Source organism: Pseudomonas sp. BN505, from assembly GCF_029873175.1.
GTDB classification, from domain to species: Bacteria; Pseudomonadota; Gammaproteobacteria; order Pseudomonadales; family Pseudomonadaceae; genus Aquipseudomonas; species Aquipseudomonas putida.
Genome location: NZ_SSOI01000067.1, coordinates 1 through 56,107, shown reverse-complemented (window position 1 = coordinate 56,107; position 56,107 = coordinate 1). Strand labels below are relative to the sequence as shown.

Below are 56,107 nucleotides of genomic sequence, written 5' to 3'. Positions count from 1 at the left end.
TTCGGCAACCTGGGCATCGGCCTGTGCGCTGGCGCTGCGGCGGTGGTGAACCATGTGGTAGACCGGCGCATCGATGCGCTGATGGCCCGCACACACAAGCGGCCGCTGGCCCAAGGCCGGGTCGAGCCGCTACCGGCCTTGCTGTTTGCACTGGCGTTGGCGCTGCTGGGCATGGCCCTGCTGCTGGCGTTCACCAACGCGCTCACCGCCTGGCTGACCCTGGCTTCGCTGCTGGGTTATGCGGTGCTCTACACCGGCTTTCTCAAGCGTGCCACGCCACAGAACATCGTCATCGGCGGCCTGGCCGGCGCCGCCCCGCCGTTGCTCGGCTGGGTGGCGGTAAGCGGCCATGTCAGCGCCGAACCCTTGCTGCTGGTGCTGATCATTTTCGCCTGGACCCCGCCGCACTTCTGGGCGCTGGCCATCCACCGCAAGGAAGAGTACGCCAAGGCCGATATCCCGATGCTGCCGGTGACCCATGGCGAGCGCTACACCAAGCTGCATATTTTGCTGTACACCCTGATTCTGCTGGCGGTGAGCCTGCTGCCCTATGCCATCCACATGAGCGGCCCACTGTACCTGGCTTGTGCCCTGGCCTTGGGGCTGCGCTTCCTGCAATGGGCCTGGGTGTTGTACCGTGGCAGCCGGCCGCACGCGGCGATCGGCACCTTCAAGTACTCTATCGGCTACCTGTTCGCGCTGTTCATCGCGTTGCTCCTCGACCACTACCTATTGCTGAACCTATGACCCGAACCCAGAAAACCGTCTTCATCCTCGTCGCCCTGGTCGCGTTGATCCTGGGCCTTACCGTCAACAAGGTGCTCAATGGCCGCGACCAGCCCAACCCCGCCGAGCTGATCGACGCCGGCATTATCCTGCTGCCACAGAGCCGCACCGTGGCTGACGTGACCATGACCAACCAGGACGGGCAGCCGGTACAGCTGGATGACCTGAAAGGCAAATGGTCGCTGTTGTTCTTCGGCTACACCTACTGCCCGGACATCTGCCCGACCACCCTGGCCCAGTTGCGCCAGGTGAAGAGCGAGCTGCCCAAGGAAGCCGTCGACCGGCTGCAGGTGGTGTTGGTGAGTGTGGACCCGAACCGCGATACGCCGAACCAGCTGAAGCAGTACCTGGGCTATTTCGACAAGGACTTTGTCGGGGTGGCGGGATCGATCGAAGATACCCAGAAGCTGGCCAATGCCTTGAGCATTCCGTTCATTCCGGCGGATACCAGCAAACCGGGGTATACCGTGGATCACAGCGGCAACCTGGCGGTAGTCGGGCCAGATGGGCGTCAGCGCGGGTTCATTCGTGCGCCGTTCAACAACCAGAAGCTGGTGGCGCAGTTGCCCGGGCTTGTGAAGCGGGATTGAGATTTCGGGCCTGCTTTGCAGGCCTTTCGCGGCACAAGGCCGCTCCTACAGGGGTACGCGATCCCCTGTAGGAGCGGCCTTGTGCCGCGAAAGGGCCGCAAAGCGGCCCCAGGGGTTTCAGCTTAAAATGCCGGAACCACAGCGCCCTTGTACTTCTCGATGATGAACTGCTTCACCTCTGGCGAGTGCAGTGCAGCCGCCAGTTTCTTCATGTCTTCCGAATCCTTGTTGTCCGGGCGGGCAACCAGGATGTTCACGTAAGGCGAGTCGCTGCCTTCGATGGCCAGCGCGTCTTTTTCCGGGTTCAGCTTGGCTTCCAGCGCGTAGTTGGTGTTGATCAGGGCAGCATCGACCTGGGTCAGCACGCGCGGGATGGTGGCGGCTTCCAGCTCACGGAACTTCACGTTTTTCGGGTTCTCGGCAACATCCTTCACGGTGGACAGGATGTTCTTGTTGTCCTTGAGCTTGATCACGCCTGCCTTGTCCAGCAGCAGCAGGGCGCGGCCGCCGTTGGTGGCGTCGTTGGGGATGACCACGGTGGCGCCGGAGGACAGCTCGTCCAGCTTCTTGATCTTGGTGGAATACACGCCCAGCGGCTCGATGTGCACGCCGGCCACGCTGACCAGGTTGGTGCCCTTGGCCTTGTTGAACTCATCCAGGTACGGCTGGTGCTGGAAGAAGTTGGCGTCCAGGCGCTTTTCGGCAACCTGTACGTTCGGCTGGATATAGTCGGTGAATTCCTTGACCTTCAGCTCCACGCCTTCTTTGGCCAACTGCGGTTTGACGAAGTTGAGGATTTCGGCGTGCGGCACCGGGGTGGCGGCAACGGTCAGGGTATCGGCGTGGGCCGAGAAGGCCGCAACAGCGGCAGCGACAGCAAGCAGCTTCTTCATTGATCACTCCTTGTGAGGGCCGCGACGGCCCCCGAACGGGTCGGCCAGGCCGACCCCATTGGGGTTACTTACGGGAAAAATGCACGACCAGTTTGTCGCCCACGCTCTGCAGTACTTGAACCAGTACCAGCAGCAGTACCACGGTCACTACCATCACATCGGTCTGGAAACGTTGGTAACCGAAGCGGATAGCCAAGTCGCCCAGACCACCGGCGCCCACCACACCGGCCATGGCGGTGTACGAAACCAGGGTGATGGCGGTGACGGTAATGGCCGCGAAGATACCCGGACGGGCCTCTGGCAGCAGCGCACTGGTGATGATCTGGCGGGTGGTGGCACCCATCGACTGGGTAGCCTCGATGATTCCGCGGTCCACTTCACGCAGGGCGGTTTCCACCAGGCGGGCGAAGAACGGCGTGGCACCCACCACCAGCGGCGGGATGGCGCCGGCAACGCCCAGCGAGGTGCCGGTGATCAGTACGGTGAACGGGATCATCACGATCAGCAGGATGATGAACGGCAGCGAACGCAGGATGTTGACCACCAGCGACAGCAACGCGTACACGCCCTTCTGCTCGAACATCTGCTTTGGCCCGCAGAGGAACAGCAGCACACCCAGTGGCAGGCCCAGCAGCACGGTGAAGAACAGCGAGCCGAACAGCATGATCATGGTGTCGATGGTGGCCAGCCAGATTTCGGCCCAGTCGACGTTGGCAAAGAAATTCAGGGCGTCCATCAACGCAGTACCTCCATATGTACGTCAGCTGCCTTGAAGCGGGCGAAGGCCGCTTCCATGTCACCGCCGATCAGGGCGAGGGTGAGCTGGCCATAGGGGACATCCTTGATGCGGTCGATACGCCCGGCGAGGATGCTGTAGTCCACACCGGTTTCGCGGGCCACGGTGCCCAGCAGCGGCGCGTACGTGGCGTCGCCCTGGAAGGTCAGGCGCACGATGCGGCCAGGTACGTGGGCAAAGTCGTCGCGCTGCTCGCCTTCGTCGACCTGCTCGTCTTCCTGGACAAAGCGCTTGGTGGTGGGGTGCTGCGGGTGCAGGAACACATCGGCCACCGAGCCTTGCTCGACGATCTGGCCGGCGTCCATCACCGCCACACAGTCGCAGACACGGCGGATCACGTCCATTTCATGGGTGATCAGCACGATGGTCAGCTTCAGCTCACGGTTGATTTCGGCCAGCAGTTGCAGGACCGAGGCCGTGGTTTGCGGGTCGAGGGCACTGGTGGCCTCGTCGCACAGCAGGATCTTCGGGTTGGTGGACAGGGCGCGGGCGATGCCGACGCGCTGCTTTTGGCCGCCGGACAACTGCGCCGGGTACTTTTTGGCGTGGTCTTGCAGGCCGACACGGGCCAGTAGCTCGGTGACGCGCTTGTCGATTTCGCTGCGCGACAGCTCGCCGGCCAGGGTCAGTGGCAGGGCGACGTTGTCGGCGACGGTCTTGGAGGCCAGCAGGTTGAAGTGCTGGAAAATCATCCCGACCTGCTGACGGAAGCCGCGCAGCTGGCTGGCGTTGAACGCGGTGACGTCTTCGCCGTCGACGATGATCTTGCCGCCGGAGGGTTCTTCCAGGCGGTTGATCAGGCGCAGCATGGTGCTTTTGCCGGCGCCGGAATGGCCGATCAGGCCGAACACCTGGCCATCTTCGATGGTCAGGCTGGTCGGATTCAGTGCGGGGATTTCCCTACCGGCAACGCGGTAGGTCTTATGTACCTGTTGGAACTCGATCACGTAGCGAACCTTGTGGGGCGCATTGAAATTTGGGTCAGCGGTTAGCTGGGGTCGCGCATTTTAGCCTTTTCCCATAGCTGTTCTTAGCATTTATTTCGTAATGCACCAATCCTTCGGGCATATCGCGACAACCGGTAATCCTGATTGAACGCTCGGCAACGCCCTCCAGTCACTACTTGGACAAGCCCTGAACGGGCAAGCCTTAAGACTGATGAGGAGAGCCGATCATGCCCAGCAAGAAAACGGACGCGCCCAAGCAGAGTGAAGCCGCCGGCACCCAGACCCCTGACCGGGCCAATACCAATGCCAAGCTGCAAAGCCTGGAGGCCGACCGCAGCGATGCGACCGGGCATGCGCTGCGCACCAATCAAGGCGTACGCATCGCTGACAACCAGAACACCTTGAAGGCAGGTGATCGCGGGCCTTCGCTGCTTGAAGACTTCATCATGCGCGAGAAGATCACCCACTTTGACCATGAGCGGATCCCCGAGCGCATCGTGCACGCCCGCGGTACCGGGGCCCACGGGTTCTTCCAGAGCTATGGCAACCACGCGGAGCTGACCAAGGCCGGCTTCCTGCAGGACCCGGAAAAGATCACCCCGGTTTTCGTGCGCTTTTCCACGGTGCAGGGCCCACGCGGTTCTGGCGACACGGTGCGTGATGTGCGGGGCTTTGCCGTCAAGTTTTACACCGACGAAGGCAATTTCGACCTGGTCGGCAACAACATGCCAGTGTTTTTCATCCAGGATGCCATCAAGTTTCCCGATTTTGTCCACGCGGTAAAGCCAGAGCCACACAACGAGATACCTACCGGCGGCTCGGCGCATGACACCTTCTGGGATTTTGTCTCGCTGGTGCCGGAGTCGGCCCACATGGTCATGTGGGCCATGTCTGATCGCGCCATCCCGCGCAGCCTGCGAATGATGGAAGGCTTTGGCGTGCACACCTTCCGCCTGATCAATGCCGAAGGTGTGGCCAGCTTCGTCAAGTTTCACTGGAAGCCGAGCCAGGGCGTGCATTCGCTGCTGTGGGACGAAGCCCAGAAACTGGCGGGCAAGGACACCGACTTCCAGCGCCGTGACCTGTGGGAAGCCATTGAAACCGGCGACTACCCGGAATGGGAACTGGGCGTGCAGATTGTGCCGGAGGCTGACGAACACAAATTCGACTTCGACCTGCTGGACCCGACCAAGATCATTCCCGAAGAACTGGTACCCGTCACCCCGCTGGGCAAGATGGTGCTGAACCGCAACCCGGACAACTTCTTCGCCGAGGTCGAGCAGGTTGCCTTCTGCCCTGGCCATATCGTGCCGGGTATCGACTTCACCAATGACCCCCTCCTGCAGGGCCGGCTGTTCTCCTATACCGACACGCAACTGAGCCGGCTGGGCGGGCCGAACTTCCACCAGATCCCGATCAACCGCCCTGTGGCGCCCAACCACAACAACCAGCGCGACGCTTTGCACCAGCACACCGTGCACAGGGGCCGTGCCTCGTATGAGCCGAACTCCATCGACGGCGGCTGGCCGAAGGAAACGCCACCCGCAGCACAGGATGGCGGCTTCGAGAGCTTCCAGGAACGCATCGATGCGCACAAGATTCGCCAGCGCAGCGATTCGTTCGGCGACCATTTCTCGCAAGCGCGGTTGTTCTTCCAGAGCATGAGCCCGACAGAGCAACAGCACATCATCAAGGCCTACAGCTTCGAGCTGGGCAAGGTCGAGCGCGAGGCCATTCGTGCCCGTGAGGTGAACGAAATCCTGGCCAACATCGATCTCAAGCTGGCGGCTGCGGTAGCCGCCAACCTGGGGTTGCCCGCACCCAAGGCGGGCACCGTTCAGGTGAAAGGCAGCAAGCTTGCCGAGTCCCCGGCATTGAGCCAGATGAACCACCCAGGGGTTGTGGGCATCAAGGGGCGCAAGATAGCTGTGCTGCTGGCCGATGGCGTGGATGCCGGCAGTGTCGACCGGTTGGTCAAGGCGCTTGAGGCGCACAGCGCGCGCATCATGCTGCTTGGGCCCACCTCGGCACCTGTCAAGGCTGCCGGCGGCAAGGCACTGCCCGTGGATGCCTCGATGGAGGGCATGCCTTCGATCATGTTCGACGGGGTGCTGGTACCGGCCGGGAAGGCCGCGCTGGATGCGCTGGGGGCGAGTGGCCTGGCCAAGCACTTCCTGCTCGAAGCCTACAAGCACCTGAAGGCGATCGGCTTTGCCAAGGAGGGCAAGGTGCTGGTGGACGCGCTGGGCCTGAAGGAGGACAAGGGGCTGTTGCTGGGCGATGCCCAGAAGACACTGGACGCTTTCGTCAAAGCGGTCGAGGGGCACCGGGTGTGGGAGCGTGAAGCTGCTGCGGAGGCTGTACCAGCCTAAGGAGCCGCTTCGCACCCCATCGCGTCACAAGGCCGCTCCTACCGGAGATTGCATGCCCTGGTAGGAGCGGCCTTGTGTCGCGAAAGGGGCGCGCAGCGCCGCCAGTGTTTTCAGCGCTGATGCGGTACCAGAACCACCTGCGCCGGCAGTGAGCGTTGAATTTCATGCTTCTGCTTCAGCTGGAACCCACTGTCGATCTTGCGCACGCGCTTCTCCAGCAAGGTCTTCAGCCACGGCGCATCGTCGGTACGCGGCACCTGGAACACCACTTCGCAGTCATAGCTCACCACATCGGCGGCAATGTCATCGAGCTGGCGGCGCATGGCGCGGCTGTCAGTGGTCTTCAAGGCAACCACCGTGCTTGGCGCAGTCGGGTCGATGATGCGTGCCGTGGGCTTGGCTTCGGCGGCTTTCAACGCAGCCTCGGCCTTCTCCAGCTCGGCCTTGCGTGCCTGGGACAGGGGATCGCCACCGGTCACTGCCGGGGCTTGCGGCATCAGTGCCCGGGCACGGGCCAGGGCGGTAGCGGCCGCATTCACATCACCCTTTTGCAGGACGATCTGGCTGCGTTGCAGGTAGGCTTCGGCCAACTGACGCTGGTATTGCTCCAGGCGCGCGTCGTCAGGCGACTGCGCTTGCAGGGCTGCCAGCTGGTCTTCGGCGGTGGCCAGCTCGTTGCTGGCGATGTTTTGTTGCAACTGCTGCCAGGCATCGGCTTGGGCAGGTGCGGGGGCCTGTTCGACCGGCGCGCTGGAACAGGCAGCCAGGAGCAGGGAAAACGCGGCAACAAGCAGATAACGGGAGGCGAACGGCTTCATTCCTGCGACTCTCTATTTGCGCAAAAAGCGAGCAAGTCTACACCCAGGTGCGCACGCTCGAAAACAGGTCTTACAGACCCTTTACCCGGCAAAAGGTTGCAAGGCGTGCCTTCACACGCCCTGCTGTTCAGCGTTTTGGCAGGGCCAGGCTCAGCAAGAATAGCACCGCCGCGCAGACCACGATCGACGGGCCGGCGGGGGTATCCTTGAACCACGACATGGCCAGGCCACTGCAGACCGCGGTGACGCCCAGCAGGCTGGCGCCCACGGCCATCTGCTCGGGGGAGCGGGCGTGACGCTGCGCCGCAGCCGCGGGGATGATCAGCAGCGAGGTGATCAGCAGCACACCGACGATCTTCATGGCCACCGCAATCACCACCGCAATCAGCAGCATCAGTGCCAGGCGCAGGCCGGCAACGGGCAGGCCTTCGACCGTGGCCAGTTCTTCGTGCACGGTGACTGCCAGCAGCGGCCGCCACAGCGCGGCAAGCAGCACCAGCACCAGCGCACTGCCGCCGAGGATCCAGGCCAGGTCGGTGGTGCTGATGGCCAGCAGGTCACCGAACAGGTAGGCCATCAGGTCGATGCGCACATCGTGCATGAAGCTCAGTACCACCAGGCCCAGCGACAGCGTGCTGGGGGCGAGAATGCCGAGCAGGGTATCGGAGGCCAGCGGTTGGCGTTGCTGCAAGGTCACCAGCAAAATCGCCAGTAGCAGGCAGCCGATGGTCACTGCCAGTGCCGGGCTGACGTCCAGGGCAAAGCCCATGGCCACACCGAGCAAAGCGGCATGGGACAGGGTGTCGCCAAAATAGGCCATGCGCCGCCATACCACGAAGGAACCCAGCGGGCCGGCAACCAGCGCCAGGGACAAGCCGGCAAGCAAGGCGTAGAGAAGAAAATCAGCCATGCTTGCAGTGCTCTCCGTGAACATGGGTGCCAGGGGCGACCACCGAGCCGTGCAGGTCGTGGCTGTGGTCGTGGTGGTGGTGGTAAATGGCCAGGCTAGGTGCGGTCTGGCCGAACAGTTCGACGAACGCCGGGTCGCCGCTGACTTGCTCGGGGTGGCCCGAGCAGCACACGTGACGGTTCAGGCACACCACCTGGTCGGTGGCGCTCATCACCAGGTGCAGGTCATGGGACACCATCAGCACGCCGCAGCCATGGCGGTCGCGCAGGCGGGTGATGAGGTTGTACAGCTCGGTCTGGCCAACCACGTCCACACCCTGCACCGGCTCGTCGAGCACCAGCAACTGGGGTTCGCGCAGCAGGGCGCGGGCCAGCAGCACGCGTTGCATCTCGCCGCCGGAAATGGTCTGGATCGGGCTGTCGATGACCTGTTCGGCGCCAACTTCCTGCAGCGCCGCCAAGGCTGCGGTGCGGTCTACGCCGGGCACCAGGCGCAGGAAGCGCAGCACCGACAGCGGCAGCGTGGCATCGACCTGAATCTTTTGCGGCATGTAGCCAATGCGCAGCTTCGGCTTGCGCCATACCTTGCCACGGTGCGGCTTGAGCAACCCGAGTACGGCGCGCACCAGGGTGGTCTTGCCCGCCCCGTTGGGGCCGATCAGGGTGACGATCTGGCCGGGTGCGACCGACAGGTCGATGCTGTCGAGCACCGCCTCGCCGCCAAAGGTGACGCCGACCTGCTCCAGGCGGATCAGGGCATCGCTCATGCCGCGCTCCGGCAGCTGCCGCACAGGCCGACCACTTCCACGGTCTGGGTCTCGACAGTGAAGCCCACGTCTTTGGCGCTGTTGATGATGGCGTCGCTGATGCTGCTCTGCTCCAGCTCGATGGCCACATGGCAGGCCCGGCAAATCAGGAACTGGCCTTGGTGCACGTGTTCGGGGTGGCTGCAGCCGATGAAGGCGTTGAGCGAGGCGATGCGGTGCACCAGGCCGTTTTCCAGCAGGAAGTCCAGCGCACGGTACACCGTGGGCGGCGCGGCGCGGCGGCCGTCCTGCTCGCTGAGCACGGCGAGGATGTCGTAGGCGCCCAGCGGCTTGTGGCTTTGCCACACCAGCTCCAGCACACGGCGGCGCAGCGCGGTCAGGCGCAGGCCCTGGCGGGTGCACAAGGCGTCGGCTTCAGCCAGTGCGCTGTGTACGCAATGGGAATGATCGTGAGGACGGTTGGCCAGCGGCGTGATGGACATGGGCAGCGACGGTTCTGGATGGAGACGTTATTATGTTACCTGTTTCTGACGACTCGAGTATCCACCGTGTCCCGATTCCTAGCTCTGTTTGTCGCTTTCATCGCATTTTCTGCCCAGGCCGATGTGCGTGTGCTCACCAGTATCAAGCCCCTGCAGCAGATTGCCGCTGCCGTGCAGGATGGCGTTGGCAGCCCTGACGTGTTGCTGCCGCCAGGCGCTTCGCCGCACCACTATGCCTTGCGCCCGTCCGATGTGCGCCGGGTAGGTGATGCCGACCTGCTGTACTGGATCGGCCCGGACATGGAGAGCTTCCTGCTGCGGGTGCTGGGCAGCCGTAGCAAGCCTACGGTGGCCGTGCAGTCGCTGACGGGCATGAAGCTGCGCCATTTTGGCGAGGACAGCCATTCCCATGAGGAAGAAGACCACGACGACCATGACCACGATCACCGTCCAGGCAGCCTGGATGCACATTTGTGGTTATCGTCGGTCAACGCGCGAGTAATCGCGGCCAAAATGGCGGCTGACCTGGCACAGGTCGACCCCGCCAACGCAGCTCGCTACCAGAGCAACCTGAAGGCCTTCGATGAGCGGCTGCATGCACTGGATGGGCGTATAAAGGCGCGGGTGGAGGGTATTGCCGACAGGCCGTACTTCGTGTTTCACGAAGCGTTCGATTACTTCGAGGCTGAATATGGCTTGAAGCACACCGGCGTGTTCAGCGTGGCGTCCGAGGTGCAGCCTGGGGCGCAACATGTGGCAGCCATGCGCAAGCGCCTGCAGGAAGTGGGCAAGACGTGCGTGTTCAGCGAACCGCCACTGCGACCGCGCCTGGCCGAGACCCTGACTGCCGGGCTGCCGGTGCGCCTGGCCGAGCTGGATGCACTGGGTGGCACCGACCCGGTGGATGGCAAAGGGTATGAGCGCTTGCTTGAGAAGCTGGGTGGTGATCTGGCTGGTTGCCTGGAACAGCTGTAAGCCTGTACCGGCCTTTTCGCGGGCATGCCCGCTCCCACAGGAACAACGATAACTTTCAGGGTTGTGTTATCCCTGTGGGAGCGGGCGTGCCCGCGAAGAAGCAGACGGGGTCTAGAGGGCGAACGGCAGGTGCAAGGCCACTTGCTGGCGCTGGGCCAGGCGCACTTCGAACTCGCTCGGGTCGTGGATCATCACATCCATCCCGGCAAACGATTCGGCTGCGATCAGGCGCGACAGCCAGAAGCGCACGCAACCTACCCGCAACATTTCCGGCCACAGCTCGGCTTCGGCCGCCGTGAACGGCCGCAGCGCCGCATAGGCCGCCAGCAATGCCTGGGCACGCGGTACATCCACCGCGCCCTTCTCATCCAGGCACCAGTCGTTCACGGTGATGGCGATGTCATACAGCATCGGCCCGGAGCAGGCGTTGTAGAAGTCGATCACGCCGGTCAGGTGGGTGCCTTCGAACATCACGTTGTCGCGGAACAGGTCGGCATGCAGGTTGGCCCGTGGCAACGCAAGGATCTGCGCCTTGTGCGCGGTGATTTCATCCAGCGCCGGCTGCAGCAGTGCGGCCTGTTCGGCAGTCAGGCGCGGCAACAGCTTGGCACCCGAGGCCAGCATCCAGTCCAGGCCACGGTCGGTGCGGCGCTCGATGATGTGCTCGCGGGTGGCCAGGTGGATGTGTGCCAGCAGCTCGCCGACCTGGGCGCAGTGCTGGTTGTTCGGCGCCTTGATGTGCTTGCCCGACAGCCGTGGCTGCAGCAGTGCCGGCTTGCCGCACAACTCGCGCAGGCCATTGCCGTCGCGGTCACGAATGGCATAGGGCACCGGCATGTCGGCGTCGTGCAGGGTGTCGAGCAGTTCGATGAAGAACGGCATGTCCTCGCTGGGCCCGCGCTCGATCAGCGTCAGGACGAACTCCCCCTGTTCGAGGCTGACGAAGAAATTGCTGTTCTCGGTGCCGGCGGCAATGCCCTGGAAATCGAGCAGACGGCCCAGCTCGTACGGCGCCAGAAAGGTTTCCAGCTCAGGCCGGGTCACGGGGGTGAAGACTGACATGATGAAAATTTGCCCATACGGGCACTTCCGCCGGGAAGTGCCGGGTTGATGTGAACGGTGCGCGTCAGATTACCACTCGAAGATCTTCCAGGACGGAATCAGCATGTCCGGCTGGTCGGATCGAATGAAATTGGCATCAGTGCCATCAGCGCGTACCAGAAAATAAGGCTTGCCGTTTTTCGGCGTGATCTTGATCGCATACAGGAAGCCGTTCTGCCGGTACTCCTGGATGGTTTTGTCGCCTTCCGTGCGAATGGTCACCTCGGGATCGGCCGAGGGGGCGTCGTCCGCCGCCAGGGTGACGACTGGCGTGGTTGCCAACAGGCCGAGCAGTAACAGGCGATTGAGTGTACGCATGATAACCTAGTCCCTTTGTCGTCAATGATTCTGGCTATTCTAGCGCCGGACCCGTCGAAAAGGTTGATTCTGCTCATGAGCCAAGCCCCCCTCGTCCTGGTGGACGGTTCCTCCTACCTGTACCGCGCTTTCCACGCGCTGCCGCCGCTGACCACGTCCAAGGGCATGCCGACCGGTGCGGTGAAGGGTGTGCTGAACATGCTCAAGAGCCTGCGCAAGCAGTACCCGGACAGCCTGTTTGCGGTAGTGTTCGACGCCAAGGGCGGCACATTCCGTGATGCCATGTTCGCAGAGTACAAGGCCAACCGCCCAAGCATGCCTGACGACCTGCGGGTGCAGGTCGAGCCGCTGCACGCCAGCGTGAGGGCACTTGGCTACCCGCTGCTGTGCGTTGAGGGTGTCGAAGCCGACGACGTGATCGGCACCCTGGCGCGCAGCAGCGCCGCCCAGGGCCGCCCGGTGATCATCTCGACCGGCGACAAGGATATGGCCCAGCTGGTGGACGGGCACATTACCCTGGTCAACACCATGACCGGTAGCGTGCTGGACGTGGCTGGCGTGCACGAGAAATTTGGCGTCGGCCCGGAACATATCATCGACTTCCTGGCCCTGATGGGTGACAAGGTCGACAACATCCCAGGCGTACCCGGCGTTGGCGAAAAAACCGCGGTGGGCCTGCTGACCGGCATCGGCGGTGGCCTCAGCGACCTTTACGCCAACCTGGACAAGGTGCCGGCGCTGGCCATTCGTGGCGCCAAGACCCTGCCGGCCAAGCTGGAGGAGCACCGCGATGCGGCGTTCCTGTCCTACGAACTGGCCACCATCAAGGTCGATGTGCCGCTGGATGTCGAGGTCGAGGCACTGGTGTGTGGCGAGCCCGACCGCGATGCGCTGTTGGCGCTGTACACCGAGATGGAGTTCAAGAGCTGGGTTGCCGAGGTGCAGCGCGACGCGGCAAGGGCTGGTACTGAGGTTGCGCCGGTCGCAGAGCCGACGGCCAAGGTCGAGCCGCAGTACGAAACCATTCTGGACCAGGCCCGTTTCGACGCATGGCTGGAAAAGCTGCGCCAGGCGCCGCTGTTTGCCTTTGATACCGAAACAACCGGCCTGGATGCCCAGAAGGCGCAGCTGGTTGGCCTGTCTTTCGCTGTCGCGCCCCATGAGGCGGCTTATGTCCCGTTGGCGCACGACTATGAAGGTGCGCCGGCCCAGTTGGACCGCGAGGCTGTATTGCTGGCATTGAAACCGCTGCTGGAAGACCCGGCCAAGGCCAAAGTCGGGCAGAACGCCAAGTACGATATCAATATCCTCGCCAACGGTTCGCCCGCCATCGAAATGCGCGGCGTGGCCTACGACACCATGCTCGAGTCGTACGTGCTGAATTCCACCGCTACCCGTCACGACATGGACAGCCTGGCGCAAAAGTACCTCGACCACACCACCATTGCCTTCGAGGACATCGCCGGCAAAGGCGCCAAGCAGCTCACCTTCAACCAGATCCACCTGGACAAGGCCGGTCCTTACGCTGCCGAAGACGCCGACATCACCCTGCGCTTGCACCAGGCGCTACAGACGCGCCTGGCGCAGACGCCGGGCGTGCTGCCGGTGCTGATGGACATCGAAATGCCGCTGGTGCCGGTGCTGGCCAAGATCGAGCGCCAAGGTGCGCTGGTCGATGCCGCACTGCTGCACGTACAGAGCGGTGAGCTGGGCGTGAAGATGGCCGAGCTGGAGCTGCGGGCCTACGAGCTGGCCGGTGAAGAATTCAACCTCGGCTCGCCCAAGCAGCTGGGTTCGATCCTTTACGACAAGCTGGGCATGCCGGTGCTGAGCAAGACCGCCAAGGGCCAGCCATCCACCGCCGAAGCCGTACTCGATGAACTGGCCTTGCTCGGCTACCCACTGCCTGAGGTACTGATGCAGTACCGCAGCCTGAGCAAGCTCAAGAGCACCTACACCGACAAGCTGCCGGGCCAGATCAACCCGCGCACCGGGCGAATCCACACCTCCTATCAGCAGGCAGTGGCAGCGACCGGCCGGTTGTCGTCGAGCGACCCGAACCTGCAGAACATCCCGATCCGTACCGCCGAAGGCCGGCGTATCCGCCAGGCGTTCATTGCCAGCCCGGGCTACAAACTGCTGGCGGCGGACTACTCGCAGATCGAGCTGCGCATCATGGCCCACCTGGCCAAGGACGAAGGCCTGCTGCACGCCTTCCGCAACGACCTCGACGTGCACCGGGCAACGGCGGCGGAAGTGTTCGGTGTTGCCCTGGAAGACGTCACCACCGACCAGCGTCGCAAGGCCAAAGCCATCAACTTCGGCCTGATCTACGGGATGAGCGCCTTTGGCCTGGCCAAGCAGATCGGCGTCGACCGCAAGCAGTCGCAGGACTACATCGACCGTTACTTCGCCCGCTACCCGGGCGTGCTGGCCTACATGGAGCGCACCCGTGCGCAGGCCGCCGAGCAAGGCTTTGTCGAAACCCTGTTCGGCCGCCGCCTGTACCTGCCAGACATCAACGCCAAGAACCCGGCCCTGCGCAAAGGCGCCGAGCGTACGGCGATCAACGCGCCGATGCAGGGCACCGCGGCCGACATCATCAAGCGGGCCATGGTTAATGTGGATAACTGGCTGAGCGAGAGCGGGCTGGATGCCCGGGTGATCCTGCAGGTTCACGACGAACTGGTGCTGGAGGTGCGTGAGGACCTGGTTCAGCAGGTGAAAGATGAAATTCGCCAGCACATGAGCCAGGCCGCACAACTGGATGTGCCGCTGCTGGTGGAGGCAGGAATTGGCGCAAATTGGGACGAAGCTCACTGATTGAGCGGGGAAAGCTGTGTAGGATCTGCGACGTAGTGACGCGGATCCTGGCACTGCTCAGTGCCGTTGGTGCTGAAGCTTCATGAAACTATCGCAAATAGTTTTCAGGGCTTCGGAACTAAACCGGTGAAGCGGAACTCAGAGTAACTGAATGGCTGGTGAAGCCCTTCGATGCTCCTATGTTGTGTTAAGTGTTGGCAGATATCTGGACCCCGCCCTAGCGGTCCGGACTTGGACCCCGAACTTCCCCCTCCCCATACGAAGTCCGGGGTTTTTTTTGCCCGCAATTTGACAGGCAGCCGCTGCTGCTCCCTATCGTAGGAGCAGCCTAGTGCTGCGAAAGGGCCGGTATGGACAACAGATTTCTACAGCCTGTCATGGCCTCTTCGCAGCACAAGGCTGCTCCTACAGGTCTGCGCAGGCCCTCAGGCCACAGGCTTGTCTTCCAGCTCCATCCAGCCCGCCAGCACGCGGTAGGCGTCTTCCACGCCCAGGCGCTTGGGCGCCGAGAACAGCTGGATGGTCACGCCATCACCCCAGCCCTTGCGGATTTCCGACTGCACTTTCAGCAAGGTGTTCTTACCCGCGCCATGGGTGAGTTTGTCGGCCTTGGTCAGCAGGATGTGCATGGGCATGCGGCTGGCCTTGGCCCAGTCGAGCATCATCTTGTCGAAGTCGGTCATCGGGTGGCGCACGTCCATCATCAGGATCACGCCGCGTAGGCACTCACGGCTGCCCAGGTAGGCTTCCAGGTGTTTCTGCCAGTGCTGCTTGAGCGGGATCGGCACTTTCGCATAACCGTAGCCCGGCAGGTCGACCAAACGCCGTTCATCGTCCAGACTGAAGAAATTCAACAGCTGGGTGCGCCCCGGGGTTTTCGAGGTACGCGCCAGGCTGGCATGGGTCAGGGTGTTGAGGGCGCTGGATTTGCCGGCGTTGGAGCGGCCGGCAAAAGCCACCTCGTAACCCTGGTCTTCCGGACATTGTTCGACCTTGGCAGCGCTGAGGGCGAATGTGGCTTTCTGGCAGAGGCCGAGGATGGGGTTCTTGACTTGCATGGGATATCCGATGTGGGTGTTGCCTGACTCTGAAGGCCCGAGCCTGGCAAGCGGTGTCGTTTCCGTTTGGATGGCGGAAGTATATAATGCGCCAGTTTTTGTGTGCTCATTCTCCCAGCGAAGGGGAACGGGCATGGGGTGTCGAACAATAGCTCGCGCATCAGAACGCAGCGCGGCCCCCAACCCTGAAGGTCGTTCCGCATGGCGAAATGGCTGCTTGCTGTCGGTATGTTCCTGCCGGTTTTCAGCGCACAGGCTACACAGGATCCCGAGGTGTTGTACAACCGCACGTGTGCGGCCTGTCACACCGGGCAGTTGCCACAGGCGCCCAGACAGGGTGACCGGGCAGCATGGGAGCCAAGGCTGGCGCAAGGCATGGATGTACTGGTGAAGCACGTGACCCAGGGTTTCAAGGCTATGCCGCCGCGTGGATTGTGCATGGACTGCAGTGCCGAGGACTACCGTTTGGTCATCCTTTGGATGAGCGGCAGTCCCGATACATAACATTTCACCCTTAGCCGTGTTGGATTAGCTGATGAACAAACTAGTCGTGAGTCTGCTGTTGACCCTGGGTGTCGCAGGTGCGGCCACTGCTGCGCAAACTGTCAAGGGCGATGCCGCCGCCGGTCAGGCCAAGACGGCCGTGTGTGGCGCCTGCCACAACCCCGACGGCAATAGCCTGGCACCAAACTTCCCGAAACTGGCCGGCCAGGGCCAGCGTTACCTCGAAAAACAACTGCACGATATCAAGTCGGGCAAGCGTACCGTGCTGGAGATGACCGGCATGCTGACCGCGTTCAGCGACCAGGACCTGGCCGATATCGCCGCCTACTTCTCCAGCCAGAAAGGCAGCGTGGGTGCCGCCGATCCCAAGCTGGTCGAACGTGGCCGTTCGCTGTTCAATGGCGGCGACCTGGAAAAAGGCATGCCTGCCTGCACCGGTTGCCACTCCCCCAACGGCGCAGGTATTGCTTTGGCCGGCTTCCCGCACCTGAGCGGCCAGCACTCGCAGTACGTGACCAAGCAGCTCACGGACTTCCGCGAAGGCAACCGCACCAACGATGGTGATGCCATGACCATGCGCACCATTGCAGGCAAGCTGAGCAACCACGACATCGAGGCGTTGGCCAGCTACATCCAGGGCCTGCATTAACCTTCAGTTAATGTTGTAGGCCAATGATGAAAGGGCGGCCGGGCCGCCCTTTTTTCAGTCCGCAGCCGTTACACTACAGAACTCGATCCCTTCCCGGCCTGTCTCAGTGCAGGTAGGGTCGTGGCGACCTATGACTGCTCAGGAGTAAAGCATGCGTAAACTGATTCTCAGCGCCGCGCTGGTCGCTGCCAGCGTATTTGGTATGACTGCCGTCCAGGCCGCCGAGCCTGTTGCTGGCAAGGAATACCTCGAGCTGAGCAACCCTGTTCCAGTTTCCGTGCCTGGCAAGATCGAAGTGGTCGAGCTGTTCTGGTACGGCTGCCCACACTGTTACCACTTCGAGCCGACCATCAACCCGTGGGCTGAAAAGCTGCCGGCTGACGTCAACTTCAAACGTGTTCCTGCCATGTTCGGTGGCCCATGGGACGCACACGGCCAGATGTTCCTGACCCTCGAAGCCATGGGCGTCGAGCACAAGGTGCATGCTGCCGTCTTCGACGCCATCCAGAACCAGAAAAAGCGCCTGACCGACCCGCAGGACATGGCCGACTTCCTCGCCACCCAGGGTGTGGACAAGGACAAGTTCCTCGCTACCTTCAATTCGTTCGCCATCAAGGGCCAGGTCAACCAGGCCAAGGAACTGGCGAAGAAGTACGAAATCACCGGCGTACCGAGCTTGGTCGTCAACGGCAAGTACCGCTTCGACCTGGGTACCGCTGGCGGGCCGGAAGGCGTACTGAACGTCGCCGACCAGCTGATCGCCAAGGAGCGCGCCGCCAAGTAGGCGGCGTAACCCATGCCCCGCTTCAAAACTACGCGTGGCATTGGCCTGCACCAGCCGCAGGTCAACGAGCATCACCTGCAGGCCTCCGGCTTGCCCGAGGATGGTCGCCTGCGGCTGCTCAGCTTCAACATCCAGGTCGGCATCAGCACCGAGCGCTACCGGCATTACCTGACCCGCAGCTGGCAGCACTTGCTGCCGCACAACGGGCGTGCCGGCAACCTGCAGAAAATCGGTGATTTGCTGGGCGACTTCGACCTGGTGGCCTTGCAGGAAGCCGACGGTGGCAGCCTGCGCTCAGGCTATGTAAACCAGGTCGAGCACCTGGCTCATCTGGGGGCCTTCCCCTACTGGTACCAGCAACTCAACCGCAACCTCGGGCGTTTCGCCCAGCACAGCAATGGCGTGCTCAGCCGCCTGAAGCCGCAAGCGCTCGAAGACCACCCGTTGCCTGGCCCGGCCGGCCGTGGGGCGATCCTGGTGCGTTTTGGCGAAGGCGAAGATGCGCTGATCGTGGTGATGATGCACCTGGCGCTTGGCGCCAAGACCCGCGCCCTGCAACTGGGCTACATCCGCGAGTTGATTGGCGGTTACCGTCACCAGGTGCTGATGGGAGACATGAACACCCATGCCACCGACCTGCTGGAGCACTCGCCGCTGCGCGACTTGGGCCTGATCGCCCCGCAAGTCGAGGCGACTTTCCCCAGCTGGCGCCCCCAGCGTTGCCTGGACCATATCCTGCTCAGCCCAAGCCTCACGCTTGAGCGTGTCGAGGTGTTGGCGCGGCCGATTTCCGACCACCTTCCCGTCGCTGTCGAGATTCGATTGCCTGATGCATTGACTGTGGATACGCTGCCGGTCTTGAGCTAATTGCCATCACCGTTTGCGGACCCGGGCATGACTGAAGACGCTGAGCGCTGGAAAGAAAAATACCTTAAAAGCATCGAGCAGCAAGAAAAGCTCGAGCGCCGTTGGGACGCCCGTCTCGACCTGCTGCGTCGCGGCCTGGTGCGCAGCACCCTGGCTGCCGAAGGCAGTGACAAGGTGGTGGACGCGTGCATGAAGGAAATGCGCGAGGTTATCCGCAGTGACAACATGGACGCCGGCCTCGCCGGGTTGATTCCGCGCCTTGAGAAAGCGGTGCTGGATTCCGAACAGCGCCGGGAAACCCGCATGAACCAGGTCAGCGATGCGCTGACCGCGCTGGTCGGCCAGCTGCAAGGCTTGCCGCTGCCCAGCGATATCTCGCGGCCATTGAAAAAGCTCGCAAAAAAACTTGATGGTGGCGTTGCCCAGTCCCGCGACCTGCCGCCCCTGCTGGGCGAGCTGAGCGGCTTGCAGGGCCTTGCACTGTCGGCCCTCGGCAAACCCGGGGACGAAACCCGGCCCGGCTTTTTGCAACGCCTGTTCGGTAGCCGCGAGGATGAGCCACAAGGCGAGCCCGCGCCCGCGCCGGCAGCGGTGCCTGCTGCTGAGGCGCCCCCGGCTGCACAGCACAGTATCGAAGCCCCCCAGCCAGACGATGTGGATGCGCTGCAACCGCTTTCAGCCTATAGCGCCGAAGCGACCGTAACGCCCGAACCTGAGCTGGAGGTATCCGGCCCGGCGTTGATCGAAACAATTGACGCCCCGGCTGCCCAGCCACTGCCACAGGAAGAAGCGCCCGAGCCGGAAGCGGCCGTCAGCGAACCCTTGGCAGAAGTACAACCGGCACAACCACTTGAAGAAACCTTTGGCGAAGACGGCCCCTATGCCCTGCCCTACGCCGTAGAGCCGCCCTACAGCCAGGTTGCTGCGCACATCGAGAAGACCCTGATCGGCCTGCTCGATGACCTGAGCCTGCCCGAGCGGCACAAGGCCCAGGCGCTGGACATGCGCGAGCGCGTTGCCCGGGGCCTGAACTGGTACGAGCTGATCCCGGTGCTGGATGACCTCGCCGTGCTCATGCTGGCGATCACCGACAGTGGCCAGCACGAGTTCGAAACCTACCTGCAGCAACTCAATGAGCGCCTCGAAGGCTTCCAGAGCCACCTGCACGAGGCCAGCGCCGGCCATGCCGACAACAGCTCCGCCGCTCGCGAGCTGGACACCCAGTTGCGCGAGCATGTCGATGGGTTGCAAAGCAGTGTGCAGGGCGCTGTCGACGTCGATAGCCTCAAGCACATCCTGGAAAACCGCCTGGAAGGCCTGCTGGTCACCATGGACGAGCACAAGCACGAGCGGGACCGCCGCGAGCAAGAGCTGGCGGGGCGCCTGCAAGGGCTGTCGGAACGGGTGGCGAACATGGAGCACGAAGCGCTCGGTTACCGCGAGCACCTGGAAGAGCAACGCCAGAAAGCCCTGCTCGACCCCCTGACCGGTCTGCCCAACCGCGCGGCCTGGAGCGAGCGGGTCGAGCGCGAAATAATCGAATGGCAGGAGAATGGTGGCCATCTGGCCATGGCGATCCTCGACCTGGATCATTTCAAGCGCATCAACGACAGTTATGGGCATCTGGCCGGGGACAAGGTGTTGAAGATTGTCGCCGACCAGCTGCGCAAGCGCCTGCGGGGCCGTGACTTCATCGCCCGCTTCGGTGGCGAGGAATTCGTCCTGCTGCTGCCACAGACATCACCGGCCGCCGCTGCTCAAATGGCGGAAACAATGCGGGCCACGGTGGAAGCCTGCCCGTTCCACTTCAAGGGCGAGCGGGTGGTGATTACCACCTCCATCGGCCTGGGTGCGTTCCGCTCCGGCGAGCGCGGCGACCAGGTGCTCAAGCGCGCTGATGCGGCGCTGTACCGGGCCAAGGAGCAGGGGCGCAACCGCGTCGAGCAGGGGTAGATAGTTACCGCGCCCTGGGTCGTGCGTGGATCGACACTGGCAGGCCTGGCTGGCAAGTGGCTGGCCAACGTCGATCCACACAAGGAACCGAAACATGAAAATTCGAGCATGCTGCGTGGCGCTCATGATCGGGCTCGCCTTCCAGGCCGGCGCCCACGCCCAGGAAACCTTGCTGACAGCACATGTAGCCGCAGATGGCACGCTACTGCAACAGTCCCCTCAATGGATCAGTAGCGTTGAACTACAAGCACAGCCCAACTACTTCAATCAGTACAAAATCTTGCTCAAGCCTTCCGCTATGCCAGGAAACCCACGTTTCTGCGTAGCTTCGCCCATCGATGCAAGTAGCTATGATCGGCAGCTGCATGGCCAGGCGAAGGTCATCGGCGCTCCACGCGCCAGTCATGTAACCGTGATGACCCAGTTGCTGGACATGCCAGGCGCAAGCGGCGACAACGCGCTGGAGTTCATGCTGATGTGCAGCCGCTGACTCGCGGCAAGCGCGGCCATGGGGAGCACGTTATACTGTAGCGCTCATTCGCTGAGGCCACTGACGTGCTTTCCACGCTGAAAAAAACGCTGATTTCCTTTTTGCTGTTATCTGTCGCCGGTTGCTCGACGGGCCTGCGCATCGACCGCAGCCACCCCTCGGCCAACCAGGACAACCGCATCCAGTTCGTTGTCCTGCATTACACCAATGCTTCGCTGGAGCGCTCGCTCGCGTTGCTCACCCATGGTGAGGTCAGCAGCCATTACCTGATCGGCGACGGCCCTGCGACGGTGTATCAACTGGTGGATGAAAACCGCCGTGCCTGGCATGCCGGCGACAGCCAGTGGCAGGGGCGCACTTGGCTGAACTCCTCGTCCATTGGCATCGAGATCGTCAACCCTGGGTTCACCGACACACCCAATGGCCGGGTCTGGCACCCTTACAGCGAAGCGCAGGTCCAGTCGCTGATTGCGCTGCTCAAGGACATCGTAAAGCGCAACAACATCGAACCGCGGCACATCATTGGTCACAGTGATATCGCTCCATCACGCAAGCTGGACCCGGGGCCGCTGTTCCCGTGGAAGCGCCTGGCCGATGCCGGGCTGGGTATCTGGCCAGATGCCAACGCCGTGGCACGGCAGCAGGCCTACTTCAGCGTCAACCCGCCGAGCATTGGCTGGTACCAACAGGAACTGGCGCGGTTTGGCTATCAAATCGAGCAGACCGGGGTGCTGGATGTTGCCACCCGCCATGTGATCACTGCGTTCCAGATGCGCTTCCGCCCGCAGCGCTTCGACGGCATGCCCGATGCGCAGACGGCGGCGATGCTGCAGGTGCTCAACCGCATGCGTTGAGCCCTCTAGGCGCAACCGTTTTGCACCATCCCACAGTGATCGCGCAAACCTTTGGGTTTTAATAGGGCAGCCGCCCCCACAAAAAAACAGTGTGGCGTGCAGCGAAGTGCCAGACGGTGAGGGTGATTCTCGATTCAGTTGCTATACCTTAGTTATCAACTGGATGCCTTTGATGTCAGCCATCATCACCTTGCTGCGCCAAATTTTTTACCGTCCCTGGATGCTGGCCACGTTGGCAGCGCTGGCCAGCGCGGCCCTGTTGCTCTCTGCCAGCATCGGTATTGCCCTGCAACAGATGAAGCAAAGCGAGAGCGAACAGATGAACGCCCAGGGTGAGCGTTTTCTCGACCGCCTCGAACAAGTGTTTGGCCAGCTGCGTGAAGGGGTAGACCTGTTGCAGGCACAGCCCTTGCGTGGTTGCAGCCCAGCGATGCTGGCGGCGTTGCAGCAGGTGGGGCTGAGTTCGCGGTTCATTTATGAAGCGGCTTACGTGGATGGTGATATCGCCTGCTCCAACCGTGGTGATGAGCGGGCGTTCGAACCTTTACGGGCACCGGATATCCAGGGGCCGACCTACAGCTACTGGTTGAACACCACCACCGAACCGAACGAGAACCTGGCTGCGCTCATGCTAGGCCGGGGCCAGTTCGTGGTCTCCACCTCGCGCGGGCACCTGACCGATGTGGTCGATCTGCCTCCGGGCGGCAGCCTGGTGGTGGTGCTGGATAACGGTGCCCGCGCCATCCCCGTGCTGGGGCCGCCACAAGTTTGGCCGCCGCCCTCGGCCTGGTCGACAAGCCACAAGTCGCTACTTGAACTCAGCGACCGCCTGATCTACCGCATGCCGACCAAGTCGCCGGATTACCAACTGGTGCTGATTGCCCCGCGGGCCAGCCTGCCATTGAGGATGAACGGCATGCTCTGGCTGCTGTTCCCCGGCAGTGTGTTGGCGGCTTGCTGCATTGGTTGGCTGGTGCTGCAATTGATCCTGCAGCGGCGGTCGATGAGCTCGGAGTTGCAGCATGCCTTGCGTCGCGGGGAGCTGCAGGTGTTGTACCAGCCGATCTTCGAACTCGACAGCCGGCGCTGCGTGGGTGCCGAAGCGCTGGTGCGCTGGCGGCGCCCGGACGGCACCCTGACCAGCCCGGACTTGTTCATCCCGCTGGCGGAAAACACCGGGCAGATTCGCCAGATCACCGACTTTGTCCTGCAGCGCGTGCTCGAACAGCTGGGCCAGTTGCTGCGCTCTCACCCCAAACTGTACATATCGGTGAACCTGGCCGCCTGCGATGTGATGGTGCCGCGTATCGGCCGGGTGGCGGCGCGCCTGCTGGCCTTGCATCGGGTGGCGCCCAGCCAGATTGCCTTCGAGGTCACCGAGCGAGGCCTGGTGGATGTGGTGGTGGCCCGTGACAACCTGCAAGCGCTGCGCGCTTCGGGGCATCAGGTGCTCATCGACGACTTTGGTACAGGCTATTGCAGCCTGGCCTACCTGCAGACCCTCCCGGTGGACTGCCTGAAGATCGACAAGGCGTTCATCGACGCGCTTGGCCACGATGCCGCCAGCAGTGGCGTTGCTCCGCATATCATCCGCATGGCCCATGACCTTCACCTGCGGGTGATAGCAGAAGGCATCGAGTGTGAAGACCAGGCGGTGCTGCTGAACAGTGAAGGGGTCAATTACGGCCAGGGCTGGCTGTTTGCCCGGCCGCTGAACGCCAGGCAGTTTGCCGAGCTGGTAACCCGCGGGCAGCTACCACGACGCGCAGAGCACTGAGTAATCCTGCCCGGCGATGAGGCCGGTGCAGGCGACTGTCAAACCGGCAGCGCCATATAGAACTGGGTCCCCTGCCCGGGCCGGGAAAACACACCCATCCGCCCGCCATGCAGCTGCACGATTTCTTTGCACAACGCCAGCCCCAGCCCAGCGCCCCCTTTCTTGCGGCCTACCTGCACGAAGGGCTCGAAGATGCGCCCCTGCTGCCCGTAGGCAATGCCCTCGCCGTTGTCCTCGACACTGATGATCACCCGCTCCGCATGCCGTCTTGCATGCAAACGGATACGCCCGCCGTTGGCGGTATGGCGGATGGCGTTGTGCAGCAGGTTGTCCAGCACCCGGTCCAGCTGGGCGGCATCAGCCCGCAGGCGCGGCAGCGGCGGTTCCAGCTCCTTGGTCAACTCGATCTGCTTGTGTGCCGCCTGCTCGGCAAAACGCAGTTGCGCCCGTTCCAGCAGTTCGTCAAGGGCGCAGGGGGCGAGATCGAGTTTCTGCAGCCCGCTCTGGTAGCGGGAGAAGTTGAGCAGGTCGTTGATCAGCTGGGTCAGGCGCTGCATTTCTTCGCCGATGGTTTCCAGCAGGTCGTTTTCGCGCGCCTCGGCAGGGAACTTGACCCGCTCGCGCAACAGGCCGAATGCCATGTGCATGCCGGTGACCGGGGTGCGTAGCTCGTGGGAAGCACGTAGCACGAACTCGCTGCGCACGCGTTCGAATGCCCGCTGCTCGGTCACATCGTGCAGCACCATCACTGCGCCAAGGATCGGGCCCTGCGGGTGGCTGACCGGGGTGAGGCTGTAGGTGAGCAGGCGCGCTTCTTCATCGACCTCCATGTTCAAGTCGTCCGGCGGCCGGTCCAGGCTGCCGCCGCGCAGCACCTGGCGCAGCTGCTGCTCCAGTTCCGGGCGCTGCAGGGCCTCGGCCAGGCTGCTGCCCACGCGGCTGTGGTTCCAGCCCAGTTGGCGTTGCGCCACCGGGTTGAGGTGCTCCAGGCGACCTTGGCGGTCGATGATCAGCAGGCCGTCGTCGATGCTGTCGAGCACGGCCTGCAGCCGCTGCTGGCCGGCCAGCAGCTCGTCGACGTTGGTGGCCTGGTGCTTGCGCAAGGCATCGGCCATGAGGCCGAAGCGGCGGGTCAGCTGGTTCAGCTCGGTGGCCTGGGTGACTGGCAGGGTGACGTCGAAATTACCTTTGCCCAGCTGGTCGGCCGCCTTGGCCAAGGCTTCGATCGGCTGGCCGAACCGCCGGGCGATGTTGTGCGCGGTAATAAAGCCCAGTACCAGCACCACCAGTCCCATCAGGCCAAGCACCCCACTGACCAGCAATGCGCGGTCCCGGGTGCGTTCCTCGCTACGGGTGATCAGGTCCAGGGCCTGCCTGTGGGAGTCGATCAGGTCGGTACGCACCTGGTTGAAGGCCGCACCCAGCGGTTGGTCGATACCCATGCTGCGGGCGGGCGCGGGGCTGTCGCGGTACGCCAAGAGGAAGGCCTGGTAGTTACTGCTGGCCTTGCTGAATCCGGTGCGTTCACCGCCTTGCTCCAGGCCTTGATTGAGCAGGGCCTGGAAGTTGTCCTGCAGCACCCGCAGGCTCTCCGGCGCCGTGCCTTCGTCAAGGATCAGGGTGAGCTGTTCGCCAAGGTTCTGCCGCAACTTCAGGCCCACTTCCAGGGCGTGAGTGGTCTCCTGTACCAGCCGCTGTTGCACCGTGGCCATTTGCAGCACGCTGAACAGGCCCAGCATAAGCCCGAGCAAGGCCACCGTGACCAGCGCCGAGATGCTGAGGAAAAGCCGCGTGCGCAGCTTCATGGGTGGCCACTTCATAGGTTGTACTGCTTGCGCTTGCGGTACAGGGTGGAAGCGTCGATACCCAAGGTCTTGGCTGCTTGGTCCAAGGTATCGCTGGCGGCCAGCACCGCGCCTATATGGGCGCGCTCCAGCTCATCCAGGCTCAGTGCGGCGCCCACGCGCGGGGCATTGCCGGCAGGCTGTTCGCCCATGCCCAGGTGGCTGATTTCCACACGTTCCTGCGGGCAGATGATGCTGGCCCGCTCTACCACGTTACGCAGTTCGCGAATGTTGCCGGGCCAGCGGTAGTTGAGCAGGGCCGAGCGTGCTTCGTCGCTGAAGCCCCGGGCGGGGCGGGAGTATTCCTTGACGAAGCGGGCGAGGAAGCGGTCAGCCAGGGTCAGGATGTCCTCGCTGCGCTCGCGCAGGGGCGGCAAGTGCAAGGTAATGACATTGAGGCGGTACAGCAGGTCTTCGCGGAAGCGGCTTTCTCGCACCATCTCTTCGAGGTTGAGGTTGGTGGCGGCCAGAATGCGTACATCGGCGCGCCGGGTAACCGGGTCACCGACGCGCTCGTATTCCTTGTCCTGAATGAACCGCAGCAACTTGGGCTGCAAGGCCAGCGGAAAATCGCCGATCTCGTCAAGAAAAAGCGTGCCCCCGTCGGCCTGGCTGACCCGCCCAAGGGTACTTTCGCTGGCGCCGGTGAAGGCGCCGCGGGTGTGGCCGAACAGTTCGCTTTCCATCAGCTCGGCGTTCAGCGACGGGCAGTTGATGGTCACGCAGGCTTTGCGTGCACGCTTGCTCCAGCCATGGATGGCCCGGGCCAGCTCGCCTTTACCGGTGCCGGACTCGCCCAGGATGAGGATGTTGGCGTCGGTGGTAGCGACCTGGCGGGCGGTTTCCAGCACCGCCATCATGGCCGGTGTGTGCGAGTCGAGGCCGTCCTTGGGTTTGCGAACTTCACCTTCCAGTGCCTCCAGGCGCGCTGAAAGCTGGCGCACTTCCAGCTGCTTGGCGGTGGCCAGGCGTAGCTGGTCGGGGCTGCAGGGCTTGACCAGGTAGTCGGCGGCGCCGGCCTGGATGGCGTCCACCGCCGTGTCGATCGCCGAGTGCGCGGTGACAATCACAACGCGCATCCAGGGTGCCTGGATGCGCATCTGCGCCAGTACGTCGAGGCCGTTGTCCTCGCCCAGGCGTAAATCGAGGAAGCACAGGTCGAATACTTGGCGCTGCAGCAAGGTTTCGGCCTGGGCGGCGCTGTTGGCCGTGGCCACGCTATAGCCCTCGTCTTCCAGGCAATAGCGGAAGGTGCGCAGGATCGCGGACTCGTCATCCACCAGCAGAATGCGGCCTTGGTTGTCCTGGGCTGATTCCATTTCCTGCGCTCCTTAAGGATAGATCTTCATATAGTGTGGGAAAAATCGGGCAAGTTGCATGGTCAATTCTGAAGGATTCTGTCCTTTGCATGCTAGCCAATGGCCAAATGATGCCTGCAGACCGCGATATTCCAATGATTTGCTTAGAGGCACGCGGTGGCACATTGGTTGCGATGATTTTCAGATTTTGCCTACGAAGGAGGCACTGCCATGCCCTTTTACCTGCGTACAGCTGTTTTGGCAGCCACCCTGCTGCCAATCTTTACCCCGGCCTTCGCCGACCCTGTGAAGGACGCGCGCCTGGAAGGCGCCCTGCAAACCGCGCTGTCATTGAACCGCATGCTCAACCCATTTCGTATCAAGGTAGAAGTGGACGGCAAGCAGGCGCGGCTTGCAGGTGAGGTGGAGAACGAGGTCGAGCGGCAGCTGGCTGAAGATGTGGCCCGGGCTACCCGGGGCATCGAACAGGTGGAGAACCAGCTGCAGGTCAATGCCCAACTGGTTGAGCGCCCGCTGGAGCTACGTGCCTACGCCCAACGCCTGGAGGACGCCACCCTGGCGGCCGTGATCCGTGCCCGGCTGTTGTGGAGCCGCACCACCGAAAAGGCACCTATAGAAGTACAAAGCAGTGACGGTGTGGTGACGTTGCGCGGCAGGGTCGACAGTGCCGAAGCCAAGGAGCTGGCAGGCGTGGTGGCGCGTACCACCGACGGCGTACACCTGGTCAACAACCTGGTCAGCCTGGATACCGCGGCCATGGCCAAGGCGCGGGAAATGCCAGTGGGCGCGCCAACCGGGCCGCAGCCGAGTGACAGCTGGATCATCGACAAGATCCAGAACAGCTACCGCTTCAGCCGCAATCTCGATGGCCTGAACCTGAAAGTGGCCAGCGAAGCGGGGATGGTGCGGCTGTCGGGCGAGGTAGTCAGCGCTGAGCAGAAAACCATCGCCGTGGAGATCGCCCGGCAGATCATCGGTGTACGCGGTGTGGATGCCGACTTGCTCAAGGTGGCGACCAAGGTGGAAGGCTGATCGTGCAATTCGCACGACCCCACGGGCCCCATCGTGCAGGATACGCGCTTGGGGACCATCTGCTATCTGGTTAAGTAATTGATTTATAAGGATTTAATTTAATTAACGAGGCTGGCATGCAGGCTGCAATTACCTGTTCAGGTTTGAACAAAAATTACAGCAGGAGGAGCCGGCATGAACCGCCAATCCGTCAATCGCTCGCAGATCGCCGCACTGCCCCTGCGCCAGATGCTGACACTCGGCATGGCGCTGCTGCTGACCTTGGCCGCTGGCCTCTTTTATTACAGCTGGCAGACCGCGCGCCTGGCTGAGCAGGTAGCAGCGCAGACTGCACTGTTGACGCAGATTCAGGCAACCCGTGCCAATACCCTGGTCAAGGCCGCTGACCCGCTGCCCGCTGGCCAGGCGACTGCCTCCCCGGCCACCTTGGAAAATGTCGTACCACAGGACCGTTGGGTCTTCTGACCTGCCGATCCGGACCGATTCTGAAAAAGAAAGGAGAACCACCATGCTGAGTTGGGCTATCACTTTCCTCATCATCGCCATTGTCGCTGCCGTACTGGGCTTCGGTGGTATCGCCGGCGCTGCGACGGGTATCGCGAAGATCCTGTTCATTGTCTTCCTGGTGCTGTTCGTAGCCTCCTTCTTCTTTGGACGTGGACGAGGTTGAAGATGAGCAGGATGCTTTCAACAGCCCTGGCTGCCGCCCTGCTGATGGGTGGCAGTGCGGCGGCGATGGCGGCCAATGACGGCCAGGTCCGGGTCGACCAGTTGCTCGGCTCGGACCCGGAGTACCGGGAAACCTGGCAGGACACAATCAAGGGCGAGGAACGCCTGCCTGATTGGGTGGTCAACCTGACCGGCAGTGCCCAGCAGCAGATGTCCGCCGTGACCGAAGATGGCGACAAGTACCTGGTAGGCCCGCTGTGTGAGTCGCAGGACAACTGCACCTACAAGCGGCTGATCGTTGCATTCAGCTGGGACAAGGATGATGCCTACGGGATGCTCGTGGAGGTACCCGAAGGCTTGCCGAGTGACAAGTCGCCTACTCGCCATGCGCAGTACCGCTGGCTGGGCGAACCCGACGACGGCATGAAGGCAATGCTGCAGGAGCAGCTCAAGCGTGACCCGAACTGGTACTGAGCATTTGTTGCCGGTACGGATGAAAGGTCACCGACTGTCACGTAATAGAAGCTGAAACTTTCTATATTTCAGCCTTCTATGATGCGCCGCCCCGAGGAGGGGCAGCACATGACCAAGGGGCCGGGCTGTTCTGATTGTTGCAGGATCGGAGTGGCCTAGGGGTACAGGGAGTGCCTCCAGCGATGGGCCGGGTCAGGAAAGGCGGAATCGGAAGTCTCAGGTCGGCGGTGTCAAAGAGATACCTGAGCCGATCTGGCTTCCGAGGAGCCCTGCAGAAAACACCTCTTCTCTTGCGCGATTTTTACCTTGAGACACATTTTGTCTCGACCGCACGTCAATTTTTTTCGACCTCAATGACGCGTCTTCAAGTGTCATTTCCGCCATTCGGATTGTCGAACAGGCCATCATCCATCTCCATCCCATACCGTCAAATCTGCCGAAATATGGCGGTTTGGTCTTGTTCGGGATTCCGAACGTTATAAATCAAGCACTTGCGAGCGCCCTATTTTCGTGCGAACCGGTATGCGAAAACGGTATGGGGTATGCGTTTCCGGCATTAGATTTCCCCCCTTGCCATCGCAATAGTTGCCGCCTTTTTCGCTGGCCAGAGCGCCCTGTCGCTCGCCTGCGCTGTCCTTACATGAAGTCGCCGGATGGATTGATTTGCTGCCCGTGACCTGGCCAATGGCTCTGTCACGGGCGTTTTCGTCCGGTGCCATGACCACTAGAACAAAGGGTAAAGACATGAAGAAGGCAAAACTGAGCCTCGCCTGGCAGATCGTTATCGGTCTGGTCCTGGGCGTTGCAATCGGCGCGCTGCTGAACCACTTCAGCGCGGAAAAGGCCTGGTGGATCAGCAACGTCCTCCAGCCCGCCGGTGACATCTTCATTCGCCTGATCAAGATGATCGTCGTCCCGATCGTGATTTCGTCGCTGATCGTGGGTATCGCCGGGGTTGGCGATGCGAAGAAACTGGGCAGCATCGGCCTGAAGACCATCATCTACTTCGAAGTGGTGACTACCATCGCCATCGTCGTGGGTTTGGTGCTGGCCAACCTGTTCCACCCGGGCGCCGGTATCGACATGAGCACCCTGGGTACCGTGGACATCTCCAAGTACCAGGCCACTGCGGCTGAGGTGCAGCATGAGCACGCGTTCATCGAAACCTTGCTGAATCTGATCCCGTCGAACATCTTCGCAGCGCTGATGCGTGGCGAAATGCTGCCGATCATCTTCTTCTCGGTCATGTTCGGCCTGGGCCTTTCGAGCCTGCAGGCAGAGCTGCGCGACCCACTGGTACGCACCTTCCAGGCCGTCTCGGAAACCATGTTCAAGGTCACCCACATGATCATGAACTACGCCCCGATCGGCGTGTTCGCCCTGATCGCCGTGACCGTGGCCAACTTCGGCTTCAGCTCGCTGCTGCCGCTGGCCAAGCTGGTACTGCTGGTGTACTTCGCCATCGCCTTCTTCGCCTTCATGGTGCTGGGCCTGGTGGCCCGCGTGTTCGGCTTCTCGGTGATCAAGATCATGCGCATCATGAAAGATGAGCTGATCCTGGCCTACTCCACCTCCAGCTCCGAAACCGTGCTGCCGCGCGTGATCGAGAAAATGGAAAAGTACGGCGCGCCGAAGTCGATCTGCTCGTTCGTGGTACCGACCGGCTACTCCTTCAACCTTGACGGTTCCACCCTGTACCAGAGCATCGCGGCCATCTTCATCGCCCAGCTGTACGGTATCGACCTGTCGTGGAGCCAGCAGCTGCTGCTGGTGCTGACCCTGATGGTCACCTCCAAAGGCATCGCTGGCGTGCCGGGCGTATCGTTCGTGGTCCTGCTGGCTACCCTGGGCAGCGTGGGCATCCCGCTGGAGGGCCTGGCCTTCATCGCCGGTGTCGACCGCATCATGGACATGGCCCGTACCGCGCTGAACGTGGTGGGCAACGCCCTGGCGGCACTGGTCATCGCGCGCTGGGAAGGCATGTACGACGCGGCCAAGGGCGAGAAGTACTACGCCTCGCTGATGGCCGACAAAAAGGAAGCTGTAGTCGCTGGCGAAACCGCCAAGCGCTGAGCCTGATGGCAGCTTGACCAAGAGCCCCGACCTGTCGGGGCTTTTTGTTGTCTGTGAGATCTTGGGCCGCGTTGCGGCCCTATCGCGACGCAAGGCCCCTCCCACAAGGGCGGGCGTTCACCGATCTTTGTGGGAGCGGCCTTGTGTCGCGATACGAGGGACGCAGCCTTCGCCTGCGATCGCCAGTCAGGGGCTGCGATACGCTATCATTCGAGCATTTTTCAGGGGGTACACGCGGATGCTCAACGGCCTTTGGCTTGGCTTTTTCCTGGTGGCGGCGGTGTCCGCCCTGGCCCAATGGCTGGTAGGCGGCAACGCTGGCATCTTCGCGGCAATGGTCGAAAGCATCTTTGCCATGGCCAAGCTGTCGGTCGAGGTGATGGTGCTGCTGTTCGGCACCCTGACCCTGTGGCTGGGCTTTCTGAAGATCGCCGAGAAGGCCGGTATCGTCGAATGGTTGGCCAAGGTGCTGGGCCCGCTGTTTGCCCGGCTGATGCCTGAGGTACCGCCCGGCCACCCTGCCCTGGGCCTGATTACCATGAACTTCGCCGCCAACGGCCTGGGCCTGGACAACGCCGCCACGCCGATTGGCCTGAAGGCCATGCGCGCACTGCAGGAGCTGAACCCCAGCAGCACCACCGCGAGCAACGCGCAGATCCTGTTCCTGGTGCTCAACGCCTCGTCGCTGACGCTGCTGCCGGTCACCATCTTCATGTACCGGGCCCAGCAGGGCGCGCCCGACCCGACCATGGTGTTCCTGCCAATACTGCTGGCGACCAGCGTCTCGACCCTGGTCGGCCTGCTGTCGGTGGCTGTGATGCAGCGCCTGCGCCTGTGGGACCCGGTGGTGCTTGCCTACTTCATCCCCGGCGCTTTGCTGCTGGGCGGTTTCATGGCGTTTCTTGGCACCCTGTCGGCCGCCGCGCTGGCTAGCCTGTCATCGATCCTGGGCAACCTCACGCTGTTTGGCGTGATCATGCTGTTCCTGGTGATTGGTGCCATGAGGCGGGTGAAGGTGTATGAAGCCTTTGTCGAAGGCGCCAAGGAAGGCTTCGACGTGGCCAAGAACCTGCTGCCGTACCTGGTGGCGATGCTGGTGGCGGTGGGTGTGCTGCGCGCCTCTGGCGCCCTGGAGCTGGCCCTGGACGGTATCCGCCATGCGGTGAACTGGATGGGCCTGGATACCCGCTTCGTCGAGGGCCTGCCCACCGCGCTGGTCAAGCCGTTCTCCGGCAGCGCAGCTCGGGCCATGCTGATCGAGACCATGCAGACCCAAGGCGTGGACAGCTTCCCGGCCCTGGTAGCGGCAACGATTCAAGGCAGCACCGAAACCACCTTCTACGTACTGGCCGTGTACTTTGGCGCCGTGGGCATCCAGCGCGTGCGCCATGCGGTGGGTTGCGCACTGCTGGCCGAGTTTTCCGGGGTGATTGCGGCGATTTTCATCTGCTACTGGTTCTTCGCCTGAACCTTCAGTTGAGCCTGGTTGGCCTGGCCAATGGTCCAACCCACCACCTGCCCCACCAGCTGGTCGCTGGCCTGGCCGAAGCCGGCGACCACCGCTGACACCTGCTTGTCGGCCAGCGGCTGGCGGATCTCGAAGCGCTTGCTGGCCAGGATACGCTGGGTGCGGCCCTGGACCAGGCGCGCGTCGTAGCGGATCACCACCTCCACTGCCCCGCCCGGGCGGTATTCACTCTGAAACGCCTGCAGCTCGCCAGCCAGCTCGTAGTCGGCCTGCAGGTTGCTGTCGTCGGCGCTCAGGCGCTGCACCTGGCCGTCACGCTGAAAACCATCGAGCAGGCGGTTGCGCAGCAGCACCGGGGCCGCATCGCTCCAGCGCGCCCCCTTGTAACTGCTGACCACATCGCCCTGGGGGATGACGGCAATGCGCGGCCCCGCCAGCACTTCACTGGCCAGCGGCTTGTTCAGGCGCAAGGACCAGTCCAGCGGCGCCGCCGTGCGGCTGGGCTGGTTTACCGGCAGGCGATAGAGGTCGAAGGGTTCGGTCTTGGGCAGGATTGAGCAGGCACTGGCCAGGCTAAGTGCGGCCGCGAGAGCCAGCAGGCGCATCGACGGTTTCATGGCTGGAACTCCTTGTTGTTGTCGCGGCCGAGCAGGTAGCCGCTCGGGTCGGCCTCCAGTTGCCGGGAAATGCCTTTTAGCGCGTTGAGGGTTTCGCGCAGCTCGCGAATGGCCGGGGTGAGCTGGTTCAGGCCCTGGGCGCCATCGCCGATGGCCTCGCTGTTGTTTTTCAGCAAGTTGTTGATGGTGGCAGTGCTTTCGGCGAGGGATTGCATGGCCTGTTCGGCACTGCCGATTGCCTGCTTGCCATCGCTGGCCAGCAGGCCGTTGGCATTGCGCATCAGTGCCTGGGTTTCGGCCAACGTGGCACTGGCCTGCTTGCCCACCTGCACCAGTTGCTCGATGGCCTGGGCGATGCTGCCGTGCTGGCCGGCGAAGGCACCCGTGGTCTTGTCGAGGTTGGCCAAGGTGCTGCTGAGGTGGCCAATGTTGTCTTCGGAGAACATCTGGTTGGCGTTGTGCAGCAGCAGGTTGATGTTGGTGACCAGGTCACTGCTGTCGTTGAGCAGTCGCGAGATCGGCGACGGCGAGGCAATGATCACTGGCAGCTTGCCATCCTTGCCTTTCAGTTCCGGGCTTTGCGGGGTGCCGCCGCTGAGCTGGATGAACGAGTTGCCTGTCACGCCGGCCAGGGTCAGCTTGGCCTGGGTGTCTTCTTTTACCGGGGTGTCGCCGCTCAGGCGCACCCGGGCCAGTACCCGGCGCGGGTCTTTCGGGTCCAGTCGCAGGGTGGATACATCGCCCACCTTGATACCGTTGTACTGCACCGGGCTGCCGCGCGACAGACCGGAAACGGCTTCGTTGAACACCACTTCGTAATCCTTGAAGGCGTCATCGACGCTGGACTTGGTCAGCCAAAGGCCGAACAGCATGGCACCAGCCACCACCAGGACGGTGACCAGGCCGATAAGAACGTGATGGGCTCGGGTTTCCATTGCTCAGCGCTCCTGCCCGGCACGGGTGGCGGCCTGCTCGGCGGCGCGCCCGCGTGGGCCGTGAAAGTATTCTTGAATCCAGGCGTCGTTGGTCTGTTCGACCTCGGCCAGCGGGCCGGCCACCAGGACCTTTTTCTGCGACAGCACCGCGATGCGGTCGGTAATGGTGTAAAGGGTGTCGAGGTCGTGTGTGATGAGGAACACCGACAAGCCCAGTGCATCGCGCAGGGTCAGGATCAGCTGGTCGAACGCGGCGGCGCCGATCGGGTCCAGGCCGGCGGTGGGCTCGTCGAGAAACAGGATGTCCGGGTCCAGTGCCAAAGCACGGGCCAGCGCTGCACGCTTGATCATGCCCCCCGACAGCGAGGACGGGTACTTGTCGGCGGCGGAAATGGGCAACCCGGCCAGGGCCAGCTTCACGCCGGCCAGGTGCTCGGCATCGGCGCGGGACAGCCCGGCGTGTTCGATCAACGGCAACGCTACGTTCTCGGTGACGGTAAGCGAAGAGAACAGCGCGCCCTTCTGGAACAGCACGCCGAAGCGCCGTTCCACCAGCGAGCGCTGCTCTTCGCCAAGGCCCGCGAGGTCCTGGCCGAACACCTTGATCAGCCCCTCATTGGGCCGGCGCAGGCCAATGATGCTGCGCAGCAGTACCGACTTGCCGCTGCCCGAACCGCCGACCACGGCCAGGATTTCACCACGGTACAGGTCCAGGTCCAGGTTTTCATGCACAACTTGGGAGCCGAAGCGGTTGCAGATGCCGCGGGCTTCGATCACTTTTTCCCGGTCATTCACCAGCCCATCTCCATGAAGAACAGGGCGGCCACGGCGTCCAGCACGATGACCACGAAAATTGACTGCACCACCGCCGAGGTGGTGTGTGCGCCCACCGATTCGGCGCTGCCGCTGACCTTGAAGCCTTCGAGGCAGCCGATGGCGGCGATCAGGAAGGCAAAGAACGGGGCCTTGGCCAGGCCCACCAGGAAGTGCTGCACGCCGATATCGCTTTGCAGCAGCGACAGGAACATGGCCGGTGAGATGTCCAGCGACAGGGCGCAGACCACTGCGCCGCCGACGATGCCGCAGATCATCGCGATGAAGGTGAGCAAGGGCAGCGTAATCAGCAACGCCAGTACCCGTGGCACCACCAGCAGCTCCATGGGGTTCAGGCCCAGGGTGCGGATGGCGTCGATTTCTTCGTTGGCCTTCATCGAGCCGATCTGCGCTGTGAAGGCGCTGGCGGTGCGGCCGGCCATGAGGATGGCGGTCAGCAGCACGGCGAACTCGCGCAGGAACGAGAACGCCACCAGGTCGACGGTGAAAATGGTCGCGCCGAACGCGGCCAGCACCGTGGCACCGAGGAAGGCCACCACCGCGCCTACCAGGAAGGTCAGCAAGGCGACGATAGGGGCTGCGTCCAGCCCGGTTTGCTCGATATGTGCAACAACCGGCGTGAGGCGCCAGCGGTGCGGTGTGAGGGCGCGGCGCAGCAGGGTTTCGAGGATGACCCCGATGAAGCCCAGCAACTGCATGGAGTCTTGCCACAGGGTGCCGACGGCACGGCCGATGCGTTCCAGCAGCATCAGCAGTACGTTGCGCTCGGGCTCCTTGACCGGGATGCAGTAGTCCTGGACCGAGCAGTAGACGTTTTTGAGCAGTGCGCGGCTGGCTTCGGGCAGGTCTTCGGTGCAGTGTGACAGGCGCTCGGAGCCAAGCAGCTCGGCCAGAAGCGATGCCCCGGCGGTGTCCAGGCGGCCCAGTTGGCTGAGATCGGCGACGGTGTCGGCAGGGTATTGGGCGCGCAGCTGCTCGCTCTCGCGCCTGAGGCTGGCGTAGTGCGCCAGGGTCCAGTCACCGGTTATGCGCAGGCGGGCCGGTTGGCTGCTGGCGTCCAGGGTGGCGCTGGGGGTGGTCATAGGCTCCATGCAATTGACTCGGCGCTAAGGCTTAGGGGCTGATCATAGCGCAGCAGACATGGGCTGTTTGGTGATTATGTGCTGTCTCTTGGTTCGGCATCGCGACCTGTAAGAGCAGCCTTGTGCTGCGAAGAGGCCGTGAGCGCCCACAAAAGTGGTTTGCGGTACAGGCCCCTTCGCAGCACAAGGCTGCTCCTACACAGGTAATGCGTAAGCATGGATTTCAACTTCCAGCCGGTGCATCGTCAACCACCTTGAAGCGCAGTACGCCAATCACCTGGCCATCTTCGGTCAGCACCCTGACCTGCCATTTGCCCACCGGGTTTGGCGGGAAATTCTGCTTGTGGGTCCAGGCCCGGTAGCCTTCCTTGCGCCCGCCGTGAATGTCCAGGGCGATGCGGTCAACTTCCTTACCGTCCTTTTGCCACACATGGTAGATCCGCTCGTTCAGGCCGCGGGGTGCGTTGATGGCCGTGTAGGCATAGAGGCCACTGCTGCGGATGCGGCTGGCGGCAATCTCGTCCAGCGACTCGCCTGGCTGGCGGTTCAGCACTTCGGTACTCACCGCCACCTCGGTCATCCACAGGGTGGCCGGCGGTACCCAGGAGCGCAGCAGCCAGCCCCCGGCACCGACCGACAGGGTAACCAGTACCAGCGCCACGGCGCGGCGCCAGTTGTTGATCGGGAAGCTGCTGGCCAGGCTGGGGAACGACAGGGCCATGGCCGCGATCAGGGCCAGCTTGAAGCTTTGCGCGGTGGTCAGATGCAGGATGATCGGCAGTGCGGTCAGCAGGGCGGCGAACAGCGTCAGGGTATGCAGCGCCAGGAACAGCCAGCGCCGCCGTGCCAGCCACTTGTAGTACAACGGGTCGATGATCGAAATCAGGCCCGCGGCGCCGAGCAAGCCGGTGAATACCAGCTGGCCGCTGTTCCAGGTGGTGGTGATGAAGAAGAACGGCAGCACGAAGAACAGCGTTTCCTGGTGGATCATCTGCGTCGCGTAGCGCAACAGCGGCTGCGGGATTTCGCGGTTGAAGGTGCGCGCGAACAGGCCAGTGAGGGTGTTTTCCAGCATCAGCCAGACCCAGCTGACCAGCATGAGTACGGCAACCCAGCTGGCCAGGCCGGCCTGGCGGTCGACCAGGATGAAGCTGCCGATACCGGAGAGGAAACCGCCGAGCGCGATGATGCCGGGGTAGCGTTTGAGCAGTTCGATGATGCGCTGGACGATATGGGGGATTTGGGGCATTGGGGGCTACAACAGAAAGGATGAGGTGGCTGTACGGCCCCTTCGCGGGCTTGCCCGCTCCCACAGGGTTCGGCGATAACGCCCGCGAAGGGGCCGGTACTGGCAAAAGGATACCGCCGATTCACCGCTCCCGTGTAGCACCACTCGGCCGTTCAGGCCCATGCCGTCGCCAGCGCAGCAACCCTGCCGCAAGGATCAGCCCCACAAGCAAGGCGGCCAGCCCGTAAAGCTCGTCGTAGCCAAGCAACGGCTTCTCGATACGCAGGTAGCCCTCTTCCCTGAGCAGTTCTTTCAGCGCCGCGTTGGCCTGTTCCAGGCTGACCTGGCGCAGCTTGCGCACCGGGTTGGCAAAACGCCCGTCGGTATAGTCGTTAAGCGCGCCCCAGTAATAGTCGGCCAGGGCGCTGTTGCCTTGGGTGCTCCAGCTCTCCTTGGCGACGCTAGCGTCCTTGATGCGGGCGAAGGTGTCCGGGTCCACGCCTTTCTTGCGCAGGTGCTCGAACAGGGCCTGCATTACCTTTACCGCCTTGTCGATGTCATCGCGCTCAAGGTCGGCGTTGAGGCTGAGCAGGCCGGTGTCGCCAAAGCTCTCGCGCTGCACCGATGGACCGTAGGACAGCCCGTTGCGCAGGCGTAGCTGGTCGTACAGCGCCCAGTCCAGGTAGCGCGACAGCAGGTCGAGGGTGGCCTGGTGGTCGTTGTCCAGCACCGGCTCGATGAACAGCCAGTGCAGTTTGACGCTGTCACCCAGCCAGCCCCGGGTCAGGTCGCGACGTTGTTCGGCCTGGTGGGTGATGCTCTCCAGGTTGCGGCGCTCCTCCGGTTCGGTGGCTGGCAGTTCGCCAAAGGTGCGTTCCAGATAAGCCGGCAGCAGCCGGTCGAGGCCGCCGACCATGATCAGGGTCATGTTGTTGGCCGCGTACCAGCGGTCACGCAAGGCTTGCACCTGCTCCAGGGTCATGTCGTCGATATTGGAGCGCTCCGGGCATTTCAGGCCCAGCTCGGTGGCCAGCTGATCGCTGGCGGGGTGGCCGATGTCCTGGCGGTCGAGCCAGCGCTGCAGGTGGCCATAATGACCGCCATCTTCGCGTTCGATGATGCGCTTGGCGGTGACCAGAGCCTTGGCATCGATAGGGGTGTCGCGGATGACCGCCAGCAGCAGGTCGAGTACCTTGCGCTGGTTGCGCGCCGGGGCTTCGATCACGAAGGTGGTGTCGGCGCTGCTGGTATAGGCGTTCCACTCGCCGCCCAGCGTTTGCAAACGCTCTTCCAGGCCGCCCTCGCCTGTTTCGTCGATGCCGCTGAACAGCAGGTGCTCAAGCAGGTGCGGCAGTTCTTTCTGCTCGCAGTCGAAGTCGTCCAGGCCGACCCCGACCACCAGGCGGATCGCCACATGGTCACGCTCGTAGCCGTCTTTCAGGATGACCTGCAGGCCGTTGGGCAGCAGGTAGCCCTCAACGCGTGAGCGGTCGAGGGCCAATGAGGACAGGCTGCAGATCAGCAGGCAAACGAACATCAGGCAACGCATGGGCGAGCGAGAATCCTCTGGTAGGCAAAATCAGGGCAGACGGGCTTCGTCCGGCACGCTGTCGAGCATCAGGCCGCCGGTGTCCGAGCCGCCCAGTACCACATAGGCACTGCTGCAGAACAAAGAGTTCAACCGCTTCATGTCGGCAATCAGCTCCAAGTGTAGCGAACTGGTCTCGATACTTTGCACCACCTTACGCTGCAAGCGGCTGACATGGGCGTGCGCCAAGCGCCGTTCCTGGGCGCGAAAACGGCGTTTTTCACGCAGCAGCAAGCGGGCGCTCTCCGGGTCGGCACTGAGAAACACCGACAGACCCAGGCGCAGGTTAGCCAGTAATTGCTCCTGCAGGCCGGTGAGCTCTTCCAGGCCTGTCTGGGAAAACTCCCGGCGCTGGCTGGTTTTCTGCTGCTGGACCTTGCGTAGCATGCGCTCGATCAGGTCGCAGGCCAGCTTGAGGTTGATCGCCAGCTCGATGATCTCGGCCCAGCGGCGGTTGTCCGGCTCGCTGAGGTCCTCGCGCGACATTTGCGCCAGGTACAGCTTGATCGCGCTGTACAGCGCTTCGGCGTCTTCGCCCAGGACGCGGACCTGCTGCGGCAGGGCGGTCTGGGTGCCGCGCAGGGCACCGAGCACGGCTTCGAGCAGGCTGTCGACGATATCGCCCAGGCGCAGGGTTTCGCGGCAGGCGTTGGCCAAGGCCAGGCTGGGCGTTTCCAGTGCCGAGGCGTCGAGGTGGCGTGGGCGCACTTGTCCGTTGCCGGCTTCGCGCTCGGGCAGCAGGGTATTGCATAGCCGGCCCATCAGTTTGACTGTGGGTAGCATGAGCAGGCAGCGCAGTGTGTTGTAGAGCAGGTGGAAGCCGATCACCAGCTCTTGCGGGCTGAAGCTGAGGGAGTCCATCCACTCCACCAGCGGGTGCAGCACGGGAATGATCAGCAGCAGGCCGAGCAGCTTGTACAGCAGGCTGCCCAAGGCCACCCGGCGCCCGGCGGTGTTCTGCATGCTGGTGCTGATGAAGGCCAGCAAGCCACTGCCGATGTTGGCGCCGACCACCAGGCCGATGGCCACCGGCAGGCTGATGACTTCGGCGCCTGCCAACGTTGCGGTGAGCAGCACGGCGGCAAGGCTGGAATAGGAAACCATGGCGAACATGGCGCCGACCAAGGCGTCCAGCATGATGTCGCCGGTTAGTGAAGCGAACAGCACTTTAACGCCTTGGGCATGGGTGATCGGTGCAGCTGCCTGCACGATCAGTTCCAGTGCCAGAATGATCAGGCCAAGCCCGATACCAACCCGGCCCAATTGGCCTGCCCGTGTCTGTTTGCGCGAGAGGAAGAAGATTACACCCAGGAAGATCAGCAGCGGTGACAGCCACGACAGGTCGAAGGTCAGTACACGGGCCATCAGCGCGGTACCCACATCGGCACCCAGCATGATCGCCAGGGCCGGGGTCATGGCCATCAGGCCCTGACCGACGAAAGATGTGACCAACATGGCCGTGGCGTTACTGCTCTGCACCATGGCGGTGACCAGAATGCCGGCGATGAACGCCAGCGGTCGCTTGTCCATGTTCTGGCTGATGATGCGTCGCAGGTTCGAGCCGAATACCCGGAGGATGCCGGTACGCACGATATGGGTGCCCCAGACCAGAAGCGTCACGGCTGAGAGCAGGTTGAGCAGGGTCAGCATGGCGAAGGCCCCCTGTTGCACTGGCCCACCGGGCCAAGAAAAGATACGTGAGCTTTTGAAGAATTTTCAGTGCTCACTCAAAGCTTTAGTTGTTTTGCGCAGCTGTCGCCAGCTTCGCATGGCTGTCATTTGTTTGAAACCGATCAGGCATGAAAAAAGGGCCCTGCGAAGGGCCCTTTCTGTTTTGCACTTCCGGGTGTTATTGACCCGGAATGTCTTTGCGCAGTTTCACCGGGTCTTGCTCTTTGCCCTCTTTGCGGGCTGAGGCGGTGCGCATGCGGATGTTGATGGCTTCTACCGCCAGCGAGAACGCCATGGCGAAGTAGACGTAACCCTTTGGCACGTGCACGTCGAAAGATTCGGCGATCAGTACGGTACCGACCACGATCAGGAACGAAAGTGCGAGCATCTTCAGCGACGGGTGTTTGTCGATGAAATTACTGATGGCACCGGCGCACAGCATCATCACCAGTACGGCGACAACGATGGCGGCGATCATCACCGGCACGTGGGACACCATGCCCACTGCAGTGATTACCGAGTCCAGCGAGAACACGATGTCGATGATGGCGATCTGGATGATGGTGTAGAAGAACTTGCCACCTGCGCCTTTCGGCTCATCCGGGTTTTCGTCTTCGCCTTCCAGGCCGTGGTAGATCTCTTGCGAGCTCTTCCATAGCAGGAACAGGCCACCGAAGAACAGGATCAGGTCACGCCCGGAGATGCCTTGGCCGAATACCACGAACAGGTCGGCGGTAAGGCGCATGACCCAGGTAATCGACAGCAGCAGCATGATGCGGGTGACCATGGCCAGGGCCAGGCCGAAGATCCGGGTGCGCGGCTGCATGTGCTTGGGCATGCGGCTGACCAGGATCGAGATCATGATGATGTTGTCGATCCCGAGGACGATCTCAAGCGCGGTGAGGGTAAAAAAGGCAACCCAGATTTCCGGGCTGGTCAGCCATTCCATGTAATTTCCTTCGAGCGGTAATGGCAACGCGCCCCGGTCAGGGCGCGTCGCGTAGGTGATACGTCTGTATTAAAGACTACTGAACAGCGGGAAAATCCCCATCAGCAGTGCGGCGAGCATTATGCACAGGCACACCAGCACTGCCCACTTGAGCGTGAAGCGCTGATGATCGCCGAACTCGATGCCGGCCAGGGCCACCAGCAGGTAGGTGGAGGGTACCAGCGGGCTGAGCAGGTGTACCGGTTGCCCGACGATCGACGCACGGGCCATTTCCACCGGGGTGATGCCGTAGTGGCTGGCGGCTTCGGCCAGCACCGGCAATACGCCGTAGTAGAAGGCATCGTTGGACATGAAGAAGGTGAACGGCATGCTCACGATCGCGGTAATTACCGCCAGGTAAGGGCCTAGCGCTTCAGGGATGACGGCCAGCAGGCTCTTGGACATGGCGTCGACCATGCCGGTACCCGACAGGATGCCGGTGAAGATGCCGGCAGCGAAGATCAGCCCGGTCACGGCCAGCACGCTGCCGGCGTGGGCGGCGATGCGGTCCTTCTGCTGCTGCAGGCACGGGTAGTTGACGATCATGGCGATGCTGAAGGCGATCATGAACAGCACGGGCAGTGGCAGCACGCCGGCGATCAGCGCGACCATCAGGGCGGCGGTCAGGGCACCGTTGAAGTACAGCAGCTTGGGCCGGCGTGCTTCCGGGAATTGCGAAACGGTGATTTCGCTGTGGTCGATATCGTCCGTCGGCAGGTGCAGTTCGCCCAGGCGGGCACGTTCACGCTTGCCGTACATGTAGGCAATGGCCAGGATCGCCACCACGCCGAACAGCATGGCCGGGATCATCGGCACGAAGATGTCCGAAGGGTCTACATGCAGCGCACTGGCGGCACGGGCGGTCGGGCCACCCCAAGGGGTCATGTTCATCACCCCGCCGGCGAGGATGATCAGGCCGGCCATGATCCGCGGGCTCATGCCCAGGCGGCTGTACATAGGCAGCATGGCGGCGCAGCAGATCATGTAGGTGGTGGCGCCGTCACCGTCGAGCGAGACCACCAGGGCCAGCACGGCGGTACCGACCGAGACTTTCAGCGGGTCGCCCTTGACCAGTTTGAGGATCTTGCGCACGGCCGGGTCGAACAGGCCGGAGTCGATCATCAGGGCGAAGTAGAGGATGGCGAACATCAGCATCACGCCGGTAGGCGCGAGCTTGCTGATGCCTTCGAGCATCATGGGGCCGATCTTGGCGGAGAAACCGCCGAACAGGGCGAACAGGATCGGTACCAGGATCAGTGCGATCAAGGCCGACAGGCGCTTGGTCATGATCAGGTACATGAAGGTGATGACCATGGCGAAGCCGAGGAAGGTCAGCATGGCAATACTCCAGACGTGGCGCGGCGAAAGGAAAGTCTATTCGGGCGGATCAGCGCGTCAGGCGCTGCGCAGGGAGCATGCGGAGGGGTACTGCAGGAAGGCGGGCACAGGAATACATCAGAATCACCATTGTTGTTGTTGATTGGGCCGGGCGCGGTGTTTACCGGGTGCCCTGGCTGACCGGTCTTGTGCCGGTAGTGGCGGCTATCCTATGAGGGCAAGCTTTCAGCCAGCTTTCGCTGAGGCAAAGGCGACGAGAGATAGGTGATGCAGAATGTGACCGAAGGGGGCTGCCATTGCGGCGCCTTGCGTTACAGGTTGGAGGGTGACCTGACAGACATTGCCCACTGCCACTGCACGATTTGCCGCCGGGTAAGCGGTGGGCTGGTGGTGACCTGGGTCACCCTGCCCCGTTCGGGGTTTGTGTGGCTGGCGGGTGAACCGAACTGCTATGTGGCACCGGCCAGTTGCAGCCGGTACTTCTGCGGGCAGTGTGGGGCGCACGTCGCGCTGGTGACCACGCACAGCCCTGAGACGATCGACGTGACGGTGGCGACGCTGGATCACCCGGAGCGGGTGCGGGCCAACCGGCATATCTGGGTGGACAGCCGGTTGCCGTGGTTGCATCTGGATGAGGATTTGCCAGAAGAGGATGGCGAAAGCCAGTAAGCAATTGTGCTGGTGCTGCCGGCGATAGGGCCGGTACAGCCATGCTTACAATTGCAGGCCACCCGCAGCTTTGTGCAGCGCCCGCAAATGCTCACCGATCTGCTTCACATTGGCCTCGACCGCGGCAATTTCCTTGGCCCGTGATGGTTCCAGCAGCGCCCTCACCTCTTTGTCCAGGCTGGTGCTCAAGCGCAGCAGCTGCGCCTGGCGTTCGCTGCTGACCTGCTCGAGGTGCTTGCGCTCTTCGGGTTGCGGCAGCCCGTAGCCCTTGGCATCGAGCAACTCTGCCGGGCGGCTGAGGAAACCACTGTTGGCGAGCATCTGCTTGAGGGTGGCGTCAGCTTTGTTGATGCTGCCATCTTTCAGCGCTGCGGCATTCAGGTAACGTTGCTTGACCTCGTCCTGGGCCAGCAGCAGTTGCCGGCGCAAGCTGGCCTGTTCAAGCAGCAGCAACGCAGCGCTGGTGCGCAGGTCGGCCTTGGCGAACCAGGGGCGGCGCTGTTCGGCATCCTGGGCCAGCCAGTCTTCAACCAGGGCCTGCTTGATCGGCAGCTGTTTCCTCAGTACCTCGAACATGGCCTGGTAGCGGTCGCGGTAAGAGTCGAAGCGGTAGCCCAGGCGCAACGCCTCGCGTGGGTCGTCGAGTACGCTGGTGTCGGCCAGCCCCCTGCCCTTGAGCACGGCCAGCAAACCGTTGGGCATGATGCTGTCGAGGTCGTTCAGGCGTGGGTTGGCGGTGCCGCTGCGCAGCAGTTTCAGTGACTCCACCGCACAGTTGTTGGACAGGAACCAATAGTTGCCGTCATAGCTCCAGTGCATCTCGGCGGCCTGACGCACCAGGTTCTCGACTTCATCGCGGCTGAGCTTCAGGGGTACCGAGGCCAGGCTACGCAGTTCGGTCTTGGTGTACTCATCGATCACCTGGCCCAGCGGCAGTACGAACAATCGCGAGGGGTAGACACCGATCAGGCCGTCCCAGCTGGACAGCTGCACGTCGTTGACGAAGGCGCGGTACGACAGCACCAGGCTCTGGTCGAGGTCCAGGCGGCAGTCCGGCCCGCGTGGGCGGCCGGGCTTGCAGATCACCAGGCGCAGCATGCTGTGGCCCCACCTGCTGACCAGGTTCTGGTTGGCTTCGGCCAGCAGGTAATCCACTTCATACACCCGCTCGGGGTCGATTTCACCCAGCGGCTGGCGGGCGAAGTCGCTGCCCGCGTTGATGAACGGCAGGCCCTTGGCGCAAGTGTCCTGTTGAGGTGCCCAGCCGAAATGTTCGCGCAGGTATTGGTTGAGCGCCGGGCGGCGGCAGCCGTAGCTCGGGTCGAGGAGGAAGTACTCCATGTTGACCGCGATGTACTCCTTGGGGCTGCTCAGCTCATAGCTGTCGGGGCTGCGCACGAACTGGCCATTGTGCTGTTCGCGCTCCCCGCGTCGGCCCACGTATTGCTGCCAGCCGGCCAGGTCGAGCAGGCGCGGGTCGTCGCTGAGGGTGAAGCGGCGCTCGGCCTGGCCGCGGCATTCTTCGGGCAGGCCAATCTTGCCCAGCGTGCCTTGCTGGCGCTTGCAGCGGGCAATCAGCGAATTTTCGGCACCGCTCCACAGGCGGGCACGGTCGTAGATATGGGTGAGCTCGTGCAACACGGTGGCCAGCAGCTCCTCACGTACCGTGCCATGCGGGCGGTTGGTGCGCTCGGTGGCGGCGCTGCCATCGGTGAGCCCGGGCAGCAGGCGAAGGTTGAGTTCGAGGGTGGACACCAGCGATGCCTGGCCGTAGGCGTCGGCAGGCATGTTGTCGCTCCAGCTGACCCGCACGCGGCGGTCCAGCTGTTGCTTGAAGCGCGGAGGCAGCTTGCCCATGGCCTCGTCGAGCAGGGCCTGGGTGGCTTGGGTTTGTTGGGGGTCAAGGCCGGATGCCTGCAGCTCAAGCTGCAGGTCGGCCAATGCGGGTGTGCCGAGCAGCGTCAGGACGCAGCCGAGCAGCCAGGCACGTATGCGGTTCACAGCGCGAGGATGGCTTCAGCCAGTACCTGATCGCTGGCACCGCGGGCTTCTGGCACACGCTCGCGCAGGGTGCTGAAGGCGGCCTCGAGCTGGACACCGCGAATGTCACCATTGCTGGCGACGAAGCTGGCGGCGTCATCGTGGGCTTCGCGTACCACTTTGGAGTCGCGAATGGATGTGGTGGTGTCTGAGGTGAAGTCGATCGAGCGGCCAAAGGCACGCACGATGATGTTGCTGGTGGCCACCAAGGTCTGTGCATGGGCCAGGTCGGCCAGCAGCAGCATGCCGAGGGTAGCGGCAATCAGCGGTTTACGCATGGAGCATCTCCGAAAAAATACAGGGAGTCAGATGTAGTTATTGGACGAGAATCGCCTGCGCCAGTTCCAGGTCGCCGACGGCGTGCTGTGAACAATTGTGGCGTAATGATTCCAGCGCGGCCTCCAGCCGCACGCCGCGGATCTGGCCGTCGCTGGCAACGAAGGCAGCCGCATCGTCGCGCGCCTGGCGTACCAGCTTGCGATCAAACGGTGCGGTGGTGACCTGGCTGGTGACATAGCCGGTGATGACCAGGCTTTGCGTGGTGGTATCCATGGCATGGGCACTGGCCATGCCGGCAACGGAGAACAGCAGCGGCAACAGATAACGCATGGGCTCTACAACGGCTCGGAACGTGGGCGGCAAAGTTGGGTGCGGCTGTGCTGGGGGTGACCAGCACAGCTGAACGGCTCTACCGGGCTCAGAGCGCCAGGATGGCCTGGGCCAGTTGCGCGTCGCTGGCCTGCAGGGCCGGCATCTGCGAGCGGATGTGCAGGAAAGCGCTCTCCAGCTTGGCACCGCGGATGTCGCCTTGGCTGCCAACGAAGCTGGCGGCGTCGTCACGGGCGGCCTGCACGATCTTGTCGTCTTTGAAAGACGAGGAGATATCGGAAGTGGCATCGGTGGATGCGGCTACTGCGCCAACGACGGCGTCGGTGGTGACAACGAAGCTGGTGGCGTGTGCGGTGCCGGCCAGGCTCAGCATCAGGGCGGCGCCAATCAGGTATTTACGGGACATGATGGTGAACTCCTGGACTAGGATCGGGTGGTTCTGCTTATCGGACGCTTATACAGCGCGTCGCGGTACGTTTAACAGCGGCTTTCAATAGACAGCTAAGGCAAGCGTATCACGCGCCGTTGTTTGTGGAAGTTAATGAACGGCACGCCAACTAACTGTACCTGCTTGATTCAAATATTTCTAAAACTGTACTGGTCTCACTGAAACGGCTCTAGTGTGCGGCCTGGTGATAAAAAAACCCGTTGCAGTCACCTGCAACGGGTTTGGGAATTCGCGGTGCCAGCCGAAGCCGGCAAGCCGGAGCTTAGCGCCAGAAAGGCTTGCTCAGCTCTTCGTAACGCTGCGACTCGCTGATACCGGCGTCAGCCAGCAGACGGCCGTCCAGGCGAGCCAGTTGACGGCGGCTGGCCATACGGCGCTGCCACAGCAGCAGGGTCGACAGTGCGCGCAGGGGCAGCGAGGCGTTGGATTGCTGGGCGTTGCTTTCAAAAACCAGACCGGAACTGAGGGTACGTTCCATGATGCTTCATCCTTCCGCTTATGGCGGGATTAGGTAGTGATTTAACTGATGCCAATGATCCTCCTCTGTTGTCCATAACAGTAGATACAGTTCTGTTGAAAGACGATGGCTCAGTTAACTGTGTAACCCTACTGTTGCACTCGAAAATGGCGCAACTGTACTGGTCTGCACGAATATGGTGCGTTTTAAGGTCGTGAGGAGGTTTTGAACGGCGGGGACCGGCAGAAAACCGGTACAGTAGAACAGTTTATGTAGAGGTGGGTGGCCCAACTGTGTAGCACAGTCTTGTAGGAGCGGCCTTGTGTCGGGATAGGGCCGCAGAGCGGCCCCAGTATTGCGATGTCACAGCTGAGTTGGAGGCGCTGCTGTGCAGCCCATCTGCATCAGCTAGCCAGCATGCGCCCGGTTTCTTCCAGGTTCTCGTGCCAGCTCAGCGCTTCACGCAGGATGTGCGGAGTGTGGCCGCCACGCTGGCAGGCGCGATCGAAGTAATCGTTCAGCGCAGCGCGGTAGTCTGGGTGCACGCAGTTGTCGATGATCGCCCGTGCCCGCTCGCGCGGCGCCAGGCCACGCAGGTCGGCCAGGCCTTGCTCGGTGACCAGGATGTCCACGTCGTGCTCGGTGTGGTCGACATGGCTGACCATCGGCACCACGCTGGAGATCGCGCCGCCTTTGGCAATCGACTTGGTGACGAATACGGCCAGGTGGGCGTTGCGGGCGAAGTCACCCGAGCCGCCAATGCCGTTCATCATCCGGGTACCGCACACGTGGGTGGAGTTGACGTTGCCGTAGATATCGAACTCCAGGGCGGTGTTGATACCAATGATGCCCAAGCGACGTACCACTTCCGGGTGGTTGGAGATTTCTTGCGGGCGCAGCACCAGCTTGTCCTTGTACCGCTCCAGGTTGCCGAAAACGTCGGCATTGCGGCGGCCGGACAAGGTGATCGAGCTGCCCGACGCGAAGCTCAGCTTGCCGGCGTCGATCAGGTCGAAGGTGGAGTCCTGCAGTACTTCGGAGTACATGGTCAGGTCTTCGAACGGCGACTCGATCAGGCCGCACATTACCGCGTTGGCGATGCTGCCGATACCGGCTTGCAGCGGGCCGAGCTTGTTGGTCATGCGGCCGGCTTCAACTTCATTCTTGAGGAAGTTGATCAGGTGGTCGGCGATGCCTTGGGTTTCGTCATCCGGCGGCAGTACGGTGGACGGTGAGTCCGGCTGGTTGCTGATGACAATGCCGACAATCTTGGCCGGGTCGATCGGGATGGCGGTGCTGCCGATGCGGTCATCGACCTTGACCAGCGGGATTGGCGTGCGGGTCGGGCGGTAGGTCGGGATATAGATGTCGTGCAGGCCTTCGAGGTTGGGGTTGTGCGAGAGGTTGATCTCGACAATCACCTGCTTGGCAAAGATCGCGAAGCTGGCCGAGTTGCCTACCGACGTGGTTGGCACGATGTGGCCTTGTTCGGTGATGGCCACGGCCTCGATCACCGCGATGTCCGGCAGCTTCAGCTGCTGGTTACGCAATTGTTCGACGGTTTCCGACAGGTGCTGGTCGATGAACATCACCTGGCCGTCGTTGATGGCCTTGCGCAGGGTGCTGTCGACCTGGAACGGCATGCGGCGAGCCAGCACGCCAGCCTCGGTCAGTTGCTTGTCCAGGTCGTTGCCCAGGCTGGCGCCGGTCATCAGGCTGATTTTCAGTGGCGACTGCTTGGCACGTTCGGCCAGTGCATGCGGTACGGCCTTGGCTTCTCCGGCGCGGGTGAAACCGCTCATGCCGACGGTCATGCCGTCCTCGATCAGACCAGCGGCATCAGCCGCACTCATTACCTTGCTGTGCAGGGAGGACAAGCGGATACGATCACGGTACATGGATTGTTATCTCGGGCTACTGAAACTACTGCAGCGCAGTCTAGAGATTTAGCCCATTGCCGTCCCACGACCATGGTCGTATGAGAAGCCTTGAAGTAGAGCCGTTGATCCGGATCAATAAAAGGAAAGCCCCGGCAGAATCTGACCGGGGCTTCCTTTATATCAGTTGGTTTGCAGCCGCGGTTGTCACTCCACAGCCTTGACCATGTCTTCGATGACCTTCTTGGCGTCACCGAACACCATCATGGTCTTGTCCAGGTAGAACAGTTCGTTATCCAGGCCAGCATAGCCGCTGGCCATGGAGCGCTTGTTGACGATGATGGTCTTGGCCTTGAACGCTTCGAGGATCGGCATGCCGGCGATTGGCGATTTGGGGTCATTCTTCGCCGCCGGGTTGACCACGTCGTTGGCGCCCAGCACCAGCACCACGTCGGCCTGGCCGAACTCGGCGTTGATGTCGTCCATCTCGAACACCTGATCGTACGGCACCTCGGCCTCGGCCAGCAGCACGTTCATGTGCCCGGGCATGCGCCCCGCCACCGGGTGGATGGCATACTTCACGGTCACGCCGTTGTGGGTCAGCTTCTCGGTCAGCTCCTTCAGCGCGTGCTGGGCACGGGCCACCGCCAGGCCATAGCCCGGGACGATGATCACGCTGTCGGCGTTGCTGAGCAGGAAGGTGGCATCGTCGGCCGAACCGGACTTCACCGGGCGTTGCTCTTTCGAGCCTTGAGCGGCGCCGGCGTCGGTATCGCCGCCAAAGCCACCGAGGATGACGTTGAAGAACGAGCGGTTCATTGCCTTGCACATGATGTACGAGAGAATGGCACCGGACGAACCCACAAGCGAGCCTGCAATGATCAGCATCGAGTTGTTCAGGGAGAAGCCGATACCGGCGGCTGCCCACCCCGAATAGCTGTTGAGCATCGACACCACCACCGGCATGTCGGCGCCGCCGATCGGGATGATGATCAGCACGCCCATGACGAAGGCCAGGGCCAGCATCAAGGTGAAGGCGCTGTAATGACCGGTGAAGGTGAACAGCAGGCCCAGGGCGATGGTGGTCAGGCCGAGGATCAGGTTCAGCTTGTGCTGGCCGGGGAACTGTACCGGGGCGCCCTGGAACAGGCGGAACTTGTACTTGCCCGACAGCTTGCCGAAGGCGATCACCGAACCGGAGAAGGTGATTGCACCGATGGCAGCGCCGAGGAACAGCTCCAGGCGGTTGCCGGTGGGGATCGGGTCGCTGATTGCGGCAACGATGCCCATCGACTGCGGCTCCAGCACGGCGGCGATGGCGATGAACACCGCAGCCAGGCCGATCATGCTGTGCATGAAGGCGACCAGTTCCGGCATCTTGGTCATCTCGACGCGCTTGGCCATGATCGAACCGGCAGTGCCACCGACCAGCAGGCCGACGATGACGTAGTCAATACCCGCGGTAGCCAGCTCGGCCCCCAGCTTATAGATGAGGCCAACCGTGGTGAGCATGGCGATGCCCATGCCGATCATGCCGAACAGGTTGCCGCGCCGCGACGTGGTTGGGTGCGACAGGCCCTTGAGCGCCTGGATGAAGCAGACCGAAGCGACCAGGTACAGAAGTGTTACCAGATTCATGCTCATGCTTACTTCTGCCCCTCGTTCTTGGCTTTCTTCTTGAACATCTCAAGCATGCGGCGGGTGACCAGGAAGCCACCGAACACATTGACCGCGGCCAGGGCCACGGCGAGGGTGCCCATCAGCTTGCCGGCAGGGGTCACGGTGAGGGCGGCGGCCAGCATGGCACCGACGATCACGATGGCAGAGATGGCGTTGGTCACGGCCATCAGCGGCGTGTGCAGTGCCGGGGTGACGTTCCACACCACGTGGTAGCCCACATAGATGGCCAGCACGAAGATGATGAGGTTGTAGATGCCATGGGAAATCAGCATGTCTTCCATTGTCGTGCTCCTTAGCCGTTCTTGCGGACGACTTGACCATCACGGCACATGAGGCAGGCCGCGACGATGTCGTCTTCGAGGTTGATGACCAGCGCGCCGTCTTTGTCGAACAGCAGCTTCATGAAGTCCAGCAGGTTGCGCGCATACAGCGCCGAAGCATCGGCACCCAGCTGGGCCGGCAGGTTGGTCGGGCCGACGATCGTCACGCCGTTTTCCTTTACCACCTGGTCAGCAACGGTGAGCGGGCAGTTGCCACCCTGGGCTGCAGCGAGGTCGATGACCACCGAGCCGGGCTTCATCTGCGCAACGGTTTCGGCGCTGAGCAGCGTGGGTGCCTTGCGGCCTGGGATCAGCGCCGTGGTGATGACGATATCCGCTTGCCTGGCGCGCTCGTGCACCGCCAGGGCCTGGCGGTGCATCCAGCTGGCGGGCATGGGGCGCGCGTAACCGCCGACGCCTTCTGCGCACTCACGTTCCTCATCGGTCTCGTAAGGCACGTCGATGAACTTGGCACCCAGCGACTCGATCTGCTCCTTCACGGCCGGGCGTACGTCGGACGCTTCGATCACTGCACCCAGGCGTTTGGCGGTGGCGATGGCCTGCAGGCCGGCAACACCCGCCCCCAAGATCAGCACGCGCGCGGCCTTCACGGTACCGGCGGCGGTCATCAGCATGGGCATGAAGCGTGGGTAGTAATGGGCAGCCAGCAACACGGCCTTGTAACCGGCGATGTTGGCCTGCGACGACAGCACGTCCAGGCTCTGCGCCCGCGAGGTGCGTGGCGCGGCTTCCAGGGCGAAAGCGGTGATGCCGCGTTCGGCCATCTTGCCGATCAGCTCGCTGTTGAAGGGGTTGAGCATGCCCGCCAGCAGGCTGCCACTGTTGATCAGGGCCAGCTCCTGGTCGTTGGGAGCGACCACCTTGAGTACCAATTGGGCGCCGTAGGCATCGGCTGCGCTCCCAAGGGAAGCGCCCACGGCCTCATAGGCACTGTCCGGAATGCTGGCGTTGAGCCCTGCCCCCCGTTGGACGGTGACCTGATGGCCCTGGCCAATCAGTTTCTTGATGGTTTCCGGGGTCGCAGCGACCCTTGTCTCACCGGTCTGCGTCTCGAGAGGAACACCAATGTGCACGACTATTTCTCCTGCGGTGACCTTTTGTCTTTGTAAGAGCCAGCGCACTTCGGATGGTGCGCTGGGGCGGCTGTGGAGCGCCGACCCGCCGAATCCCGGGCGGGCGAAGCATTTTGCAGACGAACCCTGAGGCCTTCAACCGGTTATGGAGCGAAACGAAGTTAAAACTACAAGTCACCCTGTGACCGCTTGTCGCAGCGGTACGGCTCCAGCCCGTCAAACATAGGCTCTTGGGAGATTAGGAGAGAAAATCAAAAATATTTCGGTCAATTCGCTTATTGCACGGTGGATGTCGCAAAATACCGCGCAAAGCCGCGTGGTTAGCAGGGCTAAAGAGTGTTTACACGCTGGCATAACAGTTTATGCATATGCGACAAATACATATATCTGTAGGTGTTTAAAATAATTGACTACAGAGTCAATTTGTCGCACTTGGTTAGCTTGTTGCGGTGTAGGCCCGGGCCTGGCTCACCAGCCAGTCACGGAAGGCGCGCAGCGAGGCCGACTCCACCTTGCGCTCCGGAATCATCAGATAGTAGGCCTTGTCGCTGATCAGGGCATGCCTGTTAGCGACCACCAACCTACCCTCCCCCAACTCGCGCTGGATCAGGAACGGCGGAATCAGCGCGATCCCCATTTCATGTATCGCCGCCTGGGCGAGCATCGAGAATAGTTCATAACGCGGGCCTGTCATGTCGCGCTCCACATTCATCCCCAGGCTGCCAAACCATTGCCGCCAGGCGTAGGGGCGCGTGCTTTGCTGCAGCAGCGGCAGTTGGGCGATGCGCCGTGCTTCGAGCATGCCCTGCCCAGCCAGCAATGCCGGGCTGCAGACGGGGACCGGGTTCTCCCCCATCAGCCGGTGCGACTGGGTGCCGGACCAGTCGGCATCACCGAAATAGATAGCGGCATCAAAGGGGGTGTCGGCGAACAGGAATGGCCGGGTGCGGTTGGTGAGGTTGACCGTGACCTCTGGGTGGCGTTGCTGGAAGTCCTTGAGGCGCGGAAGCAGCCATTGGGTGCCAAAGGTAGGCACTACGGCCAGTTCGACCACGCTGGCGCCCTGCTGGCCCATCACCGACAGGGTATCGCGCTCTACGGCGTCCAGTTGTGCGGCAACCTGGCGGCTGTAGGAAAGACCGGCCTCGGTCAGCTTCACGCCGCGGCGCGAACGGCGGAACAGTTCCACATTTAGGAAGGCCTCGAGGCCGCCAATCTGCCGACAAACGGCACCCTGGGTCAGTGCGAGTTCCTGCGCAGCCTTGGTAAAGCTCTCGTGGCGCGCCGCTGCCTCGAAGCAAACCAGGGCGGCGGTGCTGGGGATCTTGCGGCGCATGTACGTCAACCTCACTCGTAAGGCTGTTTATAAGGTGTTTTACCGATTTATGAAGTGACAAATTATCACTAATTGGTGCGCAATCCTCGTTTGTCCCGGTGGCCGATCAGGCCTAGGCTCAAGGGCACAAGAAACTGCCCCCTATTTCGAGGATTTCGCTCATGGCCGGTAAAGCAAGCTTCCACTGGATCGACCCGCTGCTGCTGGATCAGCAGCTCACTGAAGAAGAGCGCATGGTGCGTGACAGCGCTTATCAGTTCGCCCAGGACAAGCTGGCCCCGCGTGTGCTCGAGGCCTTCCGCCACGAGCAGACCGACCCGGCGATCTTCCGCGAGATGGGGGAAATTGGCCTGCTGGGTGCCACCATTCCCGAGCAATATGGCGGCAGCGGGCTGAATTACGTGTGCTATGGCCTGATCGCCCGTGAGGTTGAGCGTATCGATTCGGGTTATCGCTCGATGATGAGCGTGCAGTCGTCGCTGGTGATGGTACCGATCAACGAGTTTGGTACCGAGGCACAAAAGCAGAAGTACCTACCCAAGCTGGCCAGTGGCGAGTGGATCGGTTGTTTCGGCCTGACCGAGCCTAACCATGGCTCCGACCCTGGCTCGATGATCACCCGCGCCAGGAAGGTCGACGGCGGTTACCGCCTGACCGGGAGCAAGATGTGGATCACCAACAGCCCCATCGCTGATGTATTCGTGGTCTGGGCCAAGGACGATGCAGGGGATATCCGCGGCTTTGTCCTGGAAAAAGGCTGGCAGGGCCTCAGCGCCCCGGCCATCCATGGCAAGGTCGGCCTGCGCGCCTCCATCACCGGTGAAGTGGTCATGGACAATGTGTTCGTGCCAGAAGAGAACATCTTCCCGGATGTGCGCGGTCTCAAAGGCCCGTTCACCTGCCTGAACTCTGCCCGCTATGGCATCTCGTGGGGGGCGCTGGGTGCTGCCGAAGCCTGCTGGCACACCGCGCGTCAGTACACCCTGGACCGTCAGCAGTTCGGCCGCCCTCTGGCTGCCAACCAGCTGATCCAGAAGAAGCTGGCCGACATGCAGACCGAAATCACCTTGGCACTGCAAGGCTGCCTGCGCCTGGGGCGTATGAAGGATGAAGGTACAGCTGCTGTGGAAATTACCTCGATCATGAAGCGCAACTCCTGCGGCAAGGCGCTGGATATCGCCCGCATGGCGCGCGACATGCTGGGTGGTAACGGCATCTCCGATGAGTTTGGCGTGGCCCGTCACCTGGTAAACCTTGAGGTGGTCAACACCTATGAAGGTACTCACGACGTGCATGCACTGATCCTGGGGCGTGCGCAGACCGGTATCCAGGCCTTCTATTAATAAGGAGCCAGCCCATGGGCGCGCTATCACATCTGCGGGTGCTGGACCTTTCGCGCGTGTTGGCCGGCCCATGGTCTGGCCAGATTCTCGCTGACCTGGGCGCTGACGTTATAAAGGTGGAGCGCCCGGGCAGTGGTGACGATACCCGCGCGTGGGGGCCGCCCTTCCTCAAGGATGCCGGGGGTGAAAACACCAGTGAGGCGGCTTACTACCTGTCGGCCAACCGTAACAAGCGTTCGGTGACCATCGATTTCACGCGGCCTGAAGGGCAGCGCCTGGTGCGTGAGTTGGCGGCGAAGTCCGATATTGTCATCGAGAACTTCAAGGTGGGTGGTTTGGCGGCTTATGGGCTGGACTACCAGAGCCTGAAGGCGATCAACCCTCAGCTTATCTATTGCTCCATTACCGGTTTCGGCCAGACCGGGCCGTATGCCAAGCGTGCGGGTTATGACTTCATGATCCAGGGGCTGGGAGGGCTGATGAGCCTGACTGGCCGCCCGGAGGGTGAGGAAGGCGCGGGGCCGGTCAAGGTGGGTGTGGCGCTTACCGACATCCTTACCGGGCTGTACTCAACGGTAGCCATGCTTGCCGCCCTTGCCCATCGAGAGCAGGCCGGGGTGGGCCAGCATGTCGACATGGCGTTGCTCGATGTACAAGTAGCCTGCCTGGCTAACCAGGCCATGAATTACCTGACCACAGGCAACCCGCCTCGGCGCCTGGGCAACGCGCACCCTAATATAGTGCCCTACCAGGACTTCCCTACGGCGGACGGCGACTTCATTCTTACCGTGGGCAACGACAGCCAGTTCCGCAAGTTCGCAGAAGTGGCCGGGCAGCCACAATGGGCGGACGATCCACGTTTCCTTACTAATAAGCAGCGGGTTGCCAACAGGGCCGAGCTGATTCCACTGATTCGCCAGGCCACGGTGTTCAAGACAACCGCCGAATGGGTTGCCCAGCTGGAGGCTGCTGGGGTGCCGTGCGGGCCTATCAATGACCTGGCGCAGATGTTCCAGGACCCACAGGTGCTGGCGCGTGGGCTGGCGGTGAACATTCCGCATCCATTGGCGGGTAGCGTGCCGCAGGTAGCCAGCCCTATACGGTTGTCGGAGACGCCGGTGGAGTATCGACGGGCACCGCCGCTGCTGGGTGAGCATACCGAGGCGGTACTGGGGGAAGTGCTGGGGCTGGAGGCAGGTGAGGTGCAGCGCTTGCGCGAGGCCGGCGTGCTCTAGAAACAGCTGGTGCTACATAAGAGCAGGGAGGCCGCCAGGCCTCCCTGCTTTGCTTTTCAGCGATATTAAGGTTTCTTGAAATTAAAGGTTGACGCCCTTCCGAATCCCCTTATAATGCGCCCCACTTCCAGCGACATCGGAACGACAAACTCCTTGAGATTCAATGAGTTAGATAGTTAAGGTGCTGCTGAAAGGGCTACGATCGAAAGATCGCAAGCGGTTGAAATGGTGGTTGACAGCGCTTCTAAACGCTGTATGATTCACCTCCCGCTACGAGAGATCGCAGCGAGTTAAGTGTTTGAAGCTAAACGAGTTTCTCGGAAAAA

At 62.4% G+C, this 56,107-nt stretch carries 53 protein-coding genes (1 of these 53 cut by a window edge); 22 read left to right on the top strand and 31 right to left on the bottom strand.

Features of this window, described 5'->3' with window-relative positions:
- Positions 1-747: the 3' portion of a heme o synthase gene (gene cyoE / locus E8E78_RS22670; RefSeq protein WP_059395858.1), read on the top strand. Its footprint begins 147 nt before the window's first position; 747 of the gene's 894 nt are visible here — the last part of the coding sequence; the start codon falls outside the window, past its left edge; its stop codon occupies positions 745-747.
- Entirely contained in the window at positions 744-1,376 is a 633-nt protein-coding gene (locus E8E78_RS22665; protein WP_049275720.1) for an SCO family protein, read from the top strand. The genes cyoE and E8E78_RS22665 overlap by 4 nt, the downstream gene beginning before the upstream one ends.
- 122 nt (positions 1,377-1,498) lie before the next feature.
- Here the strand turns inward: E8E78_RS22665 and E8E78_RS22660 are convergent, their stop codons facing one another.
- From E8E78_RS22660 to E8E78_RS22650, 3 genes are all read right to left on the bottom strand, one after another.
- Positions 1,499-2,269, bottom strand: coding sequence for a MetQ/NlpA family ABC transporter substrate-binding protein (locus E8E78_RS22660; protein ID WP_016497410.1), 771 nt, complete (start codon positions 2,267-2,269; stop codon positions 1,499-1,501).
- Between the two features lie 64 nt (positions 2,270-2,333).
- Positions 2,334-3,005 carry a methionine ABC transporter permease gene (locus E8E78_RS22655; protein WP_012269918.1) on the bottom strand — a complete coding sequence of 224 codons (672 nt, stop codon included), beginning with the start codon at positions 3,003-3,005 and terminating at the stop codon, positions 2,334-2,336.
- Entirely contained in the window at positions 3,005-4,012 is a 1,008-nt protein-coding gene (locus E8E78_RS22650; protein ID WP_016497411.1) for a methionine ABC transporter ATP-binding protein, read from the bottom strand. The genes E8E78_RS22655 and E8E78_RS22650 overlap by 1 nt, the downstream gene beginning before the upstream one ends.
- A 227-nt stretch (positions 4,013-4,239) precedes the next feature.
- On the opposite strand from E8E78_RS22650, the gene katE reads away from it, so the two are divergent.
- Positions 4,240-6,384, top strand: coding sequence for a catalase HPII (gene katE, locus E8E78_RS22645; RefSeq protein WP_280312724.1), 2,145 nt, complete (start codon positions 4,240-4,242; stop codon positions 6,382-6,384).
- Positions 6,385-6,494: 110 nt separating this feature from the next.
- On the opposite strand, the gene E8E78_RS22640 is transcribed toward katE, so the two are convergent.
- The 4 genes from E8E78_RS22640 to zur all read right to left on the bottom strand — a co-directional run bounded on the left by E8E78_RS22640 (position 6,495) and on the right by zur (position 9,360).
- Positions 6,495-7,202: a PA5502 family lipoprotein gene (locus tag E8E78_RS22640; protein WP_016497413.1), complete on the bottom strand. Its 708-nt coding sequence runs from the start codon at positions 7,200-7,202 to the stop codon at positions 6,495-6,497.
- Between the two features lie 127 nt (positions 7,203-7,329).
- A complete protein-coding gene (gene znuB, locus E8E78_RS22635; RefSeq protein ID WP_049275968.1) occupies positions 7,330-8,112 on the bottom strand; it encodes a zinc ABC transporter permease subunit ZnuB in 783 nt (260 codons plus the stop codon).
- Positions 8,105-8,878, bottom strand: a complete 774-nt coding sequence (gene znuC, locus E8E78_RS22630; protein ID WP_059395862.1) for a zinc ABC transporter ATP-binding protein ZnuC — start codon at positions 8,876-8,878, stop codon at positions 8,105-8,107. The genes znuB and znuC overlap by 8 nt, the downstream gene beginning before the upstream one ends.
- Positions 8,875-9,360, bottom strand: coding sequence for a zinc uptake transcriptional repressor Zur (zur, locus tag E8E78_RS22625; protein WP_016497415.1), 486 nt, complete (start codon positions 9,358-9,360; stop codon positions 8,875-8,877). Before zur ends, znuC begins: the two co-directional genes overlap by 4 nt.
- Positions 9,361-9,378: 18 nt before the next feature.
- Between zur and E8E78_RS22620 the strand changes: the two genes are divergently transcribed.
- A complete protein-coding gene (locus tag E8E78_RS22620) occupies positions 9,379-10,335 on the top strand; it encodes a zinc ABC transporter substrate-binding protein (RefSeq protein ID WP_280312728.1) in 957 nt (318 codons plus the stop codon).
- Between the two features lie 111 nt (positions 10,336-10,446).
- On the opposite strand, the gene E8E78_RS22615 is transcribed toward E8E78_RS22620, so the two are convergent.
- Both E8E78_RS22615 and E8E78_RS22610 read right to left on the bottom strand, forming a co-directional pair.
- A complete protein-coding gene (locus tag E8E78_RS22615) occupies positions 10,447-11,397 on the bottom strand; it encodes a homoserine kinase (protein ID WP_049273058.1) in 951 nt (316 codons plus the stop codon).
- Positions 11,398-11,466: 69 nt separating this feature from the next.
- Entirely contained in the window at positions 11,467-11,754 is a 288-nt protein-coding gene (locus tag E8E78_RS22610) for a DUF2782 domain-containing protein (RefSeq protein ID WP_003252997.1), read from the bottom strand.
- Between the two features lie 75 nt (positions 11,755-11,829).
- Here E8E78_RS22610 and polA point away from each other — a divergent pair, with 75 nt between their 5' ends.
- Positions 11,830-14,577: a DNA polymerase I gene (gene polA / locus E8E78_RS22605; protein ID WP_049273065.1), complete on the top strand. Its 2,748-nt coding sequence runs from the start codon at positions 11,830-11,832 to the stop codon at positions 14,575-14,577.
- Positions 14,578-15,002: 425 nt separating this feature from the next.
- Here the strand turns inward: polA and yihA are convergent, their stop codons facing one another.
- Positions 15,003-15,635, bottom strand: coding sequence for a ribosome biogenesis GTP-binding protein YihA/YsxC (gene yihA, locus E8E78_RS22600; protein ID WP_016497419.1), 633 nt, complete (start codon positions 15,633-15,635; stop codon positions 15,003-15,005).
- Between the two features lie 201 nt (positions 15,636-15,836).
- Between yihA and E8E78_RS22595 the strand changes: the two genes are divergently transcribed.
- From E8E78_RS22595 to E8E78_RS22560, 8 genes are all read left to right on the top strand, one after another.
- The gene (locus E8E78_RS22595) at positions 15,837-16,139 is read left to right on the top strand and encodes a c-type cytochrome (protein ID WP_016484276.1); all 303 of its coding nucleotides are present in this window, start codon (positions 15,837-15,839) and stop codon (positions 16,137-16,139) included.
- A 31-nt stretch (positions 16,140-16,170) separates the two neighbouring features.
- Complete coding sequence (locus E8E78_RS22590) at positions 16,171-16,788, top strand: c-type cytochrome (RefSeq protein ID WP_016497420.1); 618 nt, start codon at positions 16,171-16,173, stop codon at positions 16,786-16,788.
- A gap of 151 nt (positions 16,789-16,939) precedes the next feature.
- Positions 16,940-17,572 carry a thiol:disulfide interchange protein DsbA gene (gene dsbA / locus E8E78_RS22585; RefSeq protein WP_016497421.1) on the top strand — a complete coding sequence of 211 codons (633 nt, stop codon included), beginning with the start codon at positions 16,940-16,942 and terminating at the stop codon, positions 17,570-17,572.
- A 12-nt stretch (positions 17,573-17,584) separates the two neighbouring features.
- Positions 17,585-18,439, top strand: a complete 855-nt coding sequence (locus E8E78_RS22580; protein WP_084966195.1) for an endonuclease/exonuclease/phosphatase family protein — start codon at positions 17,585-17,587, stop codon at positions 18,437-18,439.
- A gap of 27 nt (positions 18,440-18,466) precedes the next feature.
- A complete protein-coding gene (locus E8E78_RS22575; RefSeq protein WP_280312731.1) occupies positions 18,467-20,392 on the top strand; it encodes a GGDEF domain-containing protein in 1,926 nt (641 codons plus the stop codon).
- Between the two features lie 94 nt (positions 20,393-20,486).
- Complete coding sequence (locus tag E8E78_RS22570; RefSeq protein WP_049273073.1) at positions 20,487-20,882, top strand: hypothetical protein; 396 nt, start codon at positions 20,487-20,489, stop codon at positions 20,880-20,882.
- Between the two features lie 65 nt (positions 20,883-20,947).
- Positions 20,948-21,736, top strand: a complete 789-nt coding sequence (locus tag E8E78_RS22565) for an N-acetylmuramoyl-L-alanine amidase (RefSeq protein ID WP_016497424.1) — start codon at positions 20,948-20,950, stop codon at positions 21,734-21,736.
- A 172-nt stretch (positions 21,737-21,908) separates the two neighbouring features.
- Positions 21,909-23,513: an EAL domain-containing protein gene (locus tag E8E78_RS22560; RefSeq protein WP_049273074.1), complete on the top strand. Its 1,605-nt coding sequence runs from the start codon at positions 21,909-21,911 to the stop codon at positions 23,511-23,513.
- 38 nt (positions 23,514-23,551) lie between these two features.
- Here the strand turns inward: E8E78_RS22560 and E8E78_RS22555 are convergent, their stop codons facing one another.
- On the bottom strand, positions 23,552-25,333 hold the full coding sequence (locus E8E78_RS22555; RefSeq protein ID WP_049273076.1) for a KinB sensor domain-containing domain: 1,782 nt from the start codon (positions 25,331-25,333) through the stop codon (positions 23,552-23,554).
- Positions 25,330-26,676 (bottom strand): sigma-54-dependent response regulator transcription factor AlgB, encoded by a 1,347-nt coding sequence (gene algB, locus E8E78_RS22550; protein ID WP_049273077.1) that lies wholly within the window; start codon positions 26,674-26,676, stop codon positions 25,330-25,332. Before algB ends, E8E78_RS22555 begins: the two co-directional genes overlap by 4 nt.
- Positions 26,677-26,886: 210 nt before the next feature.
- Here algB and E8E78_RS22545 point away from each other — a divergent pair, with 210 nt between their 5' ends.
- From E8E78_RS22545 to E8E78_RS22520, 6 genes are all read left to right on the top strand, one after another.
- Entirely contained in the window at positions 26,887-27,708 is an 822-nt protein-coding gene (locus E8E78_RS22545; protein ID WP_059395863.1) for a BON domain-containing protein, read from the top strand.
- 174 nt (positions 27,709-27,882) lie between these two features.
- The gene (locus tag E8E78_RS22540) at positions 27,883-28,173 is read left to right on the top strand and encodes a hypothetical protein (RefSeq protein WP_049273081.1); all 291 of its coding nucleotides are present in this window, start codon (positions 27,883-27,885) and stop codon (positions 28,171-28,173) included.
- Between the two features lie 43 nt (positions 28,174-28,216).
- A complete protein-coding gene (locus tag E8E78_RS22535) occupies positions 28,217-28,378 on the top strand; it encodes a DUF1328 domain-containing protein (protein ID WP_003252966.1) in 162 nt (53 codons plus the stop codon).
- A 2-nt stretch (positions 28,379-28,380) separates the two neighbouring features.
- Positions 28,381-28,851 (top strand): inhibitor of vertebrate lysozyme family protein, encoded by a 471-nt coding sequence (locus E8E78_RS22530; protein ID WP_041167476.1) that lies wholly within the window; start codon positions 28,381-28,383, stop codon positions 28,849-28,851.
- Positions 28,852-29,595: 744 nt separating this feature from the next.
- A complete protein-coding gene (gene gltP, locus E8E78_RS22525) occupies positions 29,596-30,924 on the top strand; it encodes a glutamate/aspartate:proton symporter GltP (RefSeq protein WP_016497431.1) in 1,329 nt (442 codons plus the stop codon).
- A 238-nt stretch (positions 30,925-31,162) separates the two neighbouring features.
- Complete coding sequence (locus E8E78_RS22520; RefSeq protein ID WP_016497432.1) at positions 31,163-32,392, top strand: spore maturation protein; 1,230 nt, start codon at positions 31,163-31,165, stop codon at positions 32,390-32,392.
- Here the strand turns inward: E8E78_RS22520 and E8E78_RS22515 are convergent.
- The 9 genes from E8E78_RS22515 to E8E78_RS22475 all read right to left on the bottom strand — a co-directional run bounded on the left by E8E78_RS22515 (position 32,374) and on the right by E8E78_RS22475 (position 42,673).
- Entirely contained in the window at positions 32,374-33,009 is a 636-nt protein-coding gene (locus tag E8E78_RS22515; RefSeq protein WP_049273088.1) for an ABC-type transport auxiliary lipoprotein family protein, read from the bottom strand. The two genes, E8E78_RS22520 and E8E78_RS22515, sit on opposite strands and share 19 nt — an antisense overlap.
- Positions 33,006-33,944 (bottom strand): MlaD family protein, encoded by a 939-nt coding sequence (locus tag E8E78_RS22510; RefSeq protein ID WP_016497434.1) that lies wholly within the window; start codon positions 33,942-33,944, stop codon positions 33,006-33,008. The genes E8E78_RS22515 and E8E78_RS22510 overlap by 4 nt, the downstream gene beginning before the upstream one ends.
- A gap of 3 nt (positions 33,945-33,947) precedes the next feature.
- On the bottom strand, positions 33,948-34,739 hold the full coding sequence (locus tag E8E78_RS22505) for an ATP-binding cassette domain-containing protein (protein ID WP_049273090.1): 792 nt from the start codon (positions 34,737-34,739) through the stop codon (positions 33,948-33,950).
- Complete coding sequence (locus tag E8E78_RS22500; RefSeq protein WP_049273091.1) at positions 34,736-35,869, bottom strand: MlaE family lipid ABC transporter permease subunit; 1,134 nt, start codon at positions 35,867-35,869, stop codon at positions 34,736-34,738. The genes E8E78_RS22505 and E8E78_RS22500 overlap by 4 nt, the downstream gene beginning before the upstream one ends.
- 214 nt (positions 35,870-36,083) lie before the next feature.
- Positions 36,084-37,109, bottom strand: a complete 1,026-nt coding sequence (locus E8E78_RS22495; protein WP_049273093.1) for a DUF5924 family protein — start codon at positions 37,107-37,109, stop codon at positions 36,084-36,086.
- Between the two features lie 121 nt (positions 37,110-37,230).
- Positions 37,231-38,637, bottom strand: a complete 1,407-nt coding sequence (locus E8E78_RS22490) for a pitrilysin family protein (RefSeq protein ID WP_049273095.1) — start codon at positions 38,635-38,637, stop codon at positions 37,231-37,233.
- Between the two features lie 30 nt (positions 38,638-38,667).
- Positions 38,668-40,326, bottom strand: coding sequence for a Na/Pi cotransporter family protein (locus E8E78_RS22485; protein ID WP_016497438.1), 1,659 nt, complete (start codon positions 40,324-40,326; stop codon positions 38,668-38,670).
- Between the two features lie 199 nt (positions 40,327-40,525).
- Positions 40,526-41,296, bottom strand: coding sequence for a TerC family protein (locus E8E78_RS22480; RefSeq protein WP_049273097.1), 771 nt, complete (start codon positions 41,294-41,296; stop codon positions 40,526-40,528).
- 69 nt (positions 41,297-41,365) lie between these two features.
- The gene (locus E8E78_RS22475; RefSeq protein ID WP_016497440.1) at positions 41,366-42,673 is read right to left on the bottom strand and encodes a CitMHS family transporter; all 1,308 of its coding nucleotides are present in this window, start codon (positions 42,671-42,673) and stop codon (positions 41,366-41,368) included.
- Between the two features lie 267 nt (positions 42,674-42,940).
- Between E8E78_RS22475 and E8E78_RS22470 the strand changes: the two genes are divergently transcribed.
- On the top strand, positions 42,941-43,342 hold the full coding sequence (locus tag E8E78_RS22470) for a GFA family protein (protein ID WP_049273100.1): 402 nt from the start codon (positions 42,941-42,943) through the stop codon (positions 43,340-43,342).
- A 45-nt stretch (positions 43,343-43,387) separates the two neighbouring features.
- On the opposite strand, the gene E8E78_RS22465 is transcribed toward E8E78_RS22470, so the two are convergent.
- The 10 genes from E8E78_RS22465 to E8E78_RS22420 form a co-directional block, all read right to left on the bottom strand.
- A complete protein-coding gene (locus E8E78_RS22465) occupies positions 43,388-45,343 on the bottom strand; it encodes a DUF4105 domain-containing protein (RefSeq protein WP_049273102.1) in 1,956 nt (651 codons plus the stop codon).
- Positions 45,340-45,660 carry a DUF2388 domain-containing protein gene (locus E8E78_RS22460; RefSeq protein ID WP_019473446.1) on the bottom strand — a complete coding sequence of 107 codons (321 nt, stop codon included), beginning with the start codon at positions 45,658-45,660 and terminating at the stop codon, positions 45,340-45,342. The genes E8E78_RS22465 and E8E78_RS22460 overlap by 4 nt, the downstream gene beginning before the upstream one ends.
- Before the next feature lie 37 nt (positions 45,661-45,697).
- The gene (locus E8E78_RS22455; protein WP_016497444.1) at positions 45,698-45,991 is read right to left on the bottom strand and encodes a DUF2388 domain-containing protein; all 294 of its coding nucleotides are present in this window, start codon (positions 45,989-45,991) and stop codon (positions 45,698-45,700) included.
- Positions 45,992-46,079: 88 nt separating this feature from the next.
- Positions 46,080-46,397: a DUF2388 domain-containing protein gene (locus E8E78_RS22450; protein ID WP_043198703.1), complete on the bottom strand. Its 318-nt coding sequence runs from the start codon at positions 46,395-46,397 to the stop codon at positions 46,080-46,082.
- 304 nt (positions 46,398-46,701) lie between these two features.
- A complete protein-coding gene (locus tag E8E78_RS22445; RefSeq protein WP_016497446.1) occupies positions 46,702-46,917 on the bottom strand; it encodes a DUF1127 domain-containing protein in 216 nt (71 codons plus the stop codon).
- 383 nt (positions 46,918-47,300) lie between these two features.
- Positions 47,301-48,794 carry an acetyl-CoA hydrolase/transferase family protein gene (locus tag E8E78_RS22440; RefSeq protein WP_049273105.1) on the bottom strand — a complete coding sequence of 498 codons (1,494 nt, stop codon included), beginning with the start codon at positions 48,792-48,794 and terminating at the stop codon, positions 47,301-47,303.
- 186 nt (positions 48,795-48,980) lie between these two features.
- A complete protein-coding gene (locus tag E8E78_RS22435) occupies positions 48,981-50,417 on the bottom strand; it encodes an NAD(P)(+) transhydrogenase (Re/Si-specific) subunit beta (RefSeq protein ID WP_280312749.1) in 1,437 nt (478 codons plus the stop codon).
- A gap of 2 nt (positions 50,418-50,419) precedes the next feature.
- On the bottom strand, positions 50,420-50,734 hold the full coding sequence (locus tag E8E78_RS22430) for an NAD(P) transhydrogenase subunit alpha (RefSeq protein ID WP_016484308.1): 315 nt from the start codon (positions 50,732-50,734) through the stop codon (positions 50,420-50,422).
- A gap of 11 nt (positions 50,735-50,745) precedes the next feature.
- Entirely contained in the window at positions 50,746-51,867 is a 1,122-nt protein-coding gene (locus tag E8E78_RS22425) for a Re/Si-specific NAD(P)(+) transhydrogenase subunit alpha (protein ID WP_061202780.1), read from the bottom strand.
- 436 nt (positions 51,868-52,303) lie between these two features.
- Entirely contained in the window at positions 52,304-53,203 is a 900-nt protein-coding gene (locus tag E8E78_RS22420; protein ID WP_049275876.1) for a LysR family transcriptional regulator, read from the bottom strand.
- A 161-nt stretch (positions 53,204-53,364) separates the two neighbouring features.
- Between E8E78_RS22420 and E8E78_RS22415 the strand changes: the two genes are divergently transcribed.
- Positions 53,365-54,546 carry an acyl-CoA dehydrogenase gene (locus E8E78_RS22415; RefSeq protein WP_016497451.1) on the top strand — a complete coding sequence of 394 codons (1,182 nt, stop codon included), beginning with the start codon at positions 53,365-53,367 and terminating at the stop codon, positions 54,544-54,546.
- A gap of 14 nt (positions 54,547-54,560) precedes the next feature.
- A complete protein-coding gene (locus tag E8E78_RS22410) occupies positions 54,561-55,781 on the top strand; it encodes a CaiB/BaiF CoA-transferase family protein (RefSeq protein WP_049275877.1) in 1,221 nt (406 codons plus the stop codon).
- Positions 55,782-56,107 lie beyond the last annotated feature (326 nt).

Bases quoted from the DNA above. Each gene is read 5' to 3' on its own strand.
- E8E78_RS22665 (WP_049275720.1), top strand. From the start codon at position 744: ATGACCCGAACCCAGAAAACCGTCTTCATCCTCGTCGCCCTGGTCGCG.
- E8E78_RS22660 (WP_016497410.1), bottom strand. From the start codon at position 2,269: ATGAAGAAGCTGCTTGCTGTCGCTGCCGCTGTTGCGGCCTTCTCGGCC.
- E8E78_RS22655 (WP_012269918.1), bottom strand. From the start codon at position 3,005: ATGGACGCCCTGAATTTCTTTGCCAACGTCGACTGGGCCGAAATCTGG.
- katE (WP_280312724.1), top strand. From the start codon at position 4,240: ATGCCCAGCAAGAAAACGGACGCGCCCAAGCAGAGTGAAGCCGCCGGC.
- E8E78_RS22640 (WP_016497413.1), bottom strand. From the start codon at position 7,202: ATGAAGCCGTTCGCCTCCCGTTATCTGCTTGTTGCCGCGTTTTCCCTG.
- znuB (WP_049275968.1), bottom strand. From the start codon at position 8,112: ATGGCTGATTTTCTTCTCTACGCCTTGCTTGCCGGCTTGTCCCTGGCG.
- znuC (WP_059395862.1), bottom strand. From the start codon at position 8,878: ATGAGCGATGCCCTGATCCGCCTGGAGCAGGTCGGCGTCACCTTTGGC.
- zur (WP_016497415.1), bottom strand. From the start codon at position 9,360: ATGTCCATCACGCCGCTGGCCAACCGTCCTCACGATCATTCCCATTGC.
- E8E78_RS22620 (WP_280312728.1), top strand. From the start codon at position 9,379: ATGGAGACGTTATTATGTTACCTGTTTCTGACGACTCGAGTATCCACC.
- E8E78_RS22615 (WP_049273058.1), bottom strand. From the start codon at position 11,397: ATGTCAGTCTTCACCCCCGTGACCCGGCCTGAGCTGGAAACCTTTCTG.
- E8E78_RS22610 (WP_003252997.1), bottom strand. From the start codon at position 11,754: ATGCGTACACTCAATCGCCTGTTACTGCTCGGCCTGTTGGCAACCACG.
- polA (WP_049273065.1), top strand. From the start codon at position 11,830: ATGAGCCAAGCCCCCCTCGTCCTGGTGGACGGTTCCTCCTACCTGTAC.
- yihA (WP_016497419.1), bottom strand. From the start codon at position 15,635: ATGCAAGTCAAGAACCCCATCCTCGGCCTCTGCCAGAAAGCCACATTC.
- E8E78_RS22595 (WP_016484276.1), top strand. From the start codon at position 15,837: ATGGCGAAATGGCTGCTTGCTGTCGGTATGTTCCTGCCGGTTTTCAGC.
- E8E78_RS22590 (WP_016497420.1), top strand. From the start codon at position 16,171: ATGAACAAACTAGTCGTGAGTCTGCTGTTGACCCTGGGTGTCGCAGGT.
- dsbA (WP_016497421.1), top strand. From the start codon at position 16,940: ATGCGTAAACTGATTCTCAGCGCCGCGCTGGTCGCTGCCAGCGTATTT.
- E8E78_RS22580 (WP_084966195.1), top strand. From the start codon at position 17,585: ATGCCCCGCTTCAAAACTACGCGTGGCATTGGCCTGCACCAGCCGCAG.
- E8E78_RS22575 (WP_280312731.1), top strand. From the start codon at position 18,467: ATGACTGAAGACGCTGAGCGCTGGAAAGAAAAATACCTTAAAAGCATC.
- E8E78_RS22570 (WP_049273073.1), top strand. From the start codon at position 20,487: ATGAAAATTCGAGCATGCTGCGTGGCGCTCATGATCGGGCTCGCCTTC.
- E8E78_RS22560 (WP_049273074.1), top strand. From the start codon at position 21,909: ATGTCAGCCATCATCACCTTGCTGCGCCAAATTTTTTACCGTCCCTGG.
- E8E78_RS22555 (WP_049273076.1), bottom strand. From the start codon at position 25,333: ATGAAGTGGCCACCCATGAAGCTGCGCACGCGGCTTTTCCTCAGCATC.
- algB (WP_049273077.1), bottom strand. From the start codon at position 26,676: ATGGAATCAGCCCAGGACAACCAAGGCCGCATTCTGCTGGTGGATGAC.
- E8E78_RS22545 (WP_059395863.1), top strand. From the start codon at position 26,887: ATGCCCTTTTACCTGCGTACAGCTGTTTTGGCAGCCACCCTGCTGCCA.
- E8E78_RS22540 (WP_049273081.1), top strand. From the start codon at position 27,883: ATGAACCGCCAATCCGTCAATCGCTCGCAGATCGCCGCACTGCCCCTG.
- E8E78_RS22535 (WP_003252966.1), top strand. From the start codon at position 28,217: ATGCTGAGTTGGGCTATCACTTTCCTCATCATCGCCATTGTCGCTGCC.
- E8E78_RS22530 (WP_041167476.1), top strand. From the start codon at position 28,381: ATGAGCAGGATGCTTTCAACAGCCCTGGCTGCCGCCCTGCTGATGGGT.
- gltP (WP_016497431.1), top strand. From the start codon at position 29,596: ATGAAGAAGGCAAAACTGAGCCTCGCCTGGCAGATCGTTATCGGTCTG.
- E8E78_RS22520 (WP_016497432.1), top strand. From the start codon at position 31,163: ATGCTCAACGGCCTTTGGCTTGGCTTTTTCCTGGTGGCGGCGGTGTCC.
- E8E78_RS22515 (WP_049273088.1), bottom strand. From the start codon at position 33,009: ATGAAACCGTCGATGCGCCTGCTGGCTCTCGCGGCCGCACTTAGCCTG.
- E8E78_RS22510 (WP_016497434.1), bottom strand. From the start codon at position 33,944: ATGGAAACCCGAGCCCATCACGTTCTTATCGGCCTGGTCACCGTCCTG.
- E8E78_RS22500 (WP_049273091.1), bottom strand. From the start codon at position 35,869: ATGGAGCCTATGACCACCCCCAGCGCCACCCTGGACGCCAGCAGCCAA.
- E8E78_RS22495 (WP_049273093.1), bottom strand. From the start codon at position 37,109: ATGCCCCAAATCCCCCATATCGTCCAGCGCATCATCGAACTGCTCAAA.
- E8E78_RS22490 (WP_049273095.1), bottom strand. From the start codon at position 38,637: ATGCGTTGCCTGATGTTCGTTTGCCTGCTGATCTGCAGCCTGTCCTCA.
- E8E78_RS22485 (WP_016497438.1), bottom strand. From the start codon at position 40,326: ATGCTGACCCTGCTCAACCTGCTCTCAGCCGTGACGCTTCTGGTCTGG.
- E8E78_RS22480 (WP_049273097.1), bottom strand. From the start codon at position 41,296: ATGGAATGGCTGACCAGCCCGGAAATCTGGGTTGCCTTTTTTACCCTC.
- E8E78_RS22475 (WP_016497440.1), bottom strand. From the start codon at position 42,673: ATGCTGACCTTCCTCGGCTTCGCCATGGTCATCACCTTCATGTACCTG.
- E8E78_RS22470 (WP_049273100.1), top strand. From the start codon at position 42,941: ATGCAGAATGTGACCGAAGGGGGCTGCCATTGCGGCGCCTTGCGTTAC.
- E8E78_RS22460 (WP_019473446.1), bottom strand. From the start codon at position 45,660: ATGCGTAAACCGCTGATTGCCGCTACCCTCGGCATGCTGCTGCTGGCC.
- E8E78_RS22455 (WP_016497444.1), bottom strand. From the start codon at position 45,991: ATGCGTTATCTGTTGCCGCTGCTGTTCTCCGTTGCCGGCATGGCCAGT.
- E8E78_RS22450 (WP_043198703.1), bottom strand. From the start codon at position 46,397: ATGTCCCGTAAATACCTGATTGGCGCCGCCCTGATGCTGAGCCTGGCC.
- E8E78_RS22445 (WP_016497446.1), bottom strand. From the start codon at position 46,917: ATGGAACGTACCCTCAGTTCCGGTCTGGTTTTTGAAAGCAACGCCCAG.
- E8E78_RS22440 (WP_049273105.1), bottom strand. From the start codon at position 48,794: ATGTACCGTGATCGTATCCGCTTGTCCTCCCTGCACAGCAAGGTAATG.
- E8E78_RS22435 (WP_280312749.1), bottom strand. From the start codon at position 50,417: ATGAGCATGAATCTGGTAACACTTCTGTACCTGGTCGCTTCGGTCTGC.
- E8E78_RS22430 (WP_016484308.1), bottom strand. From the start codon at position 50,734: ATGGAAGACATGCTGATTTCCCATGGCATCTACAACCTCATCATCTTC.
- E8E78_RS22420 (WP_049275876.1), bottom strand. From the start codon at position 53,203: ATGCGCCGCAAGATCCCCAGCACCGCCGCCCTGGTTTGCTTCGAGGCA.
- E8E78_RS22415 (WP_016497451.1), top strand. From the start codon at position 53,365: ATGGCCGGTAAAGCAAGCTTCCACTGGATCGACCCGCTGCTGCTGGAT.
- E8E78_RS22410 (WP_049275877.1), top strand. From the start codon at position 54,561: ATGGGCGCGCTATCACATCTGCGGGTGCTGGACCTTTCGCGCGTGTTG.